52 protein-coding genes (2 of these 52 only partly in view) are annotated in these 57,671 nt (G+C 63.0%); 26 read left to right on the top strand and 26 right to left on the bottom strand.

The genetic code is table 11. The features are described 5' to 3' along the window. From P0648_RS19745 to P0648_RS19730, 4 genes are all read right to left on the bottom strand, one after another. Positions 1-398, bottom strand: the 5' portion of a protein-coding gene (locus P0648_RS19745) for a hypothetical protein (RefSeq protein ID WP_276275204.1). Its footprint begins 688 nt before the window's first position; the window shows 398 of its 1,086 coding nt (coding positions 1-398); the start codon lies at positions 396-398; the stop codon falls past the left edge of the window. Between the two features lie 36 nt (positions 399-434). Further along, positions 435-2,630 carry an LUD domain-containing protein gene (locus P0648_RS19740; protein ID WP_276275205.1) on the bottom strand — a complete coding sequence of 732 codons (2,196 nt, stop codon included), beginning with the start codon at positions 2,628-2,630 and terminating at the stop codon, positions 435-437. After that, positions 2,627-3,136, bottom strand: coding sequence for an LUD domain-containing protein (locus P0648_RS19735; protein ID WP_276248902.1), 510 nt, complete (start codon positions 3,134-3,136; stop codon positions 2,627-2,629). The genes P0648_RS19740 and P0648_RS19735 overlap by 4 nt, the downstream gene beginning before the upstream one ends. A gap of 75 nt (positions 3,137-3,211) precedes the next feature. Beyond that, positions 3,212-3,961 (bottom strand): HAD-IIA family hydrolase, encoded by a 750-nt coding sequence (locus P0648_RS19730; protein ID WP_277506146.1) that lies wholly within the window; start codon positions 3,959-3,961, stop codon positions 3,212-3,214. A gap of 139 nt (positions 3,962-4,100) precedes the next feature. On the opposite strand from P0648_RS19730, the gene P0648_RS19725 reads away from it, so the two are divergent. After that, complete coding sequence (locus P0648_RS19725) at positions 4,101-5,294, top strand: iron-containing alcohol dehydrogenase (protein ID WP_276248900.1); 1,194 nt, start codon at positions 4,101-4,103, stop codon at positions 5,292-5,294. Position 5,295: 1 nt separating this feature from the next. Here P0648_RS19725 and P0648_RS19720 read toward each other — a convergent pair whose 3' ends face one another. The 3 genes from P0648_RS19720 to P0648_RS19710 form a co-directional block, all read right to left on the bottom strand. Beyond that, the gene (locus tag P0648_RS19720; RefSeq protein ID WP_276248899.1) at positions 5,296-6,558 is read right to left on the bottom strand and encodes a mandelate racemase/muconate lactonizing enzyme family protein; all 1,263 of its coding nucleotides are present in this window, start codon (positions 6,556-6,558) and stop codon (positions 5,296-5,298) included. Between the two features lie 65 nt (positions 6,559-6,623). Continuing rightward, positions 6,624-8,318 carry a TCP-1/cpn60 chaperonin family protein gene (locus P0648_RS19715; RefSeq protein ID WP_277506145.1) on the bottom strand — a complete coding sequence of 565 codons (1,695 nt, stop codon included), beginning with the start codon at positions 8,316-8,318 and terminating at the stop codon, positions 6,624-6,626. Positions 8,319-8,417: 99 nt separating this feature from the next. Continuing rightward, positions 8,418-9,215, bottom strand: coding sequence for an HpcH/HpaI aldolase/citrate lyase family protein (locus tag P0648_RS19710; protein WP_276248897.1), 798 nt, complete (start codon positions 9,213-9,215; stop codon positions 8,418-8,420). A gap of 142 nt (positions 9,216-9,357) precedes the next feature. Here P0648_RS19710 and P0648_RS19705 point away from each other — a divergent pair, with 142 nt between their 5' ends. From P0648_RS19705 to P0648_RS19695, 3 genes are all read left to right on the top strand, one after another. Next, positions 9,358-10,395: a phosphotransferase family protein gene (locus P0648_RS19705; protein WP_277506144.1), complete on the top strand. Its 1,038-nt coding sequence runs from the start codon at positions 9,358-9,360 to the stop codon at positions 10,393-10,395. Beyond that, positions 10,392-11,651, top strand: coding sequence for a phosphopyruvate hydratase (gene eno, locus P0648_RS19700; protein WP_277506143.1), 1,260 nt, complete (start codon positions 10,392-10,394; stop codon positions 11,649-11,651). The genes P0648_RS19705 and eno overlap by 4 nt, the downstream gene beginning before the upstream one ends. Positions 11,652-11,719: 68 nt before the next feature. Next, entirely contained in the window at positions 11,720-12,094 is a 375-nt protein-coding gene (locus tag P0648_RS19695) for a cupin domain-containing protein (protein WP_277506142.1), read from the top strand. A 15-nt stretch (positions 12,095-12,109) separates the two neighbouring features. On the opposite strand, the gene ilvC is transcribed toward P0648_RS19695, so the two are convergent. Continuing rightward, positions 12,110-13,138: a ketol-acid reductoisomerase gene (gene ilvC, locus P0648_RS19690; RefSeq protein WP_303659392.1), complete on the bottom strand. Its 1,029-nt coding sequence runs from the start codon at positions 13,136-13,138 to the stop codon at positions 12,110-12,112. Positions 13,139-13,198: 60 nt separating this feature from the next. Then, positions 13,199-14,293 (bottom strand): mandelate racemase/muconate lactonizing enzyme family protein, encoded by a 1,095-nt coding sequence (locus P0648_RS19685; RefSeq protein WP_276275207.1) that lies wholly within the window; start codon positions 14,291-14,293, stop codon positions 13,199-13,201. Positions 14,294-14,432: 139 nt separating this feature from the next. On the opposite strand from P0648_RS19685, the gene P0648_RS19680 reads away from it, so the two are divergent. Beyond that, positions 14,433-15,209 carry an SDR family NAD(P)-dependent oxidoreductase gene (locus P0648_RS19680; RefSeq protein ID WP_276248892.1) on the top strand — a complete coding sequence of 259 codons (777 nt, stop codon included), beginning with the start codon at positions 14,433-14,435 and terminating at the stop codon, positions 15,207-15,209. Positions 15,210-15,227: 18 nt separating this feature from the next. Here P0648_RS19680 and P0648_RS19675 read toward each other — a convergent pair whose 3' ends face one another. Next, positions 15,228-15,569: a cupin domain-containing protein gene (locus P0648_RS19675; protein WP_276248891.1), complete on the bottom strand. Its 342-nt coding sequence runs from the start codon at positions 15,567-15,569 to the stop codon at positions 15,228-15,230. Positions 15,570-15,684: 115 nt separating this feature from the next. On the opposite strand from P0648_RS19675, the gene P0648_RS19670 reads away from it, so the two are divergent. The 3 genes from P0648_RS19670 (at position 15,685) to P0648_RS19660 (ending at position 18,812) form a co-directional block, all read left to right on the top strand. Beyond that, positions 15,685-16,464, top strand: a complete 780-nt coding sequence (locus P0648_RS19670; protein WP_276248890.1) for an SDR family NAD(P)-dependent oxidoreductase — start codon at positions 15,685-15,687, stop codon at positions 16,462-16,464. Positions 16,465-16,528: 64 nt separating this feature from the next. Beyond that, positions 16,529-17,665, top strand: coding sequence for a mandelate racemase/muconate lactonizing enzyme family protein (locus tag P0648_RS19665; RefSeq protein ID WP_276275208.1), 1,137 nt, complete (start codon positions 16,529-16,531; stop codon positions 17,663-17,665). Between the two features lie 55 nt (positions 17,666-17,720). Further along, complete coding sequence (locus P0648_RS19660; RefSeq protein WP_276248888.1) at positions 17,721-18,812, top strand: mandelate racemase/muconate lactonizing enzyme family protein; 1,092 nt, start codon at positions 17,721-17,723, stop codon at positions 18,810-18,812. A gap of 9 nt (positions 18,813-18,821) precedes the next feature. On the opposite strand, the gene P0648_RS19655 is transcribed toward P0648_RS19660, so the two are convergent. The 6 genes from P0648_RS19655 to P0648_RS19630 form a co-directional block, all read right to left on the bottom strand. Next, positions 18,822-20,018: an ABC transporter ATP-binding protein gene (locus tag P0648_RS19655; protein WP_276248887.1), complete on the bottom strand. Its 1,197-nt coding sequence runs from the start codon at positions 20,016-20,018 to the stop codon at positions 18,822-18,824. A 103-nt stretch (positions 20,019-20,121) separates the two neighbouring features. Continuing rightward, complete coding sequence (locus tag P0648_RS19650) at positions 20,122-21,000, bottom strand: carbohydrate ABC transporter permease (protein ID WP_276248886.1); 879 nt, start codon at positions 20,998-21,000, stop codon at positions 20,122-20,124. Between the two features lie 58 nt (positions 21,001-21,058). Further along, a complete protein-coding gene (locus tag P0648_RS19645) occupies positions 21,059-22,006 on the bottom strand; it encodes a carbohydrate ABC transporter permease (protein ID WP_276248885.1) in 948 nt (315 codons plus the stop codon). 48 nt (positions 22,007-22,054) lie between these two features. Continuing rightward, positions 22,055-23,542, bottom strand: coding sequence for an ABC transporter substrate-binding protein (locus tag P0648_RS19640; RefSeq protein ID WP_276248884.1), 1,488 nt, complete (start codon positions 23,540-23,542; stop codon positions 22,055-22,057). A 256-nt stretch (positions 23,543-23,798) separates the two neighbouring features. Beyond that, the gene (locus P0648_RS19635; protein WP_276248883.1) at positions 23,799-24,968 is read right to left on the bottom strand and encodes a nitrate/nitrite transporter; all 1,170 of its coding nucleotides are present in this window, start codon (positions 24,966-24,968) and stop codon (positions 23,799-23,801) included. A 63-nt stretch (positions 24,969-25,031) separates the two neighbouring features. Next, positions 25,032-26,375, bottom strand: coding sequence for a DUF362 domain-containing protein (locus P0648_RS19630; protein ID WP_277506138.1), 1,344 nt, complete (start codon positions 26,373-26,375; stop codon positions 25,032-25,034). Between the two features lie 147 nt (positions 26,376-26,522). On the opposite strand from P0648_RS19630, the gene P0648_RS19625 reads away from it, so the two are divergent. Beyond that, positions 26,523-27,392: a fumarylacetoacetate hydrolase family protein gene (locus P0648_RS19625; protein WP_276248881.1), complete on the top strand. Its 870-nt coding sequence runs from the start codon at positions 26,523-26,525 to the stop codon at positions 27,390-27,392. 63 nt (positions 27,393-27,455) lie between these two features. Here the strand turns inward: P0648_RS19625 and P0648_RS19620 are convergent, their stop codons facing one another. Together P0648_RS19620 and P0648_RS19615 are read right to left on the bottom strand one after the other, a co-directional pair. Next, positions 27,456-28,184, bottom strand: a complete 729-nt coding sequence (locus P0648_RS19620) for a fumarylacetoacetate hydrolase family protein (protein ID WP_277506137.1) — start codon at positions 28,182-28,184, stop codon at positions 27,456-27,458. Between the two features lie 60 nt (positions 28,185-28,244). After that, positions 28,245-29,339, bottom strand: a complete 1,095-nt coding sequence (locus P0648_RS19615; RefSeq protein ID WP_276248879.1) for a Gfo/Idh/MocA family protein — start codon at positions 29,337-29,339, stop codon at positions 28,245-28,247. Between the two features lie 162 nt (positions 29,340-29,501). Between P0648_RS19615 and P0648_RS19610 the strand changes: the two genes are divergently transcribed. The 10 genes from P0648_RS19610 to P0648_RS19565 all read left to right on the top strand — a co-directional run bounded on the left by P0648_RS19610 (position 29,502) and on the right by P0648_RS19565 (position 40,825). After that, positions 29,502-30,539 (top strand): zinc-binding dehydrogenase, encoded by a 1,038-nt coding sequence (locus tag P0648_RS19610; protein ID WP_276248878.1) that lies wholly within the window; start codon positions 29,502-29,504, stop codon positions 30,537-30,539. 42 nt (positions 30,540-30,581) lie between these two features. Then, entirely contained in the window at positions 30,582-31,862 is a 1,281-nt protein-coding gene (locus P0648_RS19605; protein ID WP_277506135.1) for a four-carbon acid sugar kinase family protein, read from the top strand. Further along, entirely contained in the window at positions 31,855-32,871 is a 1,017-nt protein-coding gene (gene pdxA / locus P0648_RS19600) for a 4-hydroxythreonine-4-phosphate dehydrogenase PdxA (protein ID WP_277506134.1), read from the top strand. The genes P0648_RS19605 and pdxA overlap by 8 nt, the downstream gene beginning before the upstream one ends. A gap of 165 nt (positions 32,872-33,036) precedes the next feature. Further along, the gene (locus tag P0648_RS19595; RefSeq protein WP_276248875.1) at positions 33,037-33,801 is read left to right on the top strand and encodes an IclR family transcriptional regulator; all 765 of its coding nucleotides are present in this window, start codon (positions 33,037-33,039) and stop codon (positions 33,799-33,801) included. Between the two features lie 191 nt (positions 33,802-33,992). Next, a complete protein-coding gene (gene rdfA / locus P0648_RS19590) occupies positions 33,993-34,619 on the top strand; it encodes a rod-determining factor RdfA (RefSeq protein WP_277506132.1) in 627 nt (208 codons plus the stop codon). Between the two features lie 759 nt (positions 34,620-35,378). Next, the gene (locus P0648_RS19585) at positions 35,379-36,569 is read left to right on the top strand and encodes a UxaA family hydrolase (protein ID WP_277506131.1); all 1,191 of its coding nucleotides are present in this window, start codon (positions 35,379-35,381) and stop codon (positions 36,567-36,569) included. After that, positions 36,566-36,886, top strand: a complete 321-nt coding sequence (locus tag P0648_RS19580; RefSeq protein WP_277506129.1) for a UxaA family hydrolase — start codon at positions 36,566-36,568, stop codon at positions 36,884-36,886. Before P0648_RS19585 ends, P0648_RS19580 begins: the two co-directional genes overlap by 4 nt. Further along, complete coding sequence (locus P0648_RS19575; protein WP_277506128.1) at positions 36,883-38,016, top strand: UxaA family hydrolase; 1,134 nt, start codon at positions 36,883-36,885, stop codon at positions 38,014-38,016. The genes P0648_RS19580 and P0648_RS19575 overlap by 4 nt, the downstream gene beginning before the upstream one ends. 63 nt (positions 38,017-38,079) lie before the next feature. Beyond that, complete coding sequence (locus P0648_RS19570) at positions 38,080-39,516, top strand: aldehyde dehydrogenase family protein (protein ID WP_277506126.1); 1,437 nt, start codon at positions 38,080-38,082, stop codon at positions 39,514-39,516. Positions 39,517-39,598: 82 nt separating this feature from the next. Then, on the top strand, positions 39,599-40,825 hold the full coding sequence (locus P0648_RS19565; RefSeq protein WP_276248869.1) for an enolase C-terminal domain-like protein: 1,227 nt from the start codon (positions 39,599-39,601) through the stop codon (positions 40,823-40,825). A gap of 10 nt (positions 40,826-40,835) precedes the next feature. On the opposite strand, the gene P0648_RS19560 is transcribed toward P0648_RS19565, so the two are convergent. After that, positions 40,836-41,738 (bottom strand): dihydrodipicolinate synthase family protein, encoded by a 903-nt coding sequence (locus P0648_RS19560; RefSeq protein WP_277506124.1) that lies wholly within the window; start codon positions 41,736-41,738, stop codon positions 40,836-40,838. Positions 41,739-41,883: 145 nt separating this feature from the next. Between P0648_RS19560 and P0648_RS19555 the strand changes: the two genes are divergently transcribed. Next, entirely contained in the window at positions 41,884-42,321 is a 438-nt protein-coding gene (locus tag P0648_RS19555; RefSeq protein WP_276248867.1) for a universal stress protein, read from the top strand. A gap of 2 nt (positions 42,322-42,323) precedes the next feature. On the opposite strand, the gene P0648_RS19550 is transcribed toward P0648_RS19555, so the two are convergent. Further along, the gene (locus tag P0648_RS19550) at positions 42,324-43,859 is read right to left on the bottom strand and encodes an amidase (RefSeq protein ID WP_277506123.1); all 1,536 of its coding nucleotides are present in this window, start codon (positions 43,857-43,859) and stop codon (positions 42,324-42,326) included. 152 nt (positions 43,860-44,011) lie between these two features. Here P0648_RS19550 and ilvD point away from each other — a divergent pair, with 152 nt between their 5' ends. Continuing rightward, complete coding sequence (ilvD, locus tag P0648_RS19545; protein ID WP_276248865.1) at positions 44,012-45,736, top strand: dihydroxy-acid dehydratase; 1,725 nt, start codon at positions 44,012-44,014, stop codon at positions 45,734-45,736. A gap of 15 nt (positions 45,737-45,751) precedes the next feature. Here the strand turns inward: ilvD and P0648_RS19540 are convergent, their stop codons facing one another. Continuing rightward, entirely contained in the window at positions 45,752-46,003 is a 252-nt protein-coding gene (locus tag P0648_RS19540) for a MoaD/ThiS family protein (RefSeq protein WP_277506122.1), read from the bottom strand. A 74-nt stretch (positions 46,004-46,077) separates the two neighbouring features. Between P0648_RS19540 and P0648_RS19535 the strand changes: the two genes are divergently transcribed. Then, positions 46,078-46,359 (top strand): ubiquitin-like small modifier protein 1, encoded by a 282-nt coding sequence (locus tag P0648_RS19535; RefSeq protein ID WP_277506120.1) that lies wholly within the window; start codon positions 46,078-46,080, stop codon positions 46,357-46,359. Here the strand turns inward: P0648_RS19535 and P0648_RS19530 are convergent. From P0648_RS19530 to P0648_RS19510, 5 genes are all read right to left on the bottom strand, one after another. Further along, positions 46,356-48,026: an aldehyde ferredoxin oxidoreductase family protein gene (locus tag P0648_RS19530; protein WP_277506118.1), complete on the bottom strand. Its 1,671-nt coding sequence runs from the start codon at positions 48,024-48,026 to the stop codon at positions 46,356-46,358. The two genes, P0648_RS19535 and P0648_RS19530, sit on opposite strands and share 4 nt — an antisense overlap. Before the next feature lie 476 nt (positions 48,027-48,502). Continuing rightward, a complete protein-coding gene (locus tag P0648_RS19525) occupies positions 48,503-50,455 on the bottom strand; it encodes an archaea-specific SMC-related protein (RefSeq protein WP_277506117.1) in 1,953 nt (650 codons plus the stop codon). A gap of 89 nt (positions 50,456-50,544) precedes the next feature. Next, positions 50,545-51,183: a rod-determining factor RdfA gene (rdfA, locus tag P0648_RS19520; protein ID WP_277506116.1), complete on the bottom strand. Its 639-nt coding sequence runs from the start codon at positions 51,181-51,183 to the stop codon at positions 50,545-50,547. A 226-nt stretch (positions 51,184-51,409) separates the two neighbouring features. Then, positions 51,410-52,189 carry an IclR family transcriptional regulator gene (locus P0648_RS19515; RefSeq protein ID WP_276248859.1) on the bottom strand — a complete coding sequence of 260 codons (780 nt, stop codon included), beginning with the start codon at positions 52,187-52,189 and terminating at the stop codon, positions 51,410-51,412. 342 nt (positions 52,190-52,531) lie between these two features. Beyond that, positions 52,532-53,737 (bottom strand): acyl-CoA dehydrogenase family protein, encoded by a 1,206-nt coding sequence (locus P0648_RS19510; RefSeq protein ID WP_276248858.1) that lies wholly within the window; start codon positions 53,735-53,737, stop codon positions 52,532-52,534. 167 nt (positions 53,738-53,904) lie between these two features. Between P0648_RS19510 and P0648_RS19505 the strand changes: the two genes are divergently transcribed. The 4 genes from P0648_RS19505 to P0648_RS19490 all read left to right on the top strand — a co-directional run. Continuing rightward, on the top strand, positions 53,905-55,359 hold the full coding sequence (locus P0648_RS19505; protein WP_276248857.1) for an acetyl-CoA hydrolase/transferase C-terminal domain-containing protein: 1,455 nt from the start codon (positions 53,905-53,907) through the stop codon (positions 55,357-55,359). 58 nt (positions 55,360-55,417) lie between these two features. Continuing rightward, complete coding sequence (locus P0648_RS19500) at positions 55,418-55,975, top strand: MaoC family dehydratase (protein ID WP_276248856.1); 558 nt, start codon at positions 55,418-55,420, stop codon at positions 55,973-55,975. 72 nt (positions 55,976-56,047) lie between these two features. Next, positions 56,048-56,785, top strand: coding sequence for an aspartate/glutamate racemase family protein (locus tag P0648_RS19495; protein WP_276248855.1), 738 nt, complete (start codon positions 56,048-56,050; stop codon positions 56,783-56,785). A 79-nt stretch (positions 56,786-56,864) separates the two neighbouring features. Next, positions 56,865-57,671, top strand: partial view of a hydantoinase B/oxoprolinase family protein gene (locus tag P0648_RS19490; RefSeq protein ID WP_276248854.1) — the 5' portion only. It continues 960 nt past the right edge of the window; the window shows 807 of its 1,767 coding nt (coding positions 1-807); its start codon is at positions 56,865-56,867; its stop codon lies beyond the right edge, outside the window.

The raw sequence follows: 57,671 nt of genomic DNA, 5'->3' as shown, positions 1-57,671 counted from the left end.
CAGTGAGACGGGCCGAGTGGCCCTGCTTCGAGGTGGTCCTCCCAGAGTTGCTCTCGGTCCGGGCCGGAGAGGCCGTACAGGAAGCGTTCTGCGAGGGCGGATTCAGACACCACCGTCTCGGTCTGATGAGTTCGTGAGAGAAAGGCAACGGCGAGCGGCGTTCGCGCGACGACGAGGTCTACCTCATCGCTAATGAGGGGCGCGAACGCGGTGGCGAGCGTGCTGCTCACGACGCGAATGACGACCCGAGAATCGGATTGCGTCGCCGTGACGAAGACACCGGAAACGGTGGTGTCCCATCCGCGTGCTTCCCAGAGCGCGGCGACGAATTGGACGAATCCGTCCGCTGAGAGTGCACGAATCGCCCGCGTGAATTGTGTTCTGTCGGTCGATTCCATGGTACTATTTGCGTCGGTGAGTGAGGGAAGGCCCCCTTACGACCGGTCGGGGGCGATGAGTTCGATTGGGTGGCGCGTGCCGTCGTCGAAAACGGCGTCGAGTTGTTCGAGACACGAGGTCCCACTCGCGACCTTCTCGCGGTCGTGGTGGCCCGCGAACTCGTCACGGAGATCCGCACCGACGTCCATACTGAGTTCGTAGTATTCGGTTTTGTAACCGAACGACCCGGCCATCCCACAGCACTCCGCGTCCGAGGTCACGACGTCGAAGTTGCGGTCGTTGAGCACGGCCTCGGTGTAGGCTTCGAGCCCCAGGGTGCGCTGCTGACAGTGGCTATGGTAGGCGATTTCGCGCCCGCGCCCGTCCGCGAGTGCTTCTGGGTCCGCGCCGTTTTCGAGCAGTCCGTAGACGTACTCGAACACCTCGTAACTCGCGTCTGAGAGACGTTCGTGGGAGCGTTCGGGAAGCAACTTCTCGTACTCGCTTCTGAACATCGCGAGGTCGCTCGGTTCGACGACGACCACGTCGCGCCCGGCGTCGACGTGTTCTACGAGCGCACCGTACACTTCGCTCGCCCGGGCGTCGGCCGTCGAAATCATCCCCTGCGAGAGGGGTGCGCGCCCGCTCTCGGTCACGTCGGGAATGTGGACGCGAACACCGAGGGCTTCGAGAGTTCGAACCGCCGCTTTCCCGCGCTCGACCTGCACGTAGTTCGTGTAGGGGTCCGCGTAGAGCACGGCTTCGCGCTCTGCGTCGGCCACCGCTGACCCACCTCGGGCGTCGAACCATTTTCTGAGGGTCGTGCGCTCGAAAGAAGGCAGGTCGCGGCGACTGTCAATGCCCACAGTTCGTTCCATTAGGTCGCGGACCGGACCTGCCTGTGCGACCCAGTTCGAGAGCGGGGCTGTCGCGCTCCCGAGTTTGGCGACCGTCTCGAAGTTGCCGAAGAAGCGTTTCTGCAGGTCGATGCCACCTTCCTCTTCGTCGGGGGTGAGGCCGTCTACGAGCCAGTCGAGTTCCGTGTCCTCGCCGCGATTGACCCGGTCGCGGACGACCGTGTTAATCCACGGAATGTCGATTTTCACCGGGCAGGCGGTCACACACCGCGAACACCCGGTACAGAGGTCGTTGAACTCGCCCGCGGTCTCCGTCCCGTAGATGCCCGCTTCCCAGCCGGTGGCGATGCCGCCGGTGTAGGTCTCGCCGCCAAAGGCGTGGCCGCCGACGTGCTGGAAGTTCGCGCAGGTGTTCGCACAGGCCCCACACCGGATGCAGTAGAGCGTCTCGCGCAACTGGTCGTCTTCGCGCATGTCGAGGCGGCCGTTGTCCACCAGCACGAGGTGGAAGTTGCGGTCACCCTCGGCTTCAGAGAGTGGGGCGTCGGAATCGAAATTGAGTGCCGGCGAATCGACCGGCGGCGAGAACATCGAGATGTACTGCGGGAAGTCCTGTCCCGTCGCCGCGCGAGCGATGAGTTCTGTGAAGGGAGTGAGTTGTTCGACGGAAGGGAGCAGTTTTTCGACGCCCGCCACGGCGACGTGGGTGTCGGGCGTGACCGCACACTTGCGAGCGTTCCCCTCGTTCGTGACGATGACGATGCTCCCGCTCTCCGCGAGAACGAAGTTCGCGCCGGTCATGCCCACGTCGGCCTCGACGATTTTGTCGAGCAGGTAGTCCCGGGCGAAGTTCGTCAGTTCCTCCGCGGTTTCGAGCGGTTCGTCGAGGTCGAAGTGGCCGTTGAACAGCTCCGCGATTTCCGCCGTCGATTTGTGGAGCGACGGACCGACGAGATGGGAGGGAGCCTCACCAGCCACCTGAATCACGAACTCGCCGAGGTCCGTCTCGAACACTTCGAACCCGGCCGCTTCGAGGTGGTCGTTGAGTTCGAGTTCTTCCGTGGTCATCGACTTGCTCTTTACGAGAGACTCTGCGTCTTTCTCGTCCATGACCGACTCGATGTAGCGGTTCGCGTCTTCGTCGTCGTCTGCGAGGTAGACCGTCCCGCCGTTCGCCTCCACGCTCTCTCTGACCTGGTCGAGGAGGTCCGGCAGGTTTGCGATGGCGTCTTCCTTGATTGCGCGGGCTTCGGTACGAGCCGCCTCGTAGCTGTCGAAGCGCTCGATGGCGTCGTACCGCTCGCGGTTCATGTGAACCGTGTTTTCGTGGATGGTGTCGCGTTCGGTTTCGAGCAGGTGGCGGATGTGTTCCGCCTTGCGTCGTGCGTCGCTCATTTGTCACTCACGACGATGACGTGGATGTTCTTTGGCCCGTGGACGCCGTAGACGAGCGCGCCCATGTCGCCGGTCGCACTCGGCCCCGTGGCGAGGACGAGGCTGTCGTCGCCCGCGTCGAACTCGTCAGCGAGTTGGTCGACGAGCGTCGGCACGTCTTCAAGCAGTTGGCTCTGCTTGACGACAGCGACGTGATTCTCCGGGTAGAGGCTCACCGCCTCAGAGCCCTTTTCGTCTGAAGGAACCGCGAGGGTGCCGTATGCGGCCACGGCGTGGCGAACGCCCGTGACGCCGGTCTCGGCAGCAAGCAGTTCGTCAGGCGTCGGGTCCACCGTAACCGGTGCGTCACCGTAGGAGAGGTCCGGGTCTTCGAAATCGATGCCGACAGCCGGTTCGACGACTGCGTCAGCCACCGCATCGGCGAATTCGTCACTGGTCGTCTGCGTGAGGGTTGTGCCCTGCGCCCGCAACGACGTCTCGAACGAAGCGGTCGGTTCTGTAGCCATACATGTCACACTCGACCGGAGTGGGTTAATGTTTGCTTGTCATGGCCACGCATACGCGGCAACGCTTTCCCCCTCTCACTCGAACAGCGCCCGCAGGTCGGTGATAGTCTCGTCTGGGGCTGGTCCGTCCGCGGTCTCCCTCGCGTGAGCGGTCACGAGGATACCATCGATGCCGGCCGCACGTGCGCCCGCGATGTCTGCATCGGGCGAGTCGCCGACCATCGCAATCTGCCCAGAGAGCCCCGAGAGTGCCTGTTCGAACAATGTCGCGTGTGGTTTACCGACCACCACGGGATCCCTCCCGACGGTCGCTCGAATCGCCGCGACGAGCGCGCCGGTCCCCGGTTCGAGGCCGCGAGGCGTCGGGTAGCTTCCGTCTTCGTTCGCGGCAACGAATCGCGCGTCGTGGTCGAGAATCTGTCTCGCTGCTTGCGCGATGTCGTCGTAGGTGACGGTGCGGTCGAGGCCGACGACGACGGCGTCTGCGGGTGCATCCGTGACGGCGATTCCCACCCGCCGAATTTCCGTTTTGAATCCCTCCGGGGCGAGAACGTAGGCTGACTCAACGCCTTCAGCCTGCAGATACTGCGCCGTCGCCGAGGCGGCGGTGAACACCTCGTCTGTAGACGCCTCAACGCCCAAGTCGCGGAGTCGCGCTGCGATTTCCTCGCGAGTCGACCGGGAGTTGTTGGTGACGAACCTGACTGGCGTGTCACATTCACGGAGGCGAGCGATGGACTCGACTGCTCCGCGGACGGGTTCGTCACCGACGTACACCACGCCATCGAGGTCGAAGCAAAACGCGTCGTACCGGGTTGCGAGCATTGCCTGAGCTTCGCCGTCCCCGCACTTGAGTCTCACGTCGGATGAGTGGGGTGACGGGTGCTTGAGAATCGACCAGTCTGTGCCGTGGGAACTTTCCGCTGTCCAAGGCTATAAGGCGATTTGCCGGGTGTGTCCACGTATGACAGACGGGGTCAGCACCATCACCGAGACGTACAGCATCCACTCGCCCGCAGCCATCAGGTACGGCGTCGGGGCGACCGAGGAACTGGTCGAGTTCGCCACGACGGAGGAGGTAGAACGGGCACTGGTCGTCACCGACGAGGACATCGTCGCGGCGGGCGTCGTCGAACCCGTCGTTACCGCGCTCGAACGCGCCGACGTGACGGTGTCCACCTACGACGGCGTGAAACCGGAACCGAAACTCTCGATGGTCGAGGACGTGGTTTCCGTCCTCGCCGAAGACGATTTCGACCTCGTGCTGGGCGTGGGTGGCGGGAGCAGCATGGACACGGCGAAGGTCGCCGCCGCGCTCGCCGTCCACGACGTGCCCATCAGGAGCGTCGTCGGGATGGGGAACGTCCCGGGGAAGGGCCTCCCGCTCGTCCTCCTTCCCACTACCGCGGGCACGGGCAGTGAAGTCACTCACATCGGCGTCTTCTCCGACGCCCAGGACGGCGGGAACAAGGTCGTCGTCTACTCCGAACACCTGTTCGCCGACCTCGCAATCGTGGACCCCGCGCTCACCGAATCCCTGCCGAAACCCGTGGCGGCCGCGACGGGGATGGACGCGCTCACCCACGCCATCGAAGCCTACGTCACCATGCTTCGAACGCCGTACTCAGACGGCCTCGCCCGACAGGCAATCGAGTTGCTCGGGAACAACCTTCGGGCCGCAGTCCACCAGGGGCCGAACAACGACGAAGCGCGATACAACGTGAGTTTCGCCGCGACGATTGCGGGCCAGGCGTTCGTCAACTCCGGCCTCGGGGCGGTCCACGCGCTGACCTACCCGCTCGGCATCGAGTACGGTATCGGCCACGGCCTCGCGAACGCCGTCTTGCTCCCGCACGTCATGGCGTACAACCTGCCCGCAGAACCGGAACGCTACGCCGAAATTGCACGACTGCTCGGCGAGGAACGCGAATCCGGCGACACCACGCTGGACATGGCGAAAAAGAGCGTCGACGCCGTCTTCGCGCTCAACGAGGACATCGGGATTCCGACCCAAATCCGCGACCTCGGCGAAATCGACCGCGAAGAGTTTACGGACTTCGCGGACACCTGTTTCGAATACTCGAAACACAACATCGACCGCAACCCCCGGTCACTCACCCGGGAGGACGTGGTCGAAATCTTCGAAAACGCCTACTGACTCAGGCGAGGTCGAACAGTTCCTGCCCCGGAGCCAGATGCGGTTCGATGGCGTCGGGGTCGAGTTCGATACCGAGGCCCGGTTTTTCGGGCACTTCGATGACGCCGTCTTCGATGAGCGGGCCGCCAGTGTGCATGTCGTCCCACCACTCGACCTCACGGGCGTGCCATTCGAGTGCGAAGGCATTTGGAACCGTCGCGCAGGTGTGGACGCTCGCGATGGTCCCGACCGGACTCGAGATGTTGTGTGGGGCGACCGGAATGTCGAAGGCGTCTGCGAGCGTCGCAATTTTCCGGAATTCGAGCAGGCCGCCACACTTCTGGATGTCCGGGGCGATGATGTCCACCGCCTGTTCGGTGACGAACGGGACGAACCCTTCGACGCGAGTGAGGTTCTCGCCGGCGAGAATTGGTGTCTGCGTCCCGTCGGTGACCTTCAGATGGGCGTCCACGTTCTCCGGTGGAACCGGGTCTTCGATCCAGTCGAGGTCGAACGGTTCGACGCCGCGTGCGATTTTCACCGCCGTCTCCGTCGAGAAGTTCCAGTGGAGGTCGAATCCGAGCGTCGGGTCGGTGCCAATCTCCTCGCGCACGGCCTCCACAATGTCGATTTTGTGCTGGATGGCGTCGTTCGAGAGTCGTCGAGTTGCCGTGTCTGCATCCTCGATTTTCACGTCGAGGTCGAACTTGAGCGCGTCGAAGCCCTCGTCTACGACCTCGCGGGCGACGCTGGCGTACGACTCGGGCGAGTAGATTTCCCGGGGGTCTGCGTCCGTCGCCTCCGCGAGATTCTCACCCGCGTGGCAGTCTGCGTAAATCTCCACCTCGTCGCGGTACTTTCCGCCGAGCAACTGGTACACCGGGAGCCCGGTGACCTTGCCAGCGATGTCCCAGAGGGCGATTTCGATGCCGCTCACCGCCGCCTGTGAGTAGCCGAGCGACCCGCCGAGTCCCGAGACGAGCTGGGTCATGTGTTCGACGAGTCGGTCTACGTCGAGTGGATTTTGCCCGACCAGCCCGGGTTTGAGAAACTCGACGTACTCGCCTGCCGGACCGGGAAACGCCTCCCCGATGCCGTACACGTCCGAATCGGTTTCGACCTTGATGAGGTTCCACGGGAAGTTCCCCTCGACCACGACACACTCGATACCCGTGATTTGCACGTCTCGTTCGGCAGCGCGTCGCTGGCCCGACTCGCGGAGGTCGCGCCACCCCTGCCCGCCGGTCATATCTGCCACTAACTGTCGGTACTTCGACTGTTGCATACACCGAGACGGTTGCTAGCGACTCACAAAGAGGTTCGGGTCCCGACGAATGTTAGGGATACAGATTAGTCCCGTTCCGGGCGTGGGGTGTACGTCTCCAAATCGACGTTCGGATACAGGACGGCGTCGAGCGTGACCAACTCCTCTGCCACGGTGTTCGCCGTTTCGATTGCCTGTGAGAACACCCGACGAGGCTCGACGATACCGTCGGCCCACGCATCGGTCGTCGTACCGTCCGCCGCGAGGCCGACCGATGCGGGCTGGGTTTCTGCGGTCGAGTGGGCGACGCGGAGCGCGGCCAGCGCGTCGATGGGGTCTGCCCCCGCGTTCTCCGCGAGCGCGACGGGCACCTGTTCCAGCGCCTCCGCGAACGCTTCGACGGCGAGTTGCTCGACGTCGGGGATGGTCGGCGCGTACTCGCGCAATTCCTGCGCCACCGCCATCGCTGGTGCGCCCGCACCGGGAAGCACCTGTGCGTCCATCACCGCAAGCGCCGTCACTTCGAGGGCGTCCGCCAGTACGCGTTCGTGCTGGGTACGGGCCGTCTCCGTCTCCACGTCCACGACGAGCGTGAAGACGCCACCGTCACACCCCTCGAAGAAGGTCCACTTCTCGTCGCCAACCCGGCGTTCAGTTACCTGTGGGACGGTCCCGAGCCGGTCCGGCGTGAGGTCCGTGAGGTCGCCGACGACGGTTGCGTCGCATGCCCGCGCGAGACGGTACACGTCGGAGAGCGGGTACTCGACTTCGTCCACGACGGCGACGCCGTGTCGGTCGAGGGCGGTGCGAATCCGGTCGTCGACCGCCGGCTGGGAGACGAGCACGTCCACACCGAGGCTGGCAACCTGCGCGGCGACGCCGTCGAGATGCGCGTCGAGTTCCTGCGTGTACGTCTCCAACTGTTCGAGCGTCTCGACAGTGACTCCCGACTCCTTCCCCTCGCCGAAGGTGGCACCGGTTCGCTCGAAGTCGATTTCTCGGTCGATGAGCGCCACCGTCGCATCCTCGACGGGGTCGAGCAGCGACCAGTCGAACTCGGTCTTCGCCCGTTCTGACTCGTGGAGTGGGCCAGGGAACCGCCGGACGATAAGTCCCTCGTAGAAGCCACCTTCACCGGGGGGTGCACTGAGCAATTTCACGTCGTCCGTGTCCAACCACTCGCCGTCCGTCGCCCGAGAGAGCGCCTGCACCGCTTCTACCACCCGACTCGCGTACGTCTCGCGTGTTTCCGCGTCGAGGTCGCTCGTCATCGACGTCGCGGCGACCTGTCGAAGGCGGACTGTGTTTTCGACCGTGACCTCGCGGGCCAGTTCGTCGAGCACCTCGCCGGCGCGGGCGGCGGCCATGGCATACCCGATGACGACGTTCCCGGGGTGGAGTCCCTCCTCAATGCGGTCGAGACCGTTGTCCACGAGCGCCGCGGTGAGCACGATGGCCGTCGTCGACCCGTCTGCGAGCCCCGTCTGCATCGAATCGATGGCATCGACGAACAATGCGGCGACGGGATGGTTGAACCCCTCGCCGCGTTCGACGGCGTCGAGAATCTGACTCGCGTCTGCGGTCTGGACCGTCTCGGGTTCGTCCTGGAGATTCTTCGTGCGAATCTGTTTTTCCATGCCGAGCGGGCCGAGTGTCGAGCGAACGAGCGATTCGACCCCCCTCGTCGCTAACTGGACGTATCTGCGCGCCTCCTCGTCGCGAATCGTCCACTCGCCACTTTCGACGGCGGCATACCCGATCTCGTCGCGTCCGCGTTCCATGGCCACTCTTGGGGCACCCCTGTGATAAATGTGACCGTGTCATCGGCTGTCTCGAAACCGGCCGCAGTGGGCGGTTTTCAGAACGGTGATTGCCGCGTCTCAGTCCTCTGCGGGGAGTTCGGCGTCACGGGTGTCGAGCGCCGAATCGAAGGCATCCTTCATCGCCTGTCCGCCTTGCAGGAGGTAGCGGGTGTCCGTTCCGACGATGAGCCAGTCGAAGCCGAGTTCCATCCACCGGTCTACGTCTTCTTCACTGACGGCCAACGACCCGACGGGGACATCTTCGTCCCCGGCAACCGAAAGGACGTGATTCATCGCGTCGAGCACCTTCTGGTCGCCCCACTGACCGACCACACCGAGCGACGCAGAGAGGTCGGATGGACCAACGAAGAGCGCGTCTACGCCCTCGACGGCGGCGATTTCCGCGGCGTTCTCGACGGCTTTCTTCGTCTCGATCTGGATGATGGTGACCAGTTCGTCGTTCGCCTTCGAGACGTACTCGTCGAACTTTGTGCCGTACGCCGAGGCGCGTCCCCCGGCGAGTCCACGAATCCCCTCCGGTGGGTAGCGCATCGCCTCGACGGCGGCGCGAGCCTCCTCCGCTGTCTCGACCATCGGGACCATGACGCCCGCCACGCCGATATCGAGGACGCGCTTTATCTCGACCGGGTCGTTCCACGGAACCCTGACGATGGCCGCGGGCGAACTGCCGTAATCGACCGACCGGACGAGATTCTCCACTGTCTCTAAGCTGTTGGACGTGTGCTCGATGTCGATGACGACGAAGTCGAAGTCGATGAGGCCGTTTATCTCTGCGACCTTCGGGTGCCCAATCGAGAGCCAGTTGGCGACGAGGTTCTCACCGCTCCGGAGCGCTGCCGCGAACTCTGTATCCATGAGGTCACCGACTCACTCGATGACTATGATACTTTCTCTTGGTAACACGGACCAAGCCGGTCACCTCGTACAGTAAAGTAATCGGGGTTCGATAGCTAGCACTGACCACACATGCGAACAGAACGAGGCTCCCACCGGACCGATGGCTGAAGACCACCCTTCGAGCGAGCGAACGACGCTTTCCCCGAAGACGGCGGTGTCGTACCTGCGACGACACGACGTGCTCACTGACGGCGAAGACGCGACGGCAGAATCGCTCGGCGGCGGCGTCTCGAACGCCGTCGTCAAGGTCGAAGCAGGGGATGAGGCCTACGTCCTGAAACAACCCCATCCAAACCTCGCGGTGGAGGACGACTGGCCCGCAGATGTCTCTCGGGTGCACAACGAGGCGGCCGCCGCTCGCGCCTACGACTCGATTCTCGCCAACGGTGCAGTCGCTGGCCTTCGCGTCCCGGGAGTCGCCACAGAGAGTCACGACGACCACATCATCGTCATCGACTGCGCCCCCGACGGGGCGACGATGTGGAAAACCGACCTGCTCGCAGGGACGGTGGACGCGAGCGTCGCGCACCGCCTCGGTCAGTTTCTCGGAACGGCCCACCGCGTCGCTGCGGGCCGACCAGACATCCGCGAACGGTTCGCGGATAAGACGCCGTTCGACCAGTTACGGGTGGACCCCTACCACCGGACGACGGCGAAGCACCATCCAGAACTCGAAGCGCCGATTCTGGCGGAGGCAGAACGCGTCCTCGCCGCAGACCGGACGCTCGTCCACGGCGACTTCAGTCCGAAAAACGTCCTCGTCAACCCGGGTACGGACGCGCTCTGGGTCCTCGATTTCGAAGTAGCCCACTGGGGTGACCCCGCCTTCGACACCGGATTCATGCTCAACCACCTCTGTATCAAGGCCGTCCACGTCGCCTCCCACCGTGAGGAGTTTCTCGACGCCGCACTCGCCTTCTGGGAGGCCTACACCGACGCGGCGGGGTGGGACGTGGAACGCGACACGACAGCGGAACTCGCGGTGCTCATGCTCGCCCGGGTGGACGGGAAGTCACCGGTCGAGTACACGGACGCGGAGACGGAGGCCACCCTCCGGCGTATCGCCACGCGGGCGTTACGTGAACCGGTAGAGCGCGTCCCGGCGTTCGTCGAACTCGTCCGGGAGGAAGCGCGATGATTACCGACGTAGACGCGTGGGAAGTGCTCGACTCGCGAGGAAACCCGACCGTGCGCGTCGCCGCCCACACGGCGTCAGAACGCGGCGTGTTCACGGTTCCGTCCGGAGCGAGCACGGGGGCGCACGAGGTGCTCGAACGCAGAGATGGTGAGGGACGGTACGACGGGAGGGGCGTCCGTGAGGCGGTTCGCGCCGTCCGGCAGGAACTCGCACCGGAAGTGGTCGGCGCAGACCCGACCGACCAACGTGCAATCGACGCGAGAATCGAGGACTGCGACGGGACGGACAATCTCTCGCGACTCGGCGGCAACGCCGTTCTCGGCGTATCCGGTGCGATTGTACACCTCGCGAGCAACGTCCGCGACGAACCGCTGTACGAAACCCTCGCAACAGAGACTCCGGGACGACTCCCCCGCCCCATGGTGAACATCCTTAGCGGCGGCCTCCACGCACGGGGCGGCGTTGAGATTCAAGACTTCCTCGTCGTGCCCCGCGGAGCGACCACCTACCGGGAAGCACTCGAAACCGCATGGGCGGTCAGAGACGCCGTCCGTGCACGAATCGAGGCAGACGGCCACCGCCCGCTCGTCGCCGACGAAGGTGGGTACGCACCGCCACTCGACCGCATCGACGACGCCTTCGACCTGCTCGAGCACAGCGTTCGCGACGCCGGATTCGAACCACACCGAGACGACGTTGCATTCGCCGTCGACGTCGCGGCGAGCCACTTCTACGACGCCGAGAGCGAAACCTACGAACTGTCGAGTGTGGGGCGAACGCTCGACCGCGACGAACTGACCGACCTCGTCGCCTCGTGGGCCGACCGCTACCCACTCGTTTCCGTCGAGGACCCGCTGGCGGAGGACGACTGGGCCGGGTGGCAGCGCCTCGCAACCCGCCTCGACGGGGTGCAGCTGCTCGGCGACGACCTGCTCGTCACCGACGCGGCGCGAATCGAGCGGGCTATCGAGACTGGAGCGGCGAACGCGGTTTTGGTAAAACCGAATCAAGCCGGAACCATCACCCGTGCCCGCGAGGCTGTGGTCACGGCCCGAGACGTCGGCCTCGCGACGGTCGTTTCGGCGCGGTCTGGCGAGACGAGCGACACCACCATCGCTGACCTGGCAGTCGGCCTCGACGCCGGCCAGATAAAAATCGGCTCGCTCGCCCGGTCAGAGCGGCTCGCGAAGTACAATCGCCTGCTCGAAATCGACCGAGAACTGGACACGGGGCTGGCCGCAGATCCCATCCTCTGAAAATTGCATCGGAGGTCGCACGCCACACCAGCCCCGACATTTATCACCTCCCTCTCGCATGTGAAGGTATGACAGGCGACTACTCGATGACGCTCGTAACCGACGTAGAACCGAAGCCGTCGGCGAGTTCCGGGACCGACCACGTCGATTTGGTCAGCGAACTCGGTTGTACGGAGATGCGACCGAAGGTGTGGTACCTCTCGCCGGGGGACGCGATGAGCTATCACCGGCAGACAGAACAGGAGGAGTTCTACTACGTTCTCTCCGGGCCGGGCCGGATGAAAATCGAAGACGAACTCCACGACGTGCCCGAGGGGACGGCCGTTCGCATTCCGCCGGAGACGCGCCGCCAGGTGTTGAACGACACTGAGGGCGAACACGTCTGGCTCATCGTCGGCGCACCACCGGCTCTGGACGACGGCAGACCAGCCAACGACGAATAAGCCGGGTGGCCTCGGTTAGTCCTCGTCGTGGTCGAACAGTTTCTCGATGGTGCGCTGTTCGGCCTGGACGAAGTCGGAGTTGCGCTGTTTCTTGTAGAGGCGTTTGAGCCCCGGATGGTCGAGTGACTGCTCTGCGCTCCATTCGCGGACGAACGACCCGTTGTCGATGTTCCGGAGTTGCTCCTCGGTGAACTCCTTGAGCGGTTCGACGTACTCAGCGACGAACTCGTCGGCCCGCGAGAGTTGACCGTACTGGCTCGTCGGCGAGTGGTACGGCAACTGTCCGAGGAACCCTTCTGCGGCCATCAACTCGAAAATTTCCGCGAGTTCGGTCGAGAGGTAAAGTTCGGACATGATGATCTCCTCGGGGATGCCGTGGGCGCGCTCGACTTCGAACTTCGCCTGGAACGCGCCCATCATCATCGGCACGAGCGCCTGCTCTGAGAGCAAGTCCACCTTCGTCTCCATGTCGAAGGTGCCCTCGACGACGCCCGCCTGCGTCGAACCGATACCCTTCGCGAGCGCCAGCGCGATAGCCGTCGCCTCGCCGGAGGCGTCCTGTTCGACCGCCATGATGCTCGGGAAACTCTTGCCCGCCTCGTACAGGGTGCGCACAGACGGGCCGGCCATCCGCGGTGCGACCAGCACCACGTCCACCGTCTCCGGTGGTTGGATAAGGTCGAAGGTGATGTTGTAGCCGTGAGAGAAGTAGAGAACGTCACCCTCCTCCAGATTCGGATGGATGTGTTCGTCGTACACCGCTGGCGCGACTTCGTCGGGGATGAGCAGGCACACGATGTCGCCCGCGGCCGCCGCTTCGGGAATGCTGAGGGATTCGAATCCATCGTCTTCGACGGTTTCTCGGTAATCGTCAGACCGATTGCCGACGACCACTTCGACACCGGAATCGCGCAGGTTGAGCGCCTGCGAACGCCCCTGGTTGCCATAGCCGATTATCGCCACCGCCCGCTCGTCGAGAGTCGATAGCGTCGCGTCTGCATCGTGGTAAATCGTCGTCTCTGTAGCTGCCATCAGCCGAGTGATTTGTGAGCATGTGTCAAGGCTTTACCGGTCGGACAGACGCGACCAAAACGCGCCCGCCCCTCAGTCGAACGAAACCAGTCGTGCCTCTTTCTCTGCTGGGTCGATACGGTAGCCGTGACCTGGCGTATCCGGGAGGACGACGTGGCCGTCTTCGACGACGGGAGTGGGGTCGAGCACCGGGCCGACGTCGTACTCAGGAATGTATTCGACGATGAAGCCCGTCTGCGCTGCGCTCACGATGTGGGAACTGATGGTATAGTAGAAGTGGGTTGCGACAGGGACGTCGTAGGTGGCGGCGAGGTTCGCGATTGCCATCTGACCCGTGACGCCACCGCCGCGGACGAGGTCGGGTTGGGCAATTTCCATCCCGCCGCTGTCGAGCAGATAGCGAAACTGCTCGGGTCGGTTTATCATCTCCCCGGTGGCGAGCGGTGGTTCCGTTGCCTCCACCACTCGTCGATGGCCCGCGAGGTCGAACTCGGAGATTGGTTCTTCGACCCAGTCGAGCCCATGGGCGGCCATCGCGTCGATGGTTCGAATTGCCTCCGAAACGGTCCACGCCTGATTCGCGTCGACGAAGATTTGGGCAGCCGGCCCGACCGCCTCGCGGACTTCCGCGATACGCCTTGCCTCCTCTGCCGGCGATTTGTCCCCGACTTTTGTCTTGAAAGCGGTAAATCCCTGCTCCGCAAATCCGCCATGGAGGTCGGCCAATTCGTCGAGGTCGTGGTGGGCGTCCATACTCGAAGCGTACGCCCGGACTCTGTCTTCCTCTCCGCCGAGGAGTTTGTACAACGGCTGCCCGGCGGCCTGTGCCTTGATGTCCCAGCAGGCGACGTCGATGGCCGCCCTCGGCCACGCGGAGATACCGAGTTCGCCGTAGTAGACCGTTTGTGCACGGAGCTTTTTTCGAATCGCCTCGGTGGCGAAGGGGTCTTCGCCGACGAGAAGGTCCGCGAACTGCGACTCGACGAACCGTTCGAGTAAGTCGGGCGCGTATCCAAGTGAGTTCATCCACCCAGTTCCCGTATACCCTGCATCAGTGGCAAGTTCCACGACCACGACGTACATATCGGTGACGCTGAGTCGCGAGTCACCAACGACACGGTCGATAGGAAGATGGAGCGTATAGGTCTCTACGTCTGTAATTTCCATGGATAAGGTGCGCGACGAAGCTTGTTAAATGTTCGCACAGGACACAGATTCCGCTGCTTCATTCGAATACCCGGCGTGTGAATCGGAAGGATTCGACTGGTCGGAAAGAGCTATGGTCCTCGTCTCAGCAACGTAGAGTATGTCTGAAACATACACGCACACGCCGGTCTCCGTCCGAGACAAGACGGCAGTCGTCATCGGCGGAACGAGCGGTATCGGACGGGGCATCGCACTTGGATACGCCGCAGAGGGCGCGAACGTCGTGGCGACGAGTCGTACCCAGGAGAAAGTAGAACGCGTCGCTGGGGAGATTCGCGACCAGGGGGCGAAGACGCTCGAAGTCACCTGCGACGTGAGTGACCGGGAATCGCTCGAAACTCTCTACGACGCCGTCGAGGACGAGTTCGGCGGCGCAGACATTCTCGTGAACTCCCCGAGCGCCATCGCCCGGAAGTCCGTGCTCGACGTTTCGGAGGAGGAATGGGCACACGTCCTCGACATCCAGCTGAACGGCGTCTACCGCGCCTCGCAGGTGTTCGCCCGACGAATGGACGCCGGAAATATCATCAACATCGCGTCGCTCTCCTCGGTGGTTACCATCAAAGACCTCATCGCCTACTCGACGGCGAAGGGCGGCATCGACTCGTTCACCAAAGCAGCGGCGAAGGAACTCGCGCCGGACATCCGGGTCAACGCCATCCGCCCGGGGTTCATCGAGACGCCACAGACTGCAGACGCCTACCACGAAGGCTCAGAGCGGTACCGCGAGGTGACAGAGCGGGCGGTCATCCCGCGCATCGGGCAGCCCGAAGACCTCGTCGGGGCCGCCATCTATCTCGCGAGCGACGCGGCGGGCTACACGACCGGCGAAATCGTCACTATCGACGGTGGGTTCACGGCAAGCGCGTTCGAATAAGTCGAAAAAAGCGGGCTCCTATTCGCTCGCCCACGGCGGGTTCAGCCGCGGTGGGCTGAATATTTCCACGCCGACAGCCGGTTCGTCGCCGCGGTTCTCCGCCGCGTGGACCACGTCGCCGGGAATGGCGAACGAGTCGCCCGCTTCGAGGGTGTACTCGGTGTCGTCGATGATAAAGGTGAGTTGGCCCTGTTGGAGGAAACCCGCCTGTTCGTGTTCGTGACTGTGGTCGTCCACGTACGCGCCGGGGTCGATGGTGAAGTGCTGGACGCTCATCCGGTCGCCTGCCGCCAGTTGCGCCAGGTGCACGCCGTCGATTACTTCCGGTGCGTCGCAGTCGCTTCGTGAGACTACGTCCATATGTGACACACTCACGCACCCCTCCTAAAGCTTACCCGAAATCGAGCGGTTTCGCGCCGGAAGACTGCCCCATGGCAAGGGACTATTACCCCGGAGTGAGAGCACAAACCTAGACATGAGCGGTCAATTCGACGGCCAGACAGCAATAGTCACGGGTTCGAGCAAAGGTATCGGCAAGGCAATCGCGATGAAGTTCGCAGCAGAGGGCGCAAACGTCGTGACGAACTCCCGGTCGTACGAGCGAGCAGCTGAAACGTCGGAGGAGATCGAGGCGGCGGGCGGCACGGCGCTCCCAGTCGAGACGGACGTGTCGGACCCCGATTCCGTCGCCGCACTCGTTGACGCGACGGTAGAGCGGTTCGGTCGGCTCGACGTGATGGTGAACAACGCGGGGATGACCATCATCGGCCCAGCAGAGGAAATGGACCCGGCCGACTGGCAGAAGGTCATCGACGTGGACCTCTCGGGGGTCTTCTACGGGTCGCAGGCGGCGGGTCGCCAACTCATCGAACAGGGCGACGGCGGGGCCATCGTCAACGTCTCCAGCATGATGGGTTCGATGGGGCTCGACCGCCGAACACCCTACTGTGCGGCGAAGGGCGGCGTCGACAACATGACGCGAACGCTCGCCGTCGAATGGGCAGAACACGACATCCACGTGAACGCCCTCGCACCCGGGTACATCCGGACGGCCATCACCGACCAGTCCCAGGCATCCGCGGGCTACACGGACCAGGACATCCAGAACCGGACGCCACTCGGGCGGTACGGGTCGACCGAGGAGATGGCCAACTGCGTGCTGTTTCTCGCCGCCCAGAACAACTTCGTGACCGGCGAGGTGCTCACCGCAGACGGTGGCTGGTCGGCCTACGCCTGGGGGAGTGAAGGGAAGTAACGAGTAGGATACGGATGATGGGGTTTTTACGTACTACTATGAGCCTGCACTGAGAGTCTGATGTATGCAAGACGTTACCATCGAGCATGTCGAGACCATCGGCGTCGAAGCGCCGCTCGACGAACCGTTTGGCTACTCGCAATCGTGGGTCGAGACGCGCACCGCGACGCTCGTCAGGATTGAAGCGAGCGACGGCACGGTCGGGTGGGGTGAGTGCTGGGGGCCCGTCGCCGGAACCGGAGAAGTCGTAGAGGAGGTCCTTGCCCCGCATATTCTTGGCGAGAATCCACTCCACGTCGAGCGACTCTACGACCGATTGTACGACGTGGGCCGAGCCACGTACCAGACTATCGTCCCACTGCCGGCGATTAGCGGACTCGACATCGCGCTCTGGGACCTCGCGGGCAAACTCCTCGACCAGCCGGTTTCTGCGCTGCTTGGTGGGCGGCGGCGCGAGCGAATCCGCCCGTACGCAACCGGCCACTACTTCAAACCGGTCGAGGGAATCGAGGCGCAGTACGAGGCCATCTGCGAGGAGGCGGTGGCGAACGCGGAGGCATTTGGCGCTATCAAGTTGAAAGTCGGCCTCGAACTGTGCGGCTACGGACCCGACGAAGACATCGAACTCGTTCGCCGCGTCAGGGACGCGGTGGGTGACGAGACGACGATAATGGTCGATGCGAACTACGCATATGACCGCAAGACCGCCCGCCGAGTCGGGGGTGCGCTCGAAGCAGAAGGCGTCTACTGGTTCGAGGAACCAGTCCCGCCAGAGGACATGGACGGATACGCCTCCCTGCGCGAGACCCTCGACGTCCCAATCGCTGGCGGCGAGTGTCACACGCCGAGCGAGTTCGACCGTCTGTACGCCATGGACGCGCTCGACTTCGCACAACCCGACGTCTGCATCGTCGGCGGACTCACGCCGGCCCGACGCATCGCCACCCGGGGGCGCGACAACGGCGTCGCCGTCGTTCCACACGTCTGGGGGACGGCGGTGGCAATCGGCGCGAGTCTGCAACTCGTCGCAACCGTCGAAGGTCGGCCGTGGCTGGAATTCGACCGCTCTGCGAACCCGCTTCGCGAGGAACTCGCCGTCTCGCCGTTCGTCGCGAGCGACGGGCACGTCTCGATTCCGGACCGCCCCGGCCTCGGCGTCGAACTCGACGAGTCTGCACTCGCCACGTACCGGGTCGATTGAGGGGCGTGCTACCGCGACACGGAGATTGAAGAGGGCGAATTACGAACGGAAAGGTATGACTCGCGTAGCCGCAGTCACGACTGCACTGTACGGCGTGCCCAACGAAGAGGCACTCGCCGACGCCACCCAATCGTTCGACGAACTCGAACTCGTCGTCGTCGAAGTCGAACTCGAAGATGGAACGGAGGGCCTCGGCTTCACCTACACCATCGGTGAAGGCGGGGCGGCAATCAAAACGTTCGTCGAATCGACGCTCGAACCGGTACTGGTGGGCGGTCCCGCCGCCCCGCGCGTCGCCCGCGACCGATGCAGAGCGGCGACGACCTACGTCGGGCGCGAGGGTATCTCCGAACTCGCCATCTCCGCCGTGGACATCGCGCTGTGGGACGCCCTCGGACGACGATGTGACGCGCCGCTGTACGAACTCATCGGCGGCCAGCGTGGGCGCGTGCCGGCCTACCAGACCCACGGCGGGTGGCTCCACTTCGAGAAAGCGGAACTCGTCGAAAACGCCCACGAAACGGCCGAACGCGGCTTCGCCGGCATGAAGATGAAAATCGGCCGTGGGCACGCTGCGGATGCCGCGCGGATTCGCGCCGTCCGCGAAGCCCTCCCTGACGACATGGACCTGATGGTGGACGCAAACTGCGCCTTCACCGTCCCGGAAGCCCGGCGGTTCGCGCGTCACCTCGGTGACGTGCCCCTCGACTGGCTCGAAGAACCCCTCGACAAGGGCGACATGGCCGGCCACGCTGACCTGCGGGCGCGCATCGACGTCCCAATCGCGATGGGTGAGAATCTATTCAACGAGCGTCAGTTCAAGCAGGCCATCGCCGCAGACGCCGCGGACGTCCTCCAGCCAGACGTGTGTCGCGTCGGCGGCATCACCGCCTGGCTCGCGGTGGCAGACACGGCCCGAACCTGGGGCCTCCCAATCTCACCACACTACGTCGAACCCCTGCACATCCACCTGGCCACCGCGTTCGACAACGTTCCCTACATCGAGAACCACTCGACCATCCTCGACAGCGTGCTGGAATCGCCGCCCGCCTTCGAAGACGGTGCGTTCGTGCCACCCGAACGAGCTGGTCACGGCATCCGCTTTGCGGGACTCGACGCGCACAAAAAAGTGGTGCAGGAAAAATAACCGGCGCAGTCAGTTGGTGATGTTCTCGCCGGTTTCGTCGTCGAACAGATGAATCATCTCGAGGCTCGCGGCGAGCTGGACGATTTCGTCTTCTTCGACGGTGCTCTTGGGCGAAACACGGGCGGTGAACTCCTGACCCGAGCCTTCTGCCGTCGTGAGCGTGAAGAATTTCTCCGACCCCATCGGTTCGATGAGTTTCAGGAAGGCGTCGAAGGTGTTCCCTTCTTTCGCCACGTCCGGATTGACCTCCACGTCGTAGACGTCCTCAGGACGCAACCCGAGGGTGAGTCCATCGAGCGGGCCACCCCAATCTTCGACCTGTGCGGCCTTCTCATCGGGGAGTTCGAACTCGAAAACGTCAGAGAGGGCGATGTAGCCGTCCCCTCGACGTTCGAGTTCGACGTCGAAGAAGTTCATCGGTGGTTCGCCGATGAACCCGGCGACGAACTGGTTGACCGGGTTGTCGTAGATGTACTGAGGCGGGGCCAATTGCTGGAGTTCCCCGTCGTTCATCACGGCGACGCGGTCACCGAGCGTCATCGCCTCCGCCTGGTCGTGGGTGACGTAAATCGTCGTCTTGCCCACACGCTTGTGCAGTTCGTTGAGTTCGGTCCGCATCTGTACGCGGAGTTTCGCGTCCAGGTTCGACAGCGGCTCGTCCATAAGGAACACGGCGGGTTCGCGCACGATTGCGCGGCCCAGTGCGACACGCTGTTGCTGCCCGCCGGAGAGTGCCCCCGGTTTCCGGTTCAGCAACTCGGAGATAGAGAGCAGTTCCGCCGTCCGCTCGACGCGGTCCGCAATCTCGTCTTTCGGGTACTTGCGCACCTCGAGTGGGAACGAAATGTTCTCACGGACCGTCTTGTGCGGGTACAGCGCGTAGTTCTGGAAAACCATCGAGATGTCCCGCTGGCGCGGGTCGAGTCCTGTAACGTCCTCGTCCTCGATGATGATACTGCCCTCGGTAGGCGTTTCGAGGCCGGCGACGGTCCGGAGCGTCGTGGTCTTCCCACACCCTGACGGGCCGACGAGGACGAGGAATTCGCCCCGGCGGATGTCGATGGTGATGTCGTCAACCGCGACGACGTCGCTCCCATCGCTCTCCTGGAACACCTTGGTCATACTGTCGATGCGAACGTTGTAGTCCTCCGCCGCGGCCGACGACCCGGCCGCCTCGGTGGACGCTGTCGTTTCTTCGGATTGCATGCTGTTACTCATGAGTTGGTCGTGACGACTGGTGTCGCTCGCGCCCAGTCGGCGCGGGTCTGCGTATCGATTCGAGCCGGATTCGTGTGTGGTCCCATCGTGCTTACTCCCCCTTCATCGCGCCGGCGGTCAGGCCACTCACGATGTACTGTTGGAAGAACAACACGACCAGGATGGTCGGAACGATGGCGAGGACCGCTGCCGCCGCCATCTGGTCCCACGAGACGTTTACCTCACCCACGAAGTCGTACACGGCGACCGAGATTGGTCGCGACGCCAGCGTGTTCGAAATCATGAACGAGAACAGGAACTCCCGCCACGAGTAGAGGAAGGTGAGGATGCCCACCGCGGCCACGCCGGGCTTTGCGAGGGGCAACACGACCTTCCGAAACGCCTGAATCTTCGTACAGCCGTCTACGAGCGCGGATTCGTCGATCTCCTTCGGGATGGAGATGAAGAAGTTGCGCATGATGTAAATCATGAGCGGCAACCAGAGATACACCTGCGCGAGGATGATGCCCGTGGTGCTATTGAGCAGGCCGAACGCAGCCAGTCCCTGGAAGTACGGAATGATGATGCCAATCGGCGGGAACAGCCGCGAGAAGATGACGCCGATGAAGATGGCGTTGTCGAACTTGAAACGGAAGCGGCTGAACCCGTAGCCCGCCGGGATGGCGAGCACCATCACGATGATGGTCGTTGACGTGGAGATGACCATGCTGTTCAGGAGCGCCTTCCAGTAGTTGTTCTCGATGAGTACCTGCTGGTACGCCTCGGTGGTGAGTTCCGGCGGCAGGTACGCGGCGGTGAACACGCCGTCTGCCGTCTTGAACGAGGTGAGCGTCATCCAGAGGATGGGCACGAGGATGGACAGGACGGTCAGTATCATCGCCGCGTGGACGACGTACGGACCTTCGACTACGTTCCAGAAGGCCTGTCGCTTCTCGTAGCTGATCCGCTCGAAGCTATCCTGCGTGCTCATCGGTGACCACCCTTCCGGGGTGCGTCTGTCGTCGGTAGATGTGTGTCGTACATTGGTCTCATTCCTCGATTCGTTCGAGCACCACCGTCACGTAGAAGATGGCGAGCAGTACCGTAATCGCGACGAGGAACACCGCGATTGCAGAACCGTACCCGAAGTCCAGTTTGATCATCCCCTCGCGGTAGATGTACACCGCGAGCGTGGTCGTTCTGACGCCGGGGCCACCCTGCGTCATCGGATAGATGATGGCGAACGCCCGGAACGCGAACATCCACGAGATGAGGCCGACGATGGCCATGTACGGGCGCAGGTACGGGACCGTGATGTTCCAGAACCGCTGGAGCGTCGTCGCGCCGTCCACCTTGGCCGCGTCGTACATGTGCTGGGGAATCGACTGCAACCCAGCGAGGAACACGACCATCGCAAACGGCATGCGCAGCCACGCGTCGACGAACGTCACGAGCGGGAGCGCGAGTTCCTTGTTCGCGAGCAGGCTGATGGGACCGTCGGTGAGACCGAAGTCCATCAGGAGCATGTTCAACAGCCCGTAGGGCTGGCTCACGAAAATCCACTTCCAGGTGAGCGCGACCACGGCGAGTGGGAGCGCCCACGAGAAGAGGATGATGGTCGAGTACGTCGAGCGAAGGCGCTTGCTCACGACCTGGTTCGCGGCGAGCGCAACGCCGAGTCCCGCGGTGAACGAGAGAATCAGCGACCCGAAGGAGTAAATCAACGTCTGCTTCAGGTACAGCCAGAACTCGGGGGCCGAGAACAGCCGGGTGTAGTTATACAGCGGCTTGAAAATCGGCTCCGGGAGCCCAGGCGCGGTGAAGAACAGCGACTGGTAGAACATCCACAAGACGGGGTACAGGAAGATGGCCGTGATGATGGCCAGCGGCGGCCCGAGCATCACGAGGACGACGTGGTCGTTCGCCCACTTGCTCAACTTCCCGACGAACCCGTTCGCGGACGTATCGAGCCCTCCCGGGGAGACATCAGTTGACATGAGTTTGACCTGTGTGCATGAATATGGTGAAGTGTGGTTATGTCCCGATTACTGCCCGAGGACCGTGTCGATGAAGGTCTGGGCCGCATCGAGTGCTTCCTGTGCGGATTTCTCGCCGGAGTAGGCGAGGCCGAGTTCCTCGCTGACCTTCTGCATGACCGCCCGCTGCTGTGGGAAGGTCTCGTTTTTCGCGACTTCCATCGTCTTCCCGCGAACTCTCGAGAACGGGACGGCGTCGACCTCTGCGGCCTCGTCGTACGGTTTCTTCGGCCAGCTCAGGTTGCTCTCGACGACGTACTCCCACCAGCCGTTCTCGTGGGAGAAGCGGGCGTCTTGCAGCAGTGCGCCCGCGACCTTCTCCGGCGTCGGCGCGAAGGCGTTGGTCGCGAGGACGGGACCGCCTGCCCAGGTCGCCTGCGTCGGACTGGGGCCGACGTTTGCCTTCGGCGGCGGCGCGAGCACGTACTGGGAGTCCAGTTCGTACTTCTCGCCGGCGTCCGCGAACAGGTCCGTCGCCACGGGAACCATTGCGAGGTTGCCAGAGAGGAACCCGTCTGCGAGGTCGCCCTGCGTCCAGGTGGTCGAGGCGTCGGGGAGCCAGCCGTTGTCGAGCCACTCGATGAGTTTCTCGAGGGCGGCGAGCGCACCCGGCCCGTTGACCTTGATACTCTCATCGTCCTGGATGTACTGGCCGCCGGTCTGGTACCAGTGGATGCGGAAGTCACGCTCGGTGTATGTGAGCGAGGACCCGCGGAAGCCCCACGCGTGAATGCCGGTGCCCTCGAACGCTTGCATCACGGTTTCTAAGTCGTCCCACGACCAGTTGCCGTTCTTGATGCCGTCGATGACGCTCGAGTCGATGCCCTGTTCTTCGAGCATGTCGACCCGGACGTGGACTGGGTTGCCCTCGACGTTCGCGGGCGCGCCCCAGTTCGTGCCGTCCCACGTGAACGTCTGTTTCATCAGTGGCAGGTACGGTTCGTACATCTCCTCTTCCGGGAGGAGGAAGTCTGCCGGTTCGAGCCACCCGTTCTGTGCGTACGTCGTCATCGACGTGTCGGTCGTTGCTTGCAGCAGATGCGGGTCGCCCTGTTTCGAGGACAGCGTCGCAGCCATCTTCGGAATCGCCTGGTCGACGACGATCTGGATGCGCTCTACGGAGATGCCCGTCTTCTCCTCGAACATGGCGTCGACCGCGGCCGTGGCCGGGTCGAACTGCATGTCACCGTAGTTCAGAACTTTGAGCGTGTCGACCTCGCTCGCCACGGTCTCCTCCCAGCCTTTCGGGGGTTCCCACGTCGAACTCTTTACCGATTCAGACTGGAGCCACCCGTCGGACGTATAGAGGGCGTCTCCAGTGGGAATCTGCGACCGTTTCTCCATCGGCCACTCGTCGAGCGACGTCGTTCGGCGCTGTTTCCAGTTTGACGAAAAGTCAATTTTTCCGATTGCCTTCTGGAATTCCGAATCACTACTGCCGCCACCACCGCCGCCGCCAGGGTTCTGGTTCGCGCCATCGCCGCTGTTACCACCCATACAACCAGCAAACCCAGCAGCTGCGCCGCTACCGAGGTATGCTAACATTTCTCTCCTACTGAGACCACCAATGCTATCAAATGCCATACAACGAAGTAATTACTCAAACAACCAATACCACTTTTGGTAGACGCAACATTTGTCAGTTAATAATCAACCGGCAAAGAACGGCGCAGCGTGTCGGATTCGTCTATTCGAGGTATTTCGAAGTTCCTTAACCTACACATCGTTTAAAATAAAGAACGGAACGCACCGGTCAGGCCGGTTCGGGCGCACGGAGGACGAAGGCGATACCAGCTATCGCGACGACTGTGGCGAAGCCGTAGCCAGCGGTCCACGAGAACGTCTCGATGAGCCACCCGGCTACGACGGGCGCGGAGAGCGACCCGAACGTTGAGATGGTCGTAAGGACCGCGAGGCTCGTACCCGCTGCGCCCTCGTCGGCGAGCTCACTCACGAGAACGAACACGACGCCGATGCCCAGTTGTGAACTCAGCCCCGCCGCAGCGAGGAGCGCGGCGAAGCCGACCGGCGTGGCGACCAGCGAGATGGCGGCGATAACCGGCAACGAGAGGACGAACGAGGCGATGACGACGGGGCCACGCCGACCCCCAAACCGGTCAGAGAGCCACCCGCCGCCCGGCCGAGAGAGGATGCCGGTGAAGGGGACGAGCGCCGTCGCGGCCCCCGCCGCGGCGAGGTTGATGGAGAGCACCTCGGTGGCGTAAGTGGGCATCCACGAACTGAAAAAGACGAACAGGGCGTACGCGCAGGCGGCGGCCATCGAGACCGACAGCACCGCCGGGTTGCGGAGCGCAGTGGAGAACTCGCCGAGTGAGATGCGCGAGTCGCTTCGAACCGGCGTCCGACGGACGACGAACAGCCCGAGGAGGCCAGCGATGACGATGAACGGGTAGACGAAGAACACGGTCTGCCAGCCCGCCGCACCCGCGATGAGCGGACTGCCGAACTGCGCGATTGCCTGTCCGGCCGGGCCGCTCGCCACGAACAGACTCGTGCCGAGGGCGCGGCGATGCTCGCCGAACACCCGATTGACGATGTTCGTGTTGGCCGTCCAGAGGAACGCGCCGGTTGCCCCCGCGACGAAGCGCGTCACCAGAAACAGGTCGTAGCTCGAAACGACGGCCCCAGCCCACGCGGCGAGGACGAACACGCAAACGCCGCCGAACACGAGTCGACGGTTGTCGTAGCGGTCCGTGAGCAACCCGCCGGGGATACCGAAGACACCCCAGCTGAGGAAGAAGACGCTGATGGCGAGCCCCGCCGCTGGTTTGTCGATGCCGAACTCGGCGGTGAGCAGCGGAATGATGCTCGCCGGGGCGATGAGGTAGGCGTTGAACCCCGCGGCCATCGTGAAACAGCACGCGAGGACGGCCCAGGGTCGCCACGCTCGATTGGAAGTCACACCGGAGAACGGACAGCGACCAGTAAAATAATCCGGGCACCGGCGGGTTTGGCCGTCGGTTCGTCAGTGCATCCCCGGCGTCGGCGCGGTGAACTGGCCCTCGTCGTCGAATTCGATGGGTTTTGGCTCCTCGACCACCCGGAGGTCCTCGCGGTCTCTGGCCTCCTCGACGAGCGCCTCGGAAACGTAGAGTCGCTGGAGGCGCATCGTGTCGGTCACACGCGCGACGCGGATTTCGTCGGGCGCGAGGATGCCGACGGTCGAGACGCAGGCGACCAGCCCCGCCCGGTCAGTCTCCATGATTGGCGGCACACGCGCCCCGTGGGGAGCACTCGCCGTGATGGTGTTGATGACCGCCTTGTACAGTTCGGTGTCCGCGATGAGGTCCTGGTGGACGAAGTCGGCCATGCCGAGCGCGGTGGCGTTTCCGTGCGAGGGGGCGGTGAGCGAACGGACGAAGATGCGCTTTACGTCCGGTGATTCTGGTTCGGGTTCGAAGCCAAAGCCACGACGCCCGATGACGTTGGTGTCCATCCCGGAGCCGCTGATGTCCTTGCCCATCTGGTCGACGACGAGCACGTCCAGTTCCTCGAACGGCAGCGTCGGCATGATGTCGTAGGCCAGTTCGAGCAACTCGGCTTCGCGCTTCAGGAAGCCAGAGGGGGGGACGCCCTCGAGGACGGCGGTGTCGTCGTGCTGGTCTTCGACGAGGGCGACCCCGCCGACGACCGGCAGGTTCTCCAGGTGCAGCGAGGCGATTTGTGGAATCATCTCGCGGAAACTCCAGTTGACCGCCCCCTCATGGGCGAACTTCGCGCCGCGCTGTTTGCCCATGCCGATGACGAGCATCTTCGAGAGCCCGCTCTCGACTTTCCCGCTGAAATCGGTGTGTGGTTTCACGCGATTGATGGGAATGATGGCGTCCGCGGCGGCGGCGTTCGCGTCGGCTACCACCGAAACGCCACGCTCGGGCGTCTTGCCAACTTCTGTGACCTCCATCGTCGCTCGAATCTCACACCCGACGGTGTCCTCGTTCACGCCGAGCGCGTCGAGTTTTCCGCGCTGGCCCTCGGCGGTCGCGCCGCCGTGGCTCCCCATCGCCGGGAACACGAACGGCTGGAACCCGTGGTCTGAGAGGCCGCTCACGACGCCGCGGACGATGATGGGCAGGTTGGCGATACCCCGACTCCCGACGCCGACCGCCACCTCGCCGCCCTCGGGTATCCGGTCGAGTGCGAGGTCCGAGACGGCGTCGGCGGCCTGCGATTCGATTTCGTCTCGCGGAATCGGGTCTGTGTCCCACAGTTGCTCGATGACTCCCATCTTCGGGAAATCCTGTTCGCCACAGGCCGTGAGAATCGTCTCCTCCGGTATCGGGCCGACCACTGGTTCGGCAGAATCTGACATGACACACACTCCCAAGCGAAAGAGCATAAAAGAATCGCTCGCGGGGTACACGGTCCTTGACTGCCCGCCCCTCCCGAGAACGAAGCCATTCTCGAATCACGCAGTTGCGGGAAATACTTATCATACTCGTCGCTCCACGTTTGCAGTATGCGGTACTACCTGCTCCCGACAGCTTCGGGAGAGAGACTGATAGCTGAGACGCCGGACGGCGCATACGACCTGACGGCCGCGAAGCGGACACTCACATCGTTCTCGCAGTTGGCGGAGAGCGCCGACCTCGCCGAGACATCGGTCGATGCTATCGCGTCGGGACTCATCGATTCTGCACCCGAGGTGTCGAAAGACCGCCTCGACGATGAGGCAACGCTCCCGCTTCGCCCCGACGAGGTGTGGGCCGCGGGCGTCACCTACCAGATAAGCGAGCAAGCCCGCGAGAACGAAAGCGGGATGCCGGAGATGTACCTCGACGTGTACCAAAACGAGCGTCCGGAAATCTTCTTCAAGGCGACGCCGAACCGAACCGTCGGTCCCGGCGAGGCCATCGGCATCCGCGCCGATTCCGACTGGGACGTCCCTGAGCCGGAACTCGGCATCGTCCTCTACGACGGTGAAATCGTCGGCTACACCATCGGCAACGACGTGAGCAGTCGTTCTATCGAGGGAAGCAATCCGCTCTATCTACCCCAGGCGAAAGTGTACGACCGTTGCTGTGCGGTCGGCCCGTGCGTCGCGACGGCCGATTCGATTGGCGACCCACACGAACTCGAAATGTCGATGTCCATCACGCGCGATAGCGAAACCGTCTTCGACGGAACCACCTCGACGAGCGAGATGGTGCGCGACTGTGAGGAACTCGTCTCCTACTATCGCCGGCACAACCACGTCCCGAAGCTCGCGGTGCTCCTGACCGGGACGAGTCTGGTGCCGGACGACGACTTCACGCTCGCAGAGGGCGACGTGGTTCGCATCTCCATCGAGAACGTCGGCTCGATAGAGAACACGGTAATTACCGTCTGATTCGACGCGAGTGGCGTCTCCGAAAGCCGACTGAATGCAATCGAAAAAACGCTGGTCGACGCGTTACTCCGCGACGTAGTGTTCGAGCGTGCCGATGCCCTCGATTTCTACCTCGACCGTGTCACCTGGTGAGAGCGGACCGACCCCTGCTGGCGTCCCCGTAGAGATGACGTCGCCGCGTTCGAGCGTCATGTAGGTCGTCACCTCGGCGATGAGTTCGGGCACGGAGAAGATGAGCTGTGAAATCGACGACTCCTGTTTCGTCTCACCGTTGACGCGCAGCGAGACGCTCGCGTCCTCCGGGACGTGTTCCGGGTCCGCGACGACAGGACCCATTGGCGCGGCGTTGTCGAACGCCTTGCCACGCACCCAGTTTTGCTCGACGCGCTGGTCGTCGCGATTGGAGATGTCGTTCAGACAGGTGTACCCCGCCACCACGTCCATCGCATTTTCTTCAGACACGTTTCGACACTGCTCGCCGATGACGACGCCGAACTCCGCCTCCCAGTCGACTCGCTCTTTGCCTTCGGGGAGCGAAATCGTGTCGCCGTGGCCTGCGAGCGTGTTCGGCGGTTTGAGGAACAACAGCGGGCGCTCTGGGATGTCGCTGTCCGTCTCCTCTGCGTGGTCTGCGTAGTTGAGGCCGACACAGACGATTTTCGACGGCTCGGTCGGTGGTAACAGGTCCACCGCCTCGGGGTCGTACAGCTCGCCGGCGAATTCGATACCGTCGTCGGTCCATGCTCCGTTGCGTACAGTGCCCGCTGAATCGCGGAATCGTGCGTGACGCATACGATACCTGTCGGCTCAGCCCTCAAAATGGTTCGGTTGGCGGCGAACGTTAACTCCCTCCTACCACGAGGTGACGGTCACGTCTCGGAGCGGGCGTGAGAACGGGACCGTGACCTGCCCGCCGGTCGAGTCGGCGAGGTAGAAGCCGACGATGACTTCGAGCGACCGGGTCGCCTCCCGCCCTGTCGAGTGATTCGACGCCGTCCCTTCGAGGAGGCCAACGATGTGGTTCGTTGCGTTCGCGAACGACCCGCGGTAGTCTTCGTCCCACTCCCAGGCGGTGTCGATGCCGGGAATCGGACGTTCTACGTGGGTGCCATCTTCCAGACTCCAGTAGCGCCACTCGCCGTCGTCGTTGTTCATGTAGAGTTTGCCCTCCGTGCCGATGAACTGGAACGTCATCGAGGAGATGTCGCGTGCGACGGTACAGTCGATGGTGACGAACGTGCCGTCGTCCATGACGACGAACCCACCGCCCCCGGAGTCGTCCACCTCGCGGTCACCTTCCAGCGCAGTCACGGCGTCGTTTTCGCCGTTGAGGTAGCCGCTCACGCGCTCGGGGCGTGCATCGAGCAGGAACACGAGCGTGTCGATGAGATGTGTCGAGTTGCGCAGGAGTTCGCGTCTGAACTGGGCGGTCACCGATTTCACGTCACCGAGCAGGCCATCTTGAATGAGGCCCTGTACGTGCTGGAGTTTGTCCGTAAAGCGAAACGAGTGGTTGATGACGAGTTCTGTGTCCGTCTCGTCGCAGGCAGAAATCATCGCCTCCGCGTCGGATACGCTCGACGCGATGGGTTTCTCACACCAGATGACGTCCGGATTCGCGTCCGAGTAGGCGGCGTCCACGACGTGGTCGTGATGGAGGAACGTGGGCGTACAGACGGAGACCACGTCGAGGTCCTCCTTGGCGAGCATGGCCTCGTGGCCGACGTACCGTCCCTCCTCGGGAATGTCCCACGCGTCGCCGAACCGGTCGATTTTCTCGGCGTCCACGTCCGCCACCGCGACGAGGTCGATCTCGTCTACGGCGTGGTAGCCGCCCGCGTGACTCTCCACGAACTTTTTCTGGCCGATATCCTCCTCGTCGTGCAGTCCGAGGACGCCCATCCCAGCGATGCCTCCCGTGCCGATGATGCCCGCTCTATAACTCATGCGTGGATTGCAAGTGTTTGCTGAAACTATTTGAAGATATGCCATCGGGTGACACTCGCAGGAATATTCCGTGCCGGGAGGGCCGCTACGAGGCCAATTCGAACGAATGCCGGTGGCCAAACACTTAACCCACCGCCACAGAGATTTGGACGGTAGCGCACCATGAGAGCGATTATTCAGACGGAGCGAGAGCGAGGCGGAATCGAATTCGGGGAACACGAGCGGTCGGACCCGGCACCGGACGAAGCGCTGGTGAAGGTCCACACCGCGGGCCTCTGTGGCAGCGACGCCCACGCCTATAAATACACGGCCGGGTTCGAGTGGATTCCCGTCCCGCGGGTGATGGGTCACGAGTACTCGGGCGAAGTCGTCGAAGTCGGCGAGAACGTCGTCGACCTGCAACCCGGCGACAAGGTCGTAGAGAGTCCCATCCACGACTGTGGACACTGCTTCCAGTGCAAAAACGACCAGTCGAACGTATGTGCGAATTTCAAGGTAACCGGGATGCACAACGACGGCTGTTACACCGAGTACACCACCGTCGGTGAGCGCCACCTGCACAAGGTTCCCGAAGCCGTCCCGCTCGACGAGGCAGCCATCACGGAACCGACGAGCATCGCGGCCCGGGCGGTCCTCGAACGAGGGACCATCCAGCCGGGACAGAACGTCCTCGTCGAAGGGCCAGGGCCGATTGGCATCCTGACGGGGGCCATCGCGGACGCCCGCGGCGCGAACGTCGTCGTCTCCGGCCTCGGTGCCGACACGAAGTATCGGCTGCCACTGGCTCAGGAACTCGGCCTCGAAACCGTCGATATCGAGAACGAGGACCTCGACGCCTTCACCGAGAACTACACCGACGGTATCGGGTTCGATGCCATCTTCGACACGACGGGCCATCCCTCGGGCGTGGAGAACGCCGCGGAACAGATTCGTCGCGGTGGTGAAATCATCGTCATCGGCCTCCCGACGGGCGAGAGCGAGGTGTTCTTCACCCCGCTCGTCCGCGGTGAAGTGGACGTGAACACCTCCTACGGTTCGACGTGGCGCAACTTCGAGCAGGCGCTTCGCCTCATCGAAAACGGCGACATCGACGCGAAGACAATCATGGACACCTCCTACAGCGTCGAAGAACCGGTCGAGGCGTTCGAGGACTTCCTCGCCGGAGAGACGTGCAAGCCGGTGTTCCGCTTCTGGGACTGAGACATCCCGCAACTTTTTGGTCGGGTGGACAGAGCGAGTGATATGGAGTACGCTTTCCTCGTCGTCGCAGACGACCTGACGGGGGCGATGGACACGGGCAACGAGTTTGCGAGGCGTGGCTACGCGACGACGGTCGCACTCGGCGCGAGGCTCGACGACGACGCCGCGTCGGTCGCCGTCGTCAACACCGAATCGCGCTATAGTTCGCCAGTCGCCGCCGCGGAAGCCATCGAACGTGCCGTGCGTGAGACGCCCGCTGGTGTCGTCTACAAGAAGGTGGATTCGACGTTGCGCGGGAACCTCGTGGCTGAAATCGACGCCGCACTGAAAGCGACCGGCGCGGACCTCGCCGTCGTAGCCCCGGCCTTCCCGGCGAACGGCCGGACGACCGAAGACGGCATCCACCGCGTGAACGGCACGCCAGTCACCGAAACAGCGGCCGGGAACGACCCGGACAAACCCGTCGAAACGGCCCACCTGCCGACGTTGCTCTCGGCCAGCGACCACCTCGTTTCGCACCTTCCAGCGGCAACGGCAGAAGCAGGACCCGAAGCGGTCGCGACGAGTCTCGCGGAGATTGCCGACAGTGAGGGACCTGCTGTCGTGTCCTGTGACGCAAGGAGCGCGGCCCATCTCGCTGCGATTGCAGAAGGTAGCGCAGACTCGGGTCTCGACATCGTCTACGTCGGGAGTGCGGGCCTTGCAGAGCACGTTGGCGTCCCCACAGAACCGACGGAGGGTGAACACGCCGACGGCCCACCCCGCATCGAAGACCGGGAGGCTCGGGTTCTCGGCATCGCGGGCAGCACGAGCCCGGTAACGGTCGAACAGGTAGCGGCGGTTCCAGAAGCTCTGCGAGTGCAACTCGACCTGCGCGAGACAGTCGTAAACCCGGAGACAGCCACAGCAGATGCGGCGACTCGGACCCGCACCTGCCTTCGGAAGCAGAATATTGCACTGCTCGAAACAGTCGGCGAGGACGCGGACGAAGCCCTCCGCGTTGGGCGGGAACGGGATATTCCCGAACGTGAGATTCGGTCGCGTATCTCTGAAACGCTCGGAGCGGTGACCGCACGTCTCGTCACTGAGGAAACGGTGACTGGGCTGTTTCTCACCGGTGGGGCCGTCGCCGCGGACGTTCTCGGGGCACTCGGAACCGAGGGCATCAGACTGCAGGGCGTGGCAGTCGAGTCGGGTGTTCCCATCGGCCGCCTCGTCGGTGGCGAGGCCGCCGGCTTACCCGTCGTGACGAAAGCGGGTGCGTTCGGCGAGACAGGGACAATACATAACTGCCTCGCTACCCTCGGAGGAGTCGATGAGTGACCGACCTACTGTTGGTGTGACCATGGGCGACCCCGCTGGTGTCGGCGGTGAAATCATCGTGAAAGCGTATCCGCAGCTTTGCGAATTGGCCACCGTCGTCGTCATCGGAGACGCAGACGTGGTTCGGAAGGCTGTCGATGTTTGCGACGCGGAACTTTCAGTTCGAGCGATTTCGACGGTCGATGCAGCCACGAGCGACCCCGGCGAAATTCCCGTCCTCGACCTCGACAACGTCTCTGACCACGCCTACGGCGAACTTCGCGAAGCGTACGGGAAGGCGAGTCTGGCGTACGTAGAGCGGGCAATCGAACTGGCGAAGTCGGGCGACATCGACGCCATCGTGACCGCGCCCATAAACAAGCAGGCGACGCGCATGGCCGGCAGCGAACACGCCGGCCACACCGGGATGCTCGCCGCCCACACTGGCACCGAGAACTACTCGATGATGCTCATCGAGGAAGACCTGCGAGTAACGCACGTCAGCACGCACGTCCCGTTGCGGGAGGCCTGTGACCTCGTGACGACTGAGCGCGTGCTCGCCACCATCGAGGTGACGGCCGAAGCACTTCGACGACTCGGCATCGAAGCGCCGACTATCGGTGTCGCGGGGCTGAACCCCCACGCGAGCGACGGCGGGTTGCTGGGTACGGAAGACGACTCCGAGATTCGCCCAGCGGTCGAACAGGCCCGCGAGCGCGGTATCGACGCCCACGGCCCAGAATCGCCCGACACCGTCTACGTCAAAGCCTCCAGCGGAGCCTACGATTGCGTCGTGTCGATGTACCACGACCAGGGGCACATTCCCATCAAGATGCTCGGGTTCAGCGACGGTGCGGCGGTCAGTGGCGTGAACATGACCATTGGCCTCCCCATCGTCCGGACGAGCGTCGACCACGGAACGGCCTTCGACATCGCCGGCCAGAACGTGGCCTCGGAAGCGAGTCTCATCGACGCCACTCGTGTGGCGGTCAGGGCCGTCAGGTCGTCACAAACCGTTCACTCTGGGTGAACGGCTGTCTCCGCCGTCGAAACGGGCCGTCGAGCGCGGGAAGTGAAGGCGAAACCGTCACTTGCGTTCGGCAGGCGGACGCCTCCGTTCGCGTAGGGAGCGATGCTGTTCAGTAACACTGAATAAATGTTTTATGGGAGGGGATAGTGTGTGTGCATAGCACGCATGACCACCAAACAAAAAAACACGGTCGGGGCGATCGAGACGACGCTGCGAATAATGGAGACGCTGAAAGAACTCGACGGCGCGGGGGTAACGGAGCTTTCGACCGAACTCGACATCCCAAAGAGCACGGTCCACAGCCACCTTTCGACCCTGCAGGAAAACGAGTACGTGGTCCGAAACGAGAACGACTATCGACTCGGCTTGCAGTTCCTCGAATTCGGGGAGTACATCCGCAGTCGCCGCCACATCTACGAGGTAGCGAAACCGGAGGTGGAGCAACTGGCAGAGGAGACGGGCGAACTGGCGAATCTGCTCGTAGAGGAGTGCGGACAGGGGGTCTACCTCTGTCGGGCGCGGGGCACGAACGCCGTCCAGCTCGACACCTACGCCGGCATGCGCGTGAACCTCCACTGTACGGCGCTCGGAAAGGCGGTCATGGCCCACTACCCGGAAGAACGGGTCGACGAGATACTCGACCGCCACGGGATGCCCGTCCGGACGGAGACCACGATAACAGACCGCGAAGAACTGAAACAGGAACTCGCCGAAGCGCGCGAAAAGGGGTACGCAATCGACAACGGCGAACGCCTTGCCGGGCTGCGATGCATCGCCGCGCCCATCACCGACCAGCAATCCAGGGCGCTCGGCGCGATTAGCATCTCCGGCCCGACGAGCCGAATGCAGGGTGAGAAGTTCGACCGGAAACTCCCGGAACTCCTGTTGAGCGCCGCGAACGTCATCGAACTGAACATGACGTACTCGTAATCGTCGGGCTAGGACTGTCCGGCCCCGCTTTGAGCCCATCTCGCCGCGTCTCCCCACACGCGACACAACCGTCCACCATCGCTGAACAGCTAGTTGGTACCAACTGACACTGGTCGCGGACGGCGGAATCGAGTCGAGAAACCGGTGAACGAAAGGATTTTGCCCCCGTGAATCAGTTCTTCGACAACGCGATGGTCAACGATTCCCCCGGGACCGAAACCGCACAGGCGAACTCGAAAATACAGCGAGTGACCGAGAAGTACGGCCTGGACGACGTAGACGAAGAACTAACAGAACGGTGGACGCGCGCCGAGAATCCGGAGAGCCTGCGAGACCTCGCAGACCAGTTCAACCGGTGGGTGCTCGCCGCCGCCGTTTCGAACGCCGGAATGAACGTCCTCGATGGCGAACTCGACAATCTCTACAGACTGCTCACGGACGACGTGAGTAGGGGTGTCAGGACGGAGGCGACGAAGCGCCTCGAACGCAACGGTATCGACCCCGATACGCTTACGAGCGACTTCGTCTCCCATCAGACCGTCCACAACCACCTGACGAAACACCTCTCGGTCACCCAGGAGACGGTTTCCGACGAAGAGCGCATCGAGAAGGGACGCCAGTCAGTGCTCCGCCTGCAAAACCGGCTTCGCGCCATCACGGAGGAACTGCTCGACCGCCTCGAACGAACCGGACGCATCACGCTCGGAAGCTTCACCGTATTCGTGAACGTCAACGTGTTCTGTGAGGACTGCGGTGTGCAGCTGGGCGTCGACGACCTGCTCACCGCCGGCGGCTGTGACTGTGCAGACGACGAGTAAAGAGGCAGGTGGATTTACAGTAATATGGCTGTAAATACAAGATGTGGCGACACCCCCTCCCCGCTCGCTGATGCGTTCAGCCGTGGAATATTTGCGTTCAGTATGGCTGAATGATTTGCGAATGCCGTGTGAGTTGATACCATTGTTGATTCGCAAAATCTCACGGCCAGTTTGCGACATCCATCCACTCTCGGCGCTGAAGCGTTGAAATACTACAAATGTCATCACCGATGCACAGGTGTGCCCATTACTGCGAGGAGAAAGTCAGGTGGTTACCATCACGTCGAAAATAGCGGATTGTTGGGTCACCGGTTGTCGGTTTTCACTGAAGAGACGGTGAGTCGAGGGGGTCGAGTCCGCCGTTGGAGCCACGGAACCAGTCGATTCGCCATGTCCGGGTAGTCGTTTCTTCTAGTTGAACGGGTATTTCCACATGCGGGCCGCGTATGCGAGGCTTTCCCTCGATTTTTCGTTCGCCCGTCGAGAAGTCGTATGCGAGCTCGTACCGTGCTGTAAACCAACGTTTCGCGTGAATCGGCCCCAAAAATTATCAGTGAGGACGTTCCTGTCTCGGGCCAACCTCGAGGGGTGCCGCCGGGCACAACCGCGCCATCCCACGGTTTTCTGCGAGAGCGACACTGAGTGGGCCGTCCACACTGGATGAATCGAGTTGCGGCGTCCGTTCGGGCGATGACGCCGACGACGAAGGGGCACCTTGAGGCGAAGAACTATGCCATCTCATTTCGAAACGTGAGACAGATGGTACCGACATTCACGGGTTACAGACGAGAGAATGGACGGATCGGCGTCAGGAACCACGTGGCAGTCATTCCCACGTCGGTCGCCGCCGCGAGCGTCGCGTCGCGAGTCGCGGGGGATGCAGGGGCGTGGGCAAGAGCAACGCCGCATCAGATGGGGACCTCCCAGCCGGAGGCGGCACGGAAACAGACAGAGCGCGTCCTCGTCGGCGTCGGACAGAACCCGAACGTCGGGTCCGCGCTGGTGGTCGAACTCGGCACCGAGGACATAGACGCGGAAGTGGTCGCAGACCGAATCGCGTCGGTCGGCAAACCCGTCGAGACGCTCTCGATTCGAGACGCCGGCGGAACCCGTGCCGCGCTCGATGCTGGAGCGGACGTGTGCGAGGACCTGAATCACGCTATCAAAGATGCTCGTCGCGAAGAGGCAGACGCCTCGGAACTCGTCTTCGGCGTCGAATGCGGCGGCAGCGACGCGACGAGCGGCATCGCGGCGAACCCGTCGGTGGGGAACGCCTGTGACCGCCTCATCGCGGACGGCGGCACGGCCAGTTTCAGCGAGACGCCAGAGTTCATCGGCGCAGAGCACCTTCTCGCCGACCGCTGTGTGGACGAAACGGTGCGCGAGCGACTCCTCGCCCGCGTCGAACGCCGTGAGAACATGGCGAAGATGATGGGCGTAGACATCCGCGAAGCCCAGCCGTCACCCGGTAACAAGGAGGGCGGGCTTACGACAATCGAGGAAAAGAGTCTCGGCGCAATCTCGAAAGGCGGGACTTCGCCCATTCGGGGCATCGTCGATTACGGGGAGCAACTCCCCGTCGGCGGGGGGCTCGTCCTGATGGACACCCCCGGCTACGACGTAGAGAGCGTCGTCGGCAAGGTGGCCGGCGGCGCACAGGTCGTCGCCTTTACGACCGGGCGCGGGAGCACCACCGGCAACCCAATCGCCCCGGTCATCAAGGTGACGGGGAACCCGAAGTGCTGGGAGCGCATGTCCAACAACATGGACGTGAATGCGAGCACGATTATCGACGGCGAATCGCTCGACACCGTCGGAACGCGAATCTACGACAAACTGCTCGCCGTTGCGGACGGGGAACGAACCGAAGCGGAGAAGCGCCGTCTCGAAGAGTTCGCTATCAACGAACTCCAGCCGAACGAACTGGCGCGACTGGGGGCGGGCGTATGAAGGGTGAAGTCGTAGACGGCGCGGCGCTGCTCATGACCGAGCGCGACGTGGTCGTCACCGCAATTGCCGACCTTCCGGCGGGCCACGAAATCGCCCTCGATGGCCGGACGATTACGCTCGCAGACGACGTCGATTTCGGCCACAAGTTCGCCATCACGTCGGTCGCTCGCGGCGAGGACATTGTGAAGTACGGCGAGGTCATCGGCCGAGCCTCGACCGACATCGAACCGGGCGACTGGGTCCACACGCACAACTGTGAGAGCACCCGCGGGCGTGGCGATTTGGAAGCCACCACCTCGGGAGGTGAGGTCGCATGAAGTCGGCCGGCACGGTCAGGGAAACCGAAGGTGCGGTGCAGTTCGAGGCGTTCGACCGCGGTGACGGTCGCATCGGCGTGCGAAATCGCGTCCTCGTCCTCCCCTCAGTCATCTGCTCGCACATGGTCGCAGACCGCATCGCCGCCTCAGTGCCCGACGCCGTGAGCACGCCCCACGACCACGGGTGTGCGCAAATCGGCAGCGACAACGACCAGACGAGGCGAACGTTCCTCGGCATCGGAACCAACCCGAACATCGCCGGCACGGTCGTCGTCGGCCTCGGATGCGAGGTGATTCAGTCGGACAGTCTCGCGGCGGACCTCGCAGCCCGCGGCGTGCCCGTCTCGGAACTCTCGATTCAGGGGGTTGGCGGAACCGACGAGTGCGTCGAACAGGGCATCGAGCTGGTCGAAGAGCTGAAACGGTCGGCCCACGAGACCGAGCGCGGGTCGGCCAGTCTCGGAGACCTCACCGTCGGCATCGTCTGCAGCGACCTCAGCGAGTCGAGCGTCGAGACGGCAGAACCGCTCGTCGGTGAATTCACGGACGCAATCGTCGATGCGGGTGGCCGCGTCGTCGTCGCAGGCAGTGAGCGAATCACCACCCACGGCGATGAAGCGGTTGCCGCCGCGGCAAACGAGGAGACGGCGGCGCAGGTCGAAGCCCTACTCTCTCGCCACCGCGACCTCCCGCCGAAAGCGAGCCATCTCGCTGCTGCATCGAGCGGCACGTCTTTCGACCGAGTGACCGGCGTCTGGGGCGACCAGTCCGCGCGGGAAGTCGTCGAGTATGGCGACCAGGTCACCATCGATTCGGGTCTCGCGTTGCTGGACGCCCCGTCGAACTTCGAGGAGGCGGCGACGGGCCTCGCAGCCGCTGGCGCGCAGCTCGTCGTTCACGTCACTGCGGACGGCATCCCGGCAGGCCATCCAATCGTCCCGGTGCTCAAGGTCTCGGGCGACGTGGACACGGTGGCAGCACTGCCAGACGACATCGACATCGATGCGACGACGACGGACCTCGACGGGCTCGAAGACCGGGTCCGCGCCATCGCAAACGGCGACCCGTGCTGTGCGGAGAACCACGGCCTCACCGAGTTCGCCATCACGCGAGTCGGCCCGTCGATGTAGGCTCCGGGTGGGGATTGCACCCACCGAAAAACCCCTAAGGCTTGGGTGAGAACGTCGTCGTGTATGGGAACCAACCTGAATTTCGTAAACGGGGAGTGGACCGAAGCCGAGACGGGTGACACGTTCGAGAACACCAATCCGGCCGACCCGGCGGACGTCATCGGGAGCTATCAGTCCTCGAGCGCCGCAGACGCAGAACGCGCCATCGAGGCGGCGGCCGAGGCAGCGGACGAGTGGGCGGCGACACCCGGTCCGAAGCGGGGCGCGCTGCTCCGACGGACTGCCGCCGCGCTCGACGACCGACGCGAGGAGGCGACGGCGACGCTCGTCCGCGAGGAGGGGAAGACGCGACCCGAAGCCGCGGGCGAAGTCGGCCGCGCCGTCGATATCTTCTACTACTACGCGGAGAAAGCCCGCGAGATTGGCGGCGACGTGAAAGCGGCGAGCGGCGGTTCGACGGACCTCTACACGGTAAACGAACCAGTCGGCGTCGTCTCGCTCATCACGCCATGGAACTACCCCATTGCCATTCCGGCGTGGAAACTCGCCCCGGCGCTCGCGGCGGGCAACACGGCGGTTCTCAAGCCGGCGTCCATCGCGCCAGAGTGTGCCCGCATCCTCGTCGAGTGTCTCGACGAAGCCGGCGCGCCCGACGGCGTCGTGAACTACGTCACCGGGTCGGGGAGCAAAATCGGCGGCCCGCTTTCGACCCACGAGGCCATCGACGCCGTCTCGTTCACGGGGAGCGCAGAGGTAGGCCACCACGTGTACGAGGAGGCGACGGTGGAAGGAAAGCGCGTCCAGACGGAAATGGGCGGAAAGAACCCGACGGTCGTGACGGAGAACGCAGACGTAGACCGCGCGGTAAACATCGTCGGTTCGGGCGCGTTTGGCGTCACGGGGCAGGCGTGTACTGCAACCTCGCGAGCAATCGTCCACGAAGACGTGGTAGACGACTTTGTCGAAGGGATCGTCGATTACGCAGAGTCGCTCGAAATCGGCCCCGGCGACAGTGGTGCTGACATGGGTCCGCACGTGAGCGAGTCCGAACTCGAAAGTACGCTCAAGTACATCGAACTCGCCCAGGACGAGGGTGCAACGCTCGTGTCCGGCGGCGAGAAAGTAGACCGTGACGGCTACTTCGTCGAACCGACCGTGTTCACGGACGTGGACAACGGCATGCGCATCGCCCAAGAAGAAGTGTTCGGGCCGGTGCTCGCCGTCATCACCGTCTCCGATTACGAGGAGGCAATCGAGACGGCAAACGATGTCCAGTTCGGTCTCTCTTCGGCCATCGTCACGGAAGACCTCAACGAGGCAAAACAGTTCACCCGCGACGCGGAAGCGGGCATCGTGAAGGTCAACCAGAAGACGACGGGCGTCGAACTGCACGTCCCGTTCGGCGGGTTCAAGAACTCGTCGAGCGAGACGTGGCGCGAGCAGGGCGACGCCGGCCTCGACTTCTACACCATCTCGAAGACGGTGTACGAGACGTTCTAAGCAGCCAATTGCGGTTGTGGCTTTTCTTACATTTTTGCCCGTTCCCATAGCTTTTCGTCCCCCCTCCACGGTAGCCCGTCACATGCACGTCGCAGAGATGCAGGTGATACCCGTCGCACATCGCGAGCCGCCGTTGCGAAACTCGTGGGGGGCGCACAGCGAACTCGCCGCCAGAACCATCGTCCGCCTCGTGACCGCAGACGGCACCGTCGGCGTCGCAGAAACCTACGCCGACGACCGCGTCATCGACGCACTCGAACGCGCTCGGTCGCTCGTCGAGGGGAGAAACGTCTACGAACTGCGCCCGCTCGAACTCAGGTTGCAGGACCCGATGGCCTACGGAGCCGTCGATACCGCCATCCACGACCTGCTCGGGAAAGCCGTCGGCGAACCGGTGTACAACCTGCTCGGCGGCAAGGTGCGAGACGAGGTGGAGTTCTCCGGCTACCTGTTCTACAAGTACGCCGATTCTGACCCCGACGGCGCGGCCATCGCCCCCGAGGAGGTCATGACGCCGGAAGCCATGGTCGGCGAGGCGCGACAGTTCGTGGACGCACACGGTTTTCGGGTCCTGAAGTTGAAAGGCGGCGTCCTGCCGCCGGACGAGGAACTGAAGACCCTCGAACTGCTCGCAGAAGAGTTCGGTTCGGACACCCCGCTCCGCATCGACCCGAACGGAACGTGGAGCGTCGAGACGGCCATCGACGTGGCGACGCGGCTGAGAGACTCCGACCTGAACATCGAGTTCTTAGAAGACCCGGTGGCGAACCTGCACGCCCACGCCCGGTTGAAGCGCCACGTCGATTATCCCGTCGCGACGAACATGTACGTCACCGAGTTCGACCACATCGCCCCGGCCGTCGAGATGGACGCGGTCGACGTCATCTTGAGCGACCACCACTACTGGGGCGGCCTCACCGGCAACACCCGCTTGGACGACGTCGCGCGGACGTTCAACCTCGGCGTCGGGATGCACTCGAACTCCCACCTCGGCGTGAGCATGGCGGCGATGGCTCACGTCGCCGCGGCCATGCCGACGGTTCGGTACGCCTGTGACACCCACTATCCGTGGATGGCAGACGATGTCATCGAGGAGCCAATCGAGTTCGAAGACGGCTGTATCGAACTCTCTGACGACCCTGGCCTCGGAGTGACTATCGACGAGGGGGAACTGGAGCGGATGCACGAACTGTACGAGGAATCCGACCCGCTCGCCTACTCCTCCGTGAGTTCGATGGCCGCCGAGTACGCGGACGGCATGGCCGACGTTGGCCGAGCGGATTGGCTGCCGAACAAGCCGCGCTGGTAGTCAGCGGCGTTTAGAAATCGGCCAGTACGTCAGCTACTGCCTCCCCGATGTCAGCTTTCGCGTCCGCGTCGAGTTCGACGAGCGGTGGCCGGACGGCCGCCGAGTCGAGCCAGCCGCGGGCTTCGAGCGCCGCCTTCGTTGCAGGGGCGAAGCCGTGGGTCACGCACTGCTGGAACAGCGGCCCGATGTGGTCGTTTCCGATGGTGCGTGCCCGTTCCGTATCGCCTGTTGCCACGGCATCGCGAGCCGCGACGAACGCCTCTGGAACGACGTTCGAGAGCGCGTTGATACCGCCCGCAGACCCCATGAGCAGTCCGGGGACGACGTGGCTGTCGAATCCCTGGAACAGCCGAAAGCCGCGGGGGGCGCGTTTGTGGGCGTTGAGGAAGTAGTTGAAGTCGCCGCTCGAATCTTTGAGGCCGTGGACGTTCTCGTGGGCTGCGACCGACGCGAGCGTTTCGAGGTCGATTTCCTGCCCGGTGCAGGCCGGAATGTTGTACAGGTAGACCGGGAGCGCGGCGTCGTCCGCCACCCCGGTGAGAAACGCCTCGTTGCCGGCCGGGTCGTTCGCCCCGTGGAAGTAGGGTAGCACGATGAGCGCCGCATCCGCGCCCGCCTCGGCAGCGGTGTCGATTCGCGACAGCGTGCCTGAAACGGTGGTGTGGGCGGTCCCCGCCATCACCGGGAGGTCGGTCGTTGCCTCGACCGTCGTTTCGAGAACGCGACGGTACTCTTCGTCCGTGAGACTTGCGAACTCGCCTGTCGTCCCCGTCGGAACGAGGCCGTCCATCCCTGCAGATTCGAGGTGGCCGATGAGGTCCGCGAGTGCGGCCTCGTCCACTCCGTTGTCGCCGTCGAACGGCGTGACCAGCGGGCACAGTACGCCTTCTATCGCTGTATTCGCACCTGACATGGCCCGATAAAGAGGGGGCAGGCAGTTAATTCTTCCCAGTGTCCCGAATCTTGCCCGCGGTGTCGGTGGCTGGCCACAGACACACCGGCAAGTGCTGCGCTATCACAGCACAATGTTTAATAGACGGTTCTGTGTTCTCCGTACCATGACGATACTGGCAGCGGTGGACGGTGACGTGACCGAAGACAACGTCGTAACCGTGGGTGCCGACATGGCCGACGCGTACGACGACGACCTGACCGTCATCAACGTCCTCTCGCAGGAAGACTTCGACGACCGGCAGGCAGACCGAGCCGATTCCGACATTGAGTACTTCGTGGACGACGGCATCGCGGACGCAGCGAAGGTCGCCGCGGAAGTCGTCGAAGGGACGGTCGAAAAACCGGGTCGAATCGACGCGAAAGGGCGCGTCGGTGACGTGACGGAAGAACTGCTCGACGAAGCGGCTCGCCAGGACGCCCGCTACCTCGTCATCGGCGGGCGAAAGCGCACGCCGGTCGGGAAAGCACTGTTCGGAAGCACCACCCAATCCATTCTGCTGAGCGCCGAGTTGCCCGTGGTCGTCGTGATGAGCGACCCGTAGGGTCACTCGGCGACGAACTGTTCGAAGGCGTGGCCCACTTGCAGGACCTGCTGGTCTGCGTTTTTCGCACCGATGAACTGGATGCCGACGGGCATGCCGTCCGCGGTGCCACCGGAGACCGAAATCGCGGGAATCCCGGCCAGGTCGGCGGGGCGCGTGTTCACCGCGAGAGGCACGTCGAGTGCGTTCTCGTCGTCACCGTCGCTAAGCGGTTGCCACGCCCCAATTTCCGGCGCGACGACGGGCATAGTGGGCGAGACGAGGGCGTCTACGTCCGCGAGCGCCGCGTCGAATTCCTGGCGAATCCGGTCGCGAACGGTCTGGGCCCGGACGTAGTGGCGGCCGCCGTAGGTGTGGAGCAGGTGTGCCCCCTTGACGAGGTTCCGCCGGAGCACCGCCCCGAACTGGTTTTCGTTGGCTCGCACACCCGCGATAACGGCGTCGTACCAGTCCACGTCGAAGGGGCCGCGTCGTTCGACCGGCGTGACCGTCTGCCCGAACGCCGCCGCGAGTTCAGTGTTCGTAATCGTATTCCAGGCAGGGACGCCGTCAGCGAGCGACGGGATGGACACCTCGACGAAGTTCGCACCCGCTTCGTCGAGTTCGTCCAGTCGCGTCTCGAACACCTCGCGAACGCCTGGCGAGACGTGGTCTGCGACCAGTTGCTCGGGGACGCCGAGAGTGAGGTCGCCAACGTCGGGACTGGTGGCGAGTGAATCTGCAGTCTCGCCGACGCCGATTCGACCGGCGAGGGCGGAACTCGGGTCGCGGACGTCGTAGCCGGCGATGGCGTCGAACACGCGCGCCGCGACTTCGACGTTGCGGGCGAGTGGGCCGATGTGGTCAAGGGTGTAGGCGAGGTCGACGAATCCAGTTCGGGGGACGGCCCCCCACGTCGGTTTGAAGCCGACGACGCCACAGAAAGCGGCCGGGATACGAACGCTCCCGCCCGTGTCGCTGCCGAGGGCGGCGTCTGCATCACCGGCGGCCACCACCGCGCCGCTGCCCGAGGACGACCCGCCTGCGACGCGAGTTTCGTCGTGAGGGTTCGAGACGGGGCCAAAGCCGCTCGTCTCACTCGTCGGGCCGTAGGCCATCTCGTCCATGTTCGTCTTCCCAGTGAGTGTGGCTCCAGCCGCGAGGAGTCTATCGACCACGGCGGCGTTCTCGCTCGGGACGGCCGCGGAGAGCGCGCGCGACCCGCAGGTCATCGGCACGCCCGCCACCGCCATGTTGTCCTTGACCGCGACTCGAAGGTCTGCGAGGTCGGTGTCCCCGTCCGCGTCCGTCGCCTCGAACGTCGTGACGTAGGCGTTGTGCGGGTCACGCTCCGGGCCAGGGTGGCGGACAACCGACGAGAGGTCGAACGTCGGGCGTGTCGAGGCCTGCGTCGCCGCTTCGAGCGTCTCTGCGTCGGCGTTCGCGTCGGCCACCGCGTCCTCGTATTTTCGGCGCTCCCGGTCGGACAGTGAGAGGCCGACGTGCGCGCCGAGGTCGCCGATTCGCTCCGAGGCGACGCGTCTGAATCGGTCGTTCACGCCGTCCCACCCGTGTGTCGATTCCCGACCGCAGTCGTGTGTTGCCGTGCCATACCACCTTCTCTCGATGGTCGCGCAAAAAGCTTCGCCCGCCGTCGCACAAATTCCCGGGTCGTGAACACTTATTAGCACACGGGACACACGTTGAGGCCATGAGCCTCGAAGAATCAGAGCGCAGCAAACGGCCGGACCTCCCCAGCAACGACGTGACGGAGGGACCGGAGCGAGCACCCCATCGGTCGATGTTCCGGGCGATGGGGTTCGACGACGAGGACCTCGCCTCGCCGATGATCGGCGTCCCGAATCCGGCGGCGGACGTCACCCCGTGTAACGTGCATCTGGACGACGTGGCCGCCGCCGCCATCGAGGGCGTCGACGAAGCAGGTGGCATGCCAATCGAGTTCGGCACCATCACCATCTCGGATGCGATTTCCATGGGCACAGAAGGAATGAAGGCGTCGCTCATCTCGCGGGAGGTCATCGCCGACAGCGTCGAACTCGTCGCCTTCGGCGAACGACTCGACGCGCTGGTCACGGTGGCTGGCTGTGACAAAAATCTCCCGGGGATGATGATGGCGGCCGTCCGCACGGACCTGCCGAGCGTCTTCCTCTACGGCGGTTCGATTATGCCCGGCCAGCACAACGGCCGCGACGTGACCATCCAGAACGTCTTCGAGGGCGTCGGCGCGTATGCCGAAGGTGAGATTAGCGAGGACGAACTCGACGACCTGGAGCGAAACGCCTGTCCCGGCGCGGGGTCCTGCGGGGGAATGTTCACGGCGAACACGATGGCTTCCGTCAGTGAAGCCATCGGCCTCGCCCCCCTCGGATCTGCGGGTCCACCGGCGGAGGACGACGACCGTTACGAGGTCGCGGCAGAAGCGGGGGAAATCGTCCTCGACTGTGTGGCAAACGACCGCCGCCCCTCCGACATCCTCACCCGGGAATCCTTCGAGAACGCCATCGCCGTGCAAGTCGCACTTGGCGGTTCGACGAATGGGGTGCTCCACCTGCTGGCGATGGCCGCCGAAGCAGGAATCGACCTCTCCATCGACGACTTCGACGAAATCTCCCGGCGTACGCCGAAAATCGCCGACCTCCAGCCGGGTGGGTCGCGGGTGATGAACGACCTCCACGAGATTGGGGGCGTCCCGGTGGTCATCCGTCGCCTGCTGGGAGCCGGTCTCATCCACGGCGACGCGCTCACGGTGACGGGTCGAACCATCGCAGAAGAGCTCGACCAGCTCGACTTACCCGCAGACGAGGACATCGAAGCCGACTTCCTCTACACCGTCGAGGAGCCAAAACACGACGAAGGCGCGATTAAAATCCTGAAGGGGAATCTCGCACCCGACGGCGCGGTGTTGAAGGTCACTGGCGACGACAAGTTCCACCACGAGGGCCCTGCCCGGGTGTTCGAGGATGAGGAAAAGGCGATGGCCTACGTCCAGGAAGGACACATCGAATCGGGCGACGTCCTGGTCATTCGGAACGAAGGACCACAGGGCGGGCCCGGAATGCGTGAGATGCTCGGCGTCACCGCAGCCGTCGTCGGCGCGGGCCACGAAGACGACGTCGCCCTCCTCACCGACGGGCGGTTCTCCGGCGCGACGCGCGGCCCCATGATTGGTCACGTCGCTCCAGAAGCGGCGGTCGGTGGCCCAATTGCGGCCATCAGGGAGGACGACATGGTCACGGTGGACATCCCAGACCGCACCCTCGAAATGGACGTCTCGGACGCGGAACTCGCTGAGCGATTGGACGACTGGGAGGCCCCCGAGCCGAATTACAGCGCGGGCGTCCTCGCCAAATACGGGCAGACCTTCGGGTCTGCGGCAAGCGGCGCAGTCACGAATCCGGGCGCGAAACGCGACTAACTGCTCTCACGATTTTCAGTCCTCGACCATCGGCGGGTTCGAGACGCTCAGCACGTCACCGGCAGCGAGAATCGTCTCCGTTTGGACGTGTGTTCCTTCCCGCATCAGCACGAGTTCTGTATCGCGCTGGTCGGAGAAATCGGCGTGAGTCGCCGCGAGTTCGTCGAGGGCGTCTTCGACCGTGGCTTCGGCGGGCACGTCCACGGAGACTACCTTCTGGCCGGTCGCCGCTCGGACACTGCCGTAGCACTTTACGTTTACCTTCACAGCGAGGCCTATGAAGGGAATGAGCAAGGGCGTTTCGACGCAGGAACCAAGTCATCCGACGTCGAAGGCAGGCTATGAACATCGAGGTAAATCTGTTCGGTCCCTTCCGCGAGGCGGTCGGTGAGAAGACCGTTCGCCGCGAGCTGCCCGACGGAGCGACCGTCGCAGACCTCTTCGCCGAACTCGCAGACGCCCATCCCGACCTGGAGGGACGAGTGCTCACCACCGAGGGTGACCTCTCGGGAGCGGTCACGGTGACAAAAAACGGGAAGCCGGTGTCGCTGTTCGACGGCCCGGCGACCGAACTCACAGACGGCGACGTGATTCGAGCCGCGCCGCCGGTCCACGGCGGTTAGTCGGCGTTCGAGTAGGCCGCGACCGTCTCGTCGGGAACGGTGCCGTCGTCGTTCCAGCCGCGCAGTTCGTAGTACTCAGTCAGTGCGTCTTCGATGCCCGGCAGGTCGTAGGGGAGGCTGTCGTCGGCGCGGTCCATCCCACGCTTGTTGTTGAAGTGGCGTTCGAGTTCGACCACGCGTGACCCGACAGCGAGCAGGTCCTCGTAGTCACAGCCGAACAGTACTTCGTGTTGCTCGGGGTTGATGAGTTCCGTGCCGCCCGCGAACGCACAGACGATACCGCTGTCGCGGAACGCAGCGTGGTCCTCGCGCTCCCGGACGATTTCGGCTTTCCCGTCTAAGCCCTCCGGGTCGATTTGACCGGAGTATTCGAGCCGGAGCATCGTCGAGTACATGTGGTCGCCGCCGCGGTTGGCGACCGCGTAGGAGAGGCCCTGTCCGTGAAGGACGCGGCCGTCGTGGGCGGCGAACTCCATGTCCTTTACCGTGTAGTTTCTGACCCCGAGGTCGTCTGCGAACCGCGAGATTCCCTCTGCGAGAGTGTCGCCGATGCCCTCTCTGTGAGCGATTTTCTCGACGAGTTCGTGGACGAGGTCCGCGTTACCGAACTCGTCTTCGGCCTTGAGGTAGGCGGCGACGGCGTTGCCGGCGCTGATGGTGTCGAGCCCGTAGATGTCACAGAGTTCGTTCGACTTCATCACGTCCACGATGTCGTCGACCATGAGGTTCGACCCGAACGAGAACACCGTCTCGAACTCGGGGCCTTCGGTTTCGACGCCGCGCGCTTCGTCGCGGGTGGGGAGCTTGCACGCGAAGGCACAGACCGAACAGGCCGCCTTCTTGTACTTCTTTTCCTCCACAGCATCGCCGCCGATTTTGTCCGCGTGCTCGAAGTGGTACTCCTCGAAGTACTTCGTCGGGAGCGAGAAGTTGTCGTTGATGAACTCCGTCCCTTGGGTCGTCCCCTGCCGGCGCATCATGTCGTCCGACGTGGCCGCATTCTGGTGGACGGTGGACTGGACCTCCTCGTCCATCTCGATTTCTGGCGGCGAGTCGCCCGCGAAGGTCACGCATTTGACGTTCTTCGCACCCATCACCGCCCCGAGTCCACCCCGCCCGAAGGCGCGACTGTCGTAGGTCATCACGCAGGCGTAGCGGACCAGATTTTCACCGGCAGGCCCGATGGTAATCAGGTTCTCCGCTTCGAGGCCGTGGTGCTCGTTCATGTATTCGGTGACCGCCGGAACCTCCGCCCCTTCGAGTTCGGGCACTTCTTCGAAGGAGACCCCGTCGTCGGTGACGTGGACGGCGAGCAGTTCGTCGCTCTCCCCGGCCAGTTCGAGAACGCTGATTCCCGTCCCGGTGAAGTTCCGCGACAGGTATCCCCCGGCGTTCGTCGAGAGCAGGCCGTCCGTGAGCGGCGAGAGGCCCGTCATGTTCATCCGCCCGGTGAAGCTCATGTTCGACATCTGGAGTGGCCCCGTGGACAGATACACCCGATTCTCCGGGCCGAACGGGTCCGCGTCGAACGGAATGCGGTCGTGGGCGAGTTTCGTCGCCACGCCGCGGCCCCCGATGAACGTTCCCAATTCGTCGTCGATGTTCGTCTCGGTCGCTTCTCGCGCCCCCACGTCCACTGTCAGTAGTGGACCGACTGCGTGCATCATGTGGTTTGTCACACAGTGGCAAGAGCAATAAACCCCTGCGCTTTTCGAGTGACTGGTTCCGACCACCCACATAAATCCCTGCATTCCGCCCACCAATCCAAACCAGAAAAACTATACAAACTATCAAAAATTACGTGCGATAGAGAGGAGGTTAAGATTGGACATGGTAAACTCATCAATTCTACAGCCATATTATTGTCACCTTCATTCTATTTATGCTAGTAGAAGTTGATTGAGTCTTTAGTTGAGAATATGCAATAATTATCGTAAATTCAGAACTATATCCGCGTATTCTAGTATTTAGTAATAATTACATGATATGCTGACAGATATTAATTCCGGGCCAAAGAAAGAATTGGCTCGGTTTATGTTTTTGACTGGAATTGTACGTTTTTATTGTAAAATTAAAATATATTCGGCGCACGTGACTCGGGACGATTTCTCAAACCGCAACACGGCCGAAAATCGACCGGCGATTAAATCGTGGTGAGTCGCTGGTACTCGTCCGAGAGTGCGGCGGCGTCTTCGGGGAGCAACGCGACCACGAGGTACGAGGAGTAATCGGCGAGGTATTCGAGGAGCGTCGCGATGCGCTCTGAGTCGATGGCTTCGAGCGAGTCGAGCAGCATGAACGGGACCGATTCGTGGACGTCGTGGGCGAGGTAGCCGGCGAGGGCGAACACGAGGCCCGTCACCTCGCGCTCACTCTCGCTCAGGTGTTCGACCGTGTCCTCGTAGGTCGCCCCGGACGCCGTCGACCGGATGACGTGCAGTTCGAAGATGCTCTTGCTGACCTTGCGGCGGCCCTCACGGACCTCGCGTTCGACCCGTTCGAGCCAGATGCGCTCGATGTTCGCGTAATCGAGGAGTTCGAGCACGGTGTCCATGTGCTCGTTGAAGCCTTCGATGGCCTCGTCCTCGATGCGCTCGATTTTCGTCCGGAGTTCCTCGATTTCCGCCTGTACCTCGTCGCGTTCGGCCTCGACGGCGTCGCGCTCGGCGATACGGGATTCGAGGGACTCGATTTCGTCCTCGACGCGTTCGAGGTCGTTTTCGAGTTTACCGAGTTCGTATTCGAGTTGGTTAGCCGCCTTGTGAACGTCGAGAATCTCGCTGTAGGAGTCGTCCTCCAGGTCCTCGACTTCTGCTTCGATGGCTTCGATCTCCTCCGTGAGTTCGGTACGGCGGTCACGGAGCGTCTCGATGTTCTCTTCGCGTGCCTCGATTTCGGATTCGATGTCGGCGAGGCGGCGTTCGACCTGTTCGCGCTGTTGCTGTTTCTTCTCTAAGTCACGGCGTTCGGTCTTCAGTTCGTCCAAGTCGTCTTGAATCTCGTTTACCGACGAAATCTTCTCGCGATTGATCTCTTTGAGCTGGTCGACCGTGGTCTGAATCTGGTCGGTTTCGACCGTGCTCCCGCACGTCCAGCACGTCGTCGCGTCGTCTTCGAGCAGTTTGTCCGTCACCGACCCGGACTCGTCTGCACGCTTCGCCGAGAGCACCTGGAGCACCTCGCGGTTCGACCCTTCGAGCATCTCCTCGTTGAAGCGGATAGTGCTCTGGAGCTTGTTGATTTCAGTCTCGATGGTCTGCTTTCTCGAACGGAGGCGCTCGACTTCCGACTCGATTTCCTTGATTTCGCCGACCGGTGCCTCGGGAAGGTCCGCGTCTTCTGCTTCGAGTTCGTTCTGCTCGCCCGTGAGCGCGTCCAGACTCTCCTGTTCGGTTTCGAGGTCGTAGCGAACGTCGTCGAGCGCCGACCGCTTCGACCGGAGGTCAGAAAGCCGGTCTTCGAGTTCGGCTTTCTCGTCGCGGGACTCCTCTACGTCCGCGTCGATAGCCTCCAGTTCTTCTTCCTTCGCTTCGAGTTCGACTTTCTTCTCCTCGATTTGGTCCTGGAGGTTGCCCCGCTCGGTTTCGAGTTTCGGCAGGTTCCCCTTCAGCGAGTCGATTTCGTCGAGTTCGCTTTCGAGGGATTTGCGCTCCGCGACCAGCCGGTCGATTTCGGCCTGAATCTCGTCGGTATCGACCGGACGCATGATGAGTTCGCGCAGGTCCTCGCTCAGCGCGACGGCCCGCCGTGCCTCATTCGATTCGAGGAGGAACGCGAACAGGTCTGCGAGCATCGAATCGTCCAGAAGCGGGTCGCCGTCCCCGCTCACGACGCCATTGTGTCGCGACAGCGACCGTGTGTACGTCTCATCGCCGAGTGTCAACTCGACGTAGGCTTCGTCTGCGTCGCCTTTGACGGAGACGTTGTCACTCCCACAGACGGCCATAATCGCCTGCAGAAACGACGTTCGGTTGGTCGCGTTACGACCCGCAAGAATGGTAACACCGGGTGAAAACGCAAGGTCGGTCTCTTCGATTCCGCCCACGTTCTCGACGTGGATACGGGCACCTTCCTCGACTGGTTGTTCTATGCTCATTCTTAAGGTTAATTGAAAGCGAGTGGCCTTAAGTGTTCAGGGTGTCTCGAACCCACCGCAGGGAGCGGAATCGGGGTAATAGAATTCCCTCAGGGGGAGGGAGAACAGTCACAGCCACCACGACCGAGGAGTTCTCCGAGTTCGAACTGGCCGCCACAATCTTCACAGAAAACCCGAACGCTCACCATGACGCGAAACTCTCCGAGCGTGAGGTCTTCACTGGTTGCGAGTTGGGAGAGTTTGCTCTGGGTGACCGTCTCGGTCCGCCCGCGAAGCTTCTGGAGGCTCTGATTGGTCCGTTCGAGACGGTTTTCGTCGTCCGATTCGTACTCGACGCCGCGATACTTCGTTAAAAAGGTCCGAATCGCCTGATACGAGACGAAGTCCCGCTCTAACTGGTCCACGTCCACGCCATCGCGCTGTAGCCTGCGTCTGAGCCTGAGTCGGTCGCCCGAACTCGCCTCTTCGTCGGTCAACAGTCGATAGGCCGTCTCCACGTCGCCTTCGAGAGTCTGCATCCCGGCCTCCGTCATCGCGGATTCGAGCATCGCGGTGTTGAAGTACGTCGCGAGTTCGCGGAGGCTTCGCTGTTGGGTGCCGCCCGTGCCGTTCCACGACCGCTCCAGTTCGCCCGCTAGGTGGGTCAAGTCGTACGTTTCGAGTTGCCGTTCTACTTTGCTCCGTCGTCCGGACGAACGCCCTGTCGTTCCGTCGTTTTCGTCGGCCATCGGTTGTGGGTACGTTGGATGCTGACCAACTTCACTGTTTCCATCACAGTAGTACAGCTGTTATGAGTAAGGGGTGGGAATTCGATCGAATTCGACTGCCATCGTTCAGTTCCATGGTGTAGCCCAGGTTTGGTCCGAACGCGGAAGTGTTCGGGAGGGTGGAACACGGTTCGTGATAGCACGAGTGGTGCAGCGTCGAGAACGGTCGAAATTTGTGGGGGCAGACTCACCGAGGATACGCCAGATTCAGTTCGATTTCGTTGGCGAGTCCCAGCATGAAGTCGGGGATCTCCTGTTCGAAGTACTGGCCCTTGAAGCGGTGGGAAGGGCCGGAGACGCTCATCGCCCCGAGGACGCCGTCGTTGGGGTCCCGAACGGGGACGCCGACCGCGTTGAGGCGCTCTAAGTTCTCCTCGCGGTTGAACGCGTAGCCTTGCGAGCGGATCTGCTTCAACTCGGCGAACAGTTCGTCCTCGTCGATAATCGTATAGGGAGTGACGGCAGGCAACCCCCAGGTGTCGATGATTTCGTGGATGCGCTCGGGGGGCATGTGGGCAAGAATCGCCTTGCCCGCGGCAGTCGAGTGGAGATAGATGCGTTTGCCGACGCCGGAGTCGGTCCGCACGGCGTGGCGACCGGTCTCGCGAAACAGGTAGACGCCGCGCCCGTTCTCCTCGACGATGAACTGGGCGCGCTCCTCGAAGTGCGTCGCGAGGTTCTCCGTGTGGCGCTGGAACAACTGGTATTTCGGGTGGTTGTCGCGAATCTCCTCGCCCAGTTCGAGGAACCGCCAGCTGAGTCGATACTTGTCACCCTCTCTGACGACGTAATCGAGATGGCACATCGTCTTGAGGTGGTTGTGCACCGTGCTCTTTGCGAGGCCCAATGTAGTGGCGATGTCCGTAACTCCCGTCTGCTGGGTGTCTGCGAGGAGTTCCATGATGGCGAACGCCGTTTCGACCGATTTGATGGTTCCCGTCCCTGTTGGCGTTTCCGACATGTCCATGTAATCACTTACCACAGTGGGACAAAAGTGTTCCGTCTGGAAAACCCCCGATTCGTGGGCTACAGCACTCATATCTGTCATCTAGCCGTTCGTGAGGTGCGAACACGTGCCACGTACAGGGGAAGTTCAAGCATGTCCGAATGTGTTACCCAGTGACGCGCGTTTTCGGGACTATTTCCGATATTCCAGATTATTTGCGGACAGGGTCCGATAATTTCGCTGGATAACAGACGGATATTCAGTTGTCTCGTGTTCCACGCTGCCGAACGCGGCAATCTATGCGTCGTCTTGCGGCTCGACAGACCTGTCGGTTCGGCGAGGCGAATGGCCAAGACCAGCCCGTCAGTAGGAACGGGGAAGGTTGAGCACTTTCGTCCCTACGTAGTTGAGCACGAGTTCCTGCGTAATCGGGACGAGGCGCGTAAGTCTTGCCTCGCGGAAGTAACGTTCGACGTGGTACTCCCGAGCGATACCGAACCCGCCGTGGCACTGCACCGCCGCGTCCGCGGCCTCGAACGCGGCATCCGCCGCGAGGAACTTCGCCATGTTCGCCTGTGCACCCACGTCACGGCTCGAATTGCCGTCGACGTCCGCCGCCGCGCTGTAGGTCATCTGTTTCGCCGCCTGCACCCGGGCGTACGCCTCGGCCAGCGGGTGCTGGATGGCCTGATTCGAGCCGATTGGCCGGTCGAACACGACCCGGTCGCGGGCGTACCGCACGCCACGGTCGAGCGCCAGTTCGCCGAGGCCGATGCACTCGGCGGCGATGACCAGTCGCTCCTCGTTCAGCCCGTCGAGCAGGTGGTAGAAGCCCTTACCCTCCTCACCGATGCGGTTGGCCGTCGGCACGCGCAAGCCCTCGAACCAGAGTTCGAAGGCGTGGACGGCGTTGCTCGCAGACTTCGGAATCGGCTTCATTTCGAGTTGGCCGTTCGCCTTCGCTTCCTCGATATCGACGAGGATGAGAGAGATGCCACGCGTCCGTTTCTCGACCTCCGACTTCGGCGTCGTTCGCGCGACGACGAGGAGATAATCGCTCGCGTCCACCCGCGAAATCCAGATTTTCTGGCCGTCGATGACGTACTCGTCACCGTCTCTGGTCGCTGTCGTCTCGATAGACGTCGAGTCTGACCCGGCGTTCGGTTCGGTCAGCCCCAGCGACTGAATCGCCTTTCGGCCGTCTGCCACCTTCGGGAGCAGGTCGGCTTTCAACTCGTCGCTGCCGTACTTGACGATGGGGACGCTGTTGTAGATACCACCGTGAATAGCCTGCGCCGCGGCGAAGCCCCCGCCGCTCGCGGCGATTTCTTCCATCATCACGACCGTTTCTCTCGTCCCCATGCCCGCGCCGCCGTACTCCTCGGGAATGAGGATACCGAACCAGCCACCCGCCGCGAGTTCGTCGACGAACGCCTGCGGGTACTCGTTGTTCTCGTCTTTCTCCTGCCAGTACTCGTCGTCGAACTCGCTACAGATGTCCCGAATACTGTCACGCACCAGTCGCTGTTGTTCCGATAGCGCTACCGTATCGGTCGGTATCTCGACCATCGCCTTCTGCTTCGCGGCCGCATCAATAAAGCTATGCGACGAGTCGGGATAGTTGGCTCGAGGCAAACGCTTAACACCTATTCACACCGAGTGTAGGTGTCAGCCGCACGATCTGGTGTCAGAGAGCGGAGACACTCGTTCGACTGGCAACACCGAGAGACCGAGCTATGGACCTACCCCCAACTCGAACGAGCGGTGCATTGCCCATCGGCTCGCCAGCGACGGCAGCCGAACGTATCAGCGACGATGCCACGCTCGTCTTGAGCGGGTTCGGCCGAGCCGGCTATCCGAAGGCCGTCCCACTGGCGCTCGCAGAGAGCGACCGGGACCTGTCGCTCACCATCGTCTCCGGCGGCAGCGTCGGCGACGAAGTCGATACCGCGCTGGTCGAAGCCGGCGCAATCGCGCGTCGGTTCCCCTATCAGGCAACCGCGAGTGCGCGGGCGGCGGTCAACGACGCGACCATCGCGTTCCACGACCGCCACATTTCTCGACTCGGCGACGAGGTGGCGCTCGGCCACTACGGCGACCCGGACGTTGCCATCGTGGAGGCAGTCGCCGTGGGCGAAGACTGGCTCATTCCGACGACGTCCGTGGGTCACACGCCGTCGTACGTCCAGAGCGCGGAGAAGCTCATCGTCGAGGTGAACCACGCACAACCGCTCGCGCTCGCGGCACTACACGACGTGTACCAGCGGGCGTTGCCACCACGGCGCGAACCAATTCCCTTGCGCGGGCCCGGCGACCGAATCGGGTCTGCGAAGGTATCGTTCGCGCCAGAGAAACTGGAACTGGTGGTGGAAACAGATCGGCCTGACAAACCCTACGAGTTTCGCGAACCGAACGGCGCAGATCGGCAGATAGCCGCCAACCTCGCCGGGTTCCTGGCTTCGGAATTTGCCGAGAGTCCGCTGTACGAGGAGGCGGTCAATCTCCAGTTCGGCGTCGGCAGTCTCGGGAACGCGCTCATGGCGTCGTTCGAGGCATTCGACTTCGGCGACCGCGCCGTCGCCTACTACGGCGAGGTCATCCAGGACGGACTGCTCGACCTCATCGACGCCGGCACCCTCGACTCGGCGAGCGCCGCGTCGCTCGCGCTGTCCGCCGCGGGCCAGCAACGATTGTTCGAGGACATCGACCGGTACGCGGAGTCCGTCGTCGTGCGAAACGCGGACATCTCGAACAGTCCGGCGCTCATCGACCAGTTGGGCGTCATCGGCGTGAACAGCGCACTCGAGGTCGACATCTTCGGAAACGCGAACTCGACGCACATCGGAGGCACCCACATCGTCAACGGCATCGGCGGGAGTGGCGATTTCAGCCGCACGAGCACGCTGGCTGTCATCGCCCTCTCGTCGACCGCGAAGGACGGCGAAATTTCGCGAATCGTCCCGTTCGTCCCGCACGTAGACCACACCGAACACGACATCTGCGTCGTGGTGACCGAACAGGGCGTCGCCGACCTTCGCGGCCTCTCTCCCAGAGAACGGGCGACAGCACTCATCGAGAACTGCGCCCACCCACGGTACGAAGAGGCACTCACTACCTACTTGCGGCGGGCCGAATCGAGCGGCGGGCACATCCCGCTCGATACGGCTGCCGCATTCGACTGGACCGACTGAGCGAGTCTGTCACGATGCAAATCTTCCTATAGGGCGAGGGCGTGTGTTGGAGTGACGCATGACCGAAACTACCGACCGACGGCTGGTCGCCGGATGGGAAGGACGTTACTACGAAGATTTCACCGTCGGTGACATCTACAAACACCCATACGGCCGTACCGTCACTGAGACTGACAACGTCTGGTTCACGAACATCTCGATGAACCTGAACCCAATGCACTTCAACGAGGCGTACGCTGCCCAGACGGAGTTCGGCGAACGACTCGTAGACGGCACGTTCGTCATCGCGCTCGCCGTCGGGATGAGCGTCATCGACGTGTCGGCGAACGCGACGGCGAACCTCGGTTACGACGCCATCCGCCACCACGGACCCGTCTACCACGGCGACACGCTGTTCGCAGAGAGCGAAGTGCTCGAAAAGCGCGAGAGCAGTTCCCGCGACCACGTCGGCATCGTCACGACCGAACTTCGCACCTACAACCAGGACGGCGACCTCGTCCTCTCGCTCGAACGCACGCCGATGGTGCTGAAACGCGAGTACGCGAAACCGTCGGCGGCGAAACCCACTGGCTGGCCTGAAGGCATCGGGACTCAGTCGGAGGACCTCGACGACTGAGGGCGAACCATTTATCGTCTGAGGGTCGATTGTCACCGTACCGCACGGACCAGCCGTCCGTGAGTGACGCCAATGAAAATCAAAGCAATCAACCCGAACACAACCCAGGAAATGACCGAGAACATCGGACGGGTCGCGGACCGATACACAGCCGACACGACGGAAATCGTGGCCGTTTCACCGGCGCGGGGACCGGTTTCCATCGAATCCTACTACGACGACTACCTCGCGGTTCCGGGCCTCTTAGAAGAGATACTGAACGATCCAGACGAGGAGTTCGACGCCTTCATCGTCGCCTGCTGGGGCGACCCCGGCATCGAGGCCTGTCGCGAGGTAACCGAGAAACCGGTGGTCGGCATCGCCGAAGCCTCGATGTACGTCGCGAACATGCTCGGCGCGAAATTTTCCGTCGCCACCATCCTCCCGCGCGCGAAACACTTCATCGAGGCCGCGGTCATCAAAACCGGCCTCCAGTCGCAGTGCGCCTCGGTGCGCTGTACCGACCTCACTGTCATCGAGACGGAGACGGCGCGGGAGGCGACGGTAGAGGGACTCCTCGAAGTGAGTTGGCAGGCCATCGAAGAAGACGGCGCGGAGGTCATCTGCCTCGGGTGTGCGGGCATGGGCGGCCTCGACGAGGCACTCGAAGCCGAACTGCCGGTTCCCGTCATCGACAGCGTCGGCGCGGCCGCCGTCCTCGCAGAGTCGCTGGTCTCGCTCGGGAAGTCAACGAGCAAGATTATGACGTTCAAGCCCCCCGAGGCGAAGGAAATAAAGGGATACGGCGACCTGTACCAGCACACTGACTGAACGTCAGCGTGCGGGAGTGTCTCGATTTCGGGGCCGACCCTCCGCTACACCTATTTAGGTGGTATGCGAGTCAGTAACTGTGACACGAAGAGAGATAGACCCGATTACCCTCTCGGTTGTCCAGGGGGCACTCGAGACGGCGCAACGGGAGATGACGACGACGATGATGCACACCGCCCGGTCGAGTGTGCTCAACATCGCCCGGGATTACTCGAACGCGCTGTTCGACGCTGAGGGCCAGATGCTCATCCAGGGCCAGGACATCCCGATTCACCTCGGCAGTTTGATGCCGGCGACCAAGGCCATCATCGAACGGTTCAAAGACGACGTCGAACCCGGCGACGTGATGTACCACAACGACCCGGCGCACAAGGGCAGTCACATCCTCGACTGCTGTATGTACAAGCCGGTGTTCGTCGACGACGAACTCATGTACTGGACCGTCTCGAAGGGTCACGTGACCGACATCGGCGGCCCCGTCCCGAGCGGTTACAACCCCGAGGCGACCGAAATTTACGCGGAAGGCCTTCGCATCCCACCCATCAAACTCTGGGAGGCTGGCGAACTCAGAACCGACGTGCGCGACCTGTTGCTCGCGAACGTTCGTTCAGCCGAGGACTGGAAGGGCGACCTGAACGCCCAACTCGGCGCGGTTCAGATTGGTGAGCGACACCTCGTCCAACTCGTCGAACGCTACGGTGCGGACACCGTAAACGCCTGCTTCGACCAATTGTTAGACCGTGCAGAAGAACAGATGCGCGAGGAAATCGAGACGATTCCAGACGGCACGTATACCGGGACGGTGCCGCTCGAAGATTCCGGCCACGGCCTCGGGGAAATCGACATCACGGCCCACGTGACCATCGACGGCGACGAGGCACACGTC

The sequence above is a fragment of the Haladaptatus sp. DYSN1 genome (assembly GCF_029489995.1).
Lineage (GTDB): Archaea > Halobacteriota > Halobacteria > Halobacteriales > Halococcaceae > QDMS2.
This window is presented reverse-complemented; position numbering and strand designations above follow the sequence as displayed.

Coding starts and splice junctions, on each gene's coding strand:
- P0648_RS19670 (WP_276248890.1), top strand. CDS start 15,685: ATGAGCGGTCAATTCGACGGCCAGACAGCAATAGTCACGGGTTCGAGC.
- pdxA (WP_277506134.1), top strand. CDS start 31,855: ATGAGTGACCGACCTACTGTTGGTGTGACCATGGGCGACCCCGCTGGT.
- P0648_RS19575 (WP_277506128.1), top strand. CDS start 36,883: ATGAAGTCGGCCGGCACGGTCAGGGAAACCGAAGGTGCGGTGCAGTTC.
- P0648_RS19595 (WP_276248875.1), top strand. CDS start 33,037: ATGACCACCAAACAAAAAAACACGGTCGGGGCGATCGAGACGACGCTG.
- P0648_RS19680 (WP_276248892.1), top strand. CDS start 14,433: ATGTCTGAAACATACACGCACACGCCGGTCTCCGTCCGAGACAAGACG.
- P0648_RS19685 (WP_276275207.1), bottom strand. CDS start 14,293: ATGGAAATTACAGACGTAGAGACCTATACGCTCCATCTTCCTATCGAC.
- P0648_RS19660 (WP_276248888.1), top strand. CDS start 17,721: ATGACTCGCGTAGCCGCAGTCACGACTGCACTGTACGGCGTGCCCAAC.
- P0648_RS19530 (WP_277506118.1), bottom strand. CDS start 48,026: ATGATGCACGCAGTCGGTCCACTACTGACAGTGGACGTGGGGGCGCGA.
- P0648_RS19560 (WP_277506124.1), bottom strand. CDS start 41,738: ATGTCAGGTGCGAATACAGCGATAGAAGGCGTACTGTGCCCGCTGGTC.
- ilvD (WP_276248865.1), top strand. CDS start 44,012: ATGAGCCTCGAAGAATCAGAGCGCAGCAAACGGCCGGACCTCCCCAGC.
- P0648_RS19525 (WP_277506117.1), bottom strand. CDS start 50,455: ATGAGCATAGAACAACCAGTCGAGGAAGGTGCCCGTATCCACGTCGAG.
- P0648_RS19710 (WP_276248897.1), bottom strand. CDS start 9,215: ATGGATACAGAGTTCGCGGCAGCGCTCCGGAGCGGTGAGAACCTCGTC.
- P0648_RS19735 (WP_276248902.1), bottom strand. CDS start 3,136: ATGGCTACAGAACCGACCGCTTCGTTCGAGACGTCGTTGCGGGCGCAG.
- P0648_RS19585 (WP_277506131.1), top strand. CDS start 35,379: ATGGTACCGACATTCACGGGTTACAGACGAGAGAATGGACGGATCGGC.
- P0648_RS19620 (WP_277506137.1), bottom strand. CDS start 28,184: ATGCGTCACGCACGATTCCGCGATTCAGCGGGCACTGTACGCAACGGA.
- P0648_RS19565 (WP_276248869.1), top strand. CDS start 39,599: ATGCACGTCGCAGAGATGCAGGTGATACCCGTCGCACATCGCGAGCCG.
- rdfA (WP_277506116.1), bottom strand. CDS start 51,183: ATGGCCGACGAAAACGACGGAACGACAGGGCGTTCGTCCGGACGACGG.
- P0648_RS19650 (WP_276248886.1), bottom strand. CDS start 21,000: ATGAGCACGCAGGATAGCTTCGAGCGGATCAGCTACGAGAAGCGACAG.
- P0648_RS19640 (WP_276248884.1), bottom strand. CDS start 23,542: ATGGGTGGTAACAGCGGCGATGGCGCGAACCAGAACCCTGGCGGCGGC.
- P0648_RS19675 (WP_276248891.1), bottom strand. CDS start 15,569: ATGGACGTAGTCTCACGAAGCGACTGCGACGCACCGGAAGTAATCGAC.
- P0648_RS19615 (WP_276248879.1), bottom strand. CDS start 29,339: ATGAGTTATAGAGCGGGCATCATCGGCACGGGAGGCATCGCTGGGATG.
- P0648_RS19740 (WP_276275205.1), bottom strand. CDS start 2,630: ATGAGCGACGCACGACGCAAGGCGGAACACATCCGCCACCTGCTCGAA.
- P0648_RS19720 (WP_276248899.1), bottom strand. CDS start 6,558: ATGCAACAGTCGAAGTACCGACAGTTAGTGGCAGATATGACCGGCGGG.
- P0648_RS19580 (WP_277506129.1), top strand. CDS start 36,566: ATGAAGGGTGAAGTCGTAGACGGCGCGGCGCTGCTCATGACCGAGCGC.
- eno (WP_277506143.1), top strand. CDS start 10,392: ATGATTACCGACGTAGACGCGTGGGAAGTGCTCGACTCGCGAGGAAAC.
- P0648_RS19655 (WP_276248887.1), bottom strand. CDS start 20,018: ATGCAATCCGAAGAAACGACAGCGTCCACCGAGGCGGCCGGGTCGTCG.
- P0648_RS19570 (WP_277506126.1), top strand. CDS start 38,080: ATGGGAACCAACCTGAATTTCGTAAACGGGGAGTGGACCGAAGCCGAG.
- P0648_RS19630 (WP_277506138.1), bottom strand. CDS start 26,375: ATGTCAGATTCTGCCGAACCAGTGGTCGGCCCGATACCGGAGGAGACG.
- P0648_RS19510 (WP_276248858.1), bottom strand. CDS start 53,737: ATGGTCGAGATACCGACCGATACGGTAGCGCTATCGGAACAACAGCGA.
- P0648_RS19645 (WP_276248885.1), bottom strand. CDS start 22,006: ATGTCAACTGATGTCTCCCCGGGAGGGCTCGATACGTCCGCGAACGGG.
- rdfA (WP_277506132.1), top strand. CDS start 33,993: ATGGTCAACGATTCCCCCGGGACCGAAACCGCACAGGCGAACTCGAAA.
- P0648_RS19500 (WP_276248856.1), top strand. CDS start 55,418: ATGACCGAAACTACCGACCGACGGCTGGTCGCCGGATGGGAAGGACGT.
- P0648_RS19610 (WP_276248878.1), top strand. CDS start 29,502: ATGAGAGCGATTATTCAGACGGAGCGAGAGCGAGGCGGAATCGAATTC.
- P0648_RS19665 (WP_276275208.1), top strand. CDS start 16,529: ATGCAAGACGTTACCATCGAGCATGTCGAGACCATCGGCGTCGAAGCG.
- P0648_RS19505 (WP_276248857.1), top strand. CDS start 53,905: ATGGACCTACCCCCAACTCGAACGAGCGGTGCATTGCCCATCGGCTCG.
- P0648_RS19515 (WP_276248859.1), bottom strand. CDS start 52,189: ATGGACATGTCGGAAACGCCAACAGGGACGGGAACCATCAAATCGGTC.
- P0648_RS19605 (WP_277506135.1), top strand. CDS start 30,582: ATGGAGTACGCTTTCCTCGTCGTCGCAGACGACCTGACGGGGGCGATG.
- P0648_RS19625 (WP_276248881.1), top strand. CDS start 26,523: ATGCGGTACTACCTGCTCCCGACAGCTTCGGGAGAGAGACTGATAGCT.
- P0648_RS19705 (WP_277506144.1), top strand. CDS start 9,358: ATGGCTGAAGACCACCCTTCGAGCGAGCGAACGACGCTTTCCCCGAAG.
- P0648_RS19730 (WP_277506146.1), bottom strand. CDS start 3,961: ATGCTCGCAACCCGGTACGACGCGTTTTGCTTCGACCTCGATGGCGTG.
- P0648_RS19555 (WP_276248867.1), top strand. CDS start 41,884: ATGACGATACTGGCAGCGGTGGACGGTGACGTGACCGAAGACAACGTC.
- P0648_RS19495 (WP_276248855.1), top strand. CDS start 56,048: ATGAAAATCAAAGCAATCAACCCGAACACAACCCAGGAAATGACCGAG.
- P0648_RS19535 (WP_277506120.1), top strand. CDS start 46,078: ATGAACATCGAGGTAAATCTGTTCGGTCCCTTCCGCGAGGCGGTCGGT.
- P0648_RS19695 (WP_277506142.1), top strand. CDS start 11,720: ATGACAGGCGACTACTCGATGACGCTCGTAACCGACGTAGAACCGAAG.
- P0648_RS19715 (WP_277506145.1), bottom strand. CDS start 8,318: ATGGAACGCGGACGCGACGAGATCGGGTATGCCGCCGTCGAAAGTGGC.
- P0648_RS19725 (WP_276248900.1), top strand. CDS start 4,101: ATGACAGACGGGGTCAGCACCATCACCGAGACGTACAGCATCCACTCG.